This window comes from Eikenella corrodens, assembly GCF_900187105.1.
Taxonomy (GTDB): domain Bacteria; phylum Pseudomonadota; class Gammaproteobacteria; order Burkholderiales; family Neisseriaceae; genus Eikenella; species Eikenella corrodens.
This window is the reverse complement of the sequence record NZ_LT906482.1, coordinates 221159-277851: the sequence shown is the minus strand read 5'-3', so window position 1 is coordinate 277851 and position 56693 is coordinate 221159. Positions and strand designations below refer to the sequence as shown.

The following is a 56693-nucleotide window of genomic DNA, read 5'->3' as shown; positions in this document are numbered from 1 at the left end:
TGCTGGAGCACACCCTGCGCCGCCTGTTGGCCGAGCCGCAGATTGTTCAGGTAGCCGTGGTGTTGGCGCGGGATGATGCGTGGTTTGAACAGGAAGTGAGGCAACCTGAAAACTTGGCTGCCAAACTGCGAACGCTGTATTGCGGCGGCGAGAGCCGTGCTGAAAGTGTGTTTAACGGGCTGAATTCGCTGCTGAAACACGGCGTGATTCGGCCGGACGACAAAGTGCTGGTGCACGATGCCGCCCGCTGCTGCCTGCCGGCCGAAGCCTTGTGGCGGCTGTTGCAAGAAGCCGGGCAGCATTCGGTTGGCGGCATTTTGGCTTTGCCCGTGGCCGATACGCTCAAGCGCGGCAACGGCGAAAATCATATTGCCGAAACAGTGAGCCGAAGCGGTTTGTGGCAGGCACAAACCCCGCAGTTATTCCCCGCCGCATTGCTGCAACGGGCGCTGGCTGATGCCAATCCGGCAGAAATTACCGACGAGGCCTCCGCCGTTGAGCGGCTGGGTTTGCAGCCCCTGCTGGTGCAGGGCGACAGCCGCAATTTGAAATTGACTTGGCCGGCAGACGAGAGGATTGCACGGCTGCTGTTGCAGGATGAGGCTACCTGAAAAAATCAGGTAGCCTTTTTGAGTTGGCAAGTTTATTAGAAAGGAATAATGGTTTAAAAAAAAGGGTTATTTTAGGTTCTTTGGTGCCAGTTTTTTAGGTGGCCATTAAGAAGGGAAGGTCACTTGAAAAGTTGAAGTTTAGGTGTTGCATATATGTTTAAGTGCTAATTTACTTTCTGTTTTTTGTTGAATGAGTTTGGTTGATTTTAAATGTAATCAGAATATGGAAGAGGTATTTGATTATTAAGCTTGTTGGGTATATGGAAATCCAAAGGGTTAGATGGTTATACAGGATCTTAGGAAAAAGATTATATCGTAAAGATATATTCAAAAATATGTATGTAAACTGTGTTTGATCAGTAACTGTAGGCGGATTATTAAACTAGATAAATTAGGTATTACATGCAGTAATATCAATGTTTTGGCAAATATAGATATTCAAATTTACAATGTAAGCAAGAGGTAAGGTTAAGTAAACATTCTAGTTTTAGAGGCCTGTTTAAACACAAGGAGGAGTGTTATGAGAAGTCAATTGTTGTTGATGGTAACGACGGCTATGTTGCTAGGTGGCTGTGCCTATGGTGAGCAGAAGTTTGTTGACACTCGGTCGCCTGCCGAGATAGCAGCCGATGCTAGGGCTGTTGATCGGGCAGAGCGTGCAGAACGAGCAGAGCGACGTAATGAGCGTCGGCAGGAGCTGATGGATGAGGCTAATGCTAGACGTCGTGCCAACCAAGGGAGTAGGCATATCTACTATCATTTCCACTAGTAATCATGCTGTTTTGTTTATTTTATTTATGCTTTTAGGAGTTTAAAAATGAAAAAGTTTGCATTACCTTTGGCGTTGATTATTGCTTTGACTGGTTGTGCTTCTAGTGGTTCAGTAGGTAATTATGCGATCGGGGATGATAATGTTGCTATTAACGCTGGTCGCAACCGTGATTCAGCACAAATCAGCCGTGCTCAGCTTGACCAACATCGTCGTCAGCGGCAGAACGTTTCGGAAGAATTGGCATTGGAACGTGAAAAACGTGCAAATGCTCATAACGCAGTACGTGAAAACTTGACAACAGGTGCTGCGACTATCGGTATAATTGGTGGGGCGGCTGGTTTAATCCGCAGTTTCCGTCACTAAGCATACAATGTATTGGGAGTGTGGAGGGTGGTAGGTTATCTGAAAATTTAGGTATAGGTATTATGCTGTAGTCCTCTGCTCAAACCGTAAATTAGGCAAACAATTTATTGTTTGCCTAATTTTTATGAGTACTTATCGGAAATATCCTACTCAGAAGTGACCGAATACGCTTTGCCCTCGTGCCCGTCTTCGTCGATGATTTGGCGCACTGCGGCGGCGAGGGCAGTGCGGGTCATGTATTGGCGGGGGATGGCGGGGAGCTGTTCGTGCAGCTGGTAGGCGGTGTCATCGCCGTCGGCAAGGCCGCAGGGGCGCAGGATGGTCCAGGCGAGGGGGCTTTGGCGCAGGGCGTTTTCAGCTTCGGTTTTGGCGGCCACGGCTTCGCCCAGGGCTTGTTTGAACATATCGCTCATCAGCTCGTATTGTTCGCCGCAACCCATGCTGGTGACGAGGATGAGGCGGGCTTTTGGGGCGTGCTGTTCGAGGGTGCGGATGATGTGCAGGTTGCCGGTGGCGTCGCTGCGGATGCCTTGTTCGTTTTTGCCGCCGACAAAGCTGACGACGGTGTCGGGCCGGTATTGCTGCACGGCTTGAGCGACGGCTTCTGCGTCAAGTGCGTCGGCAACGGTGGTGCGGATGTGGTGGTCGGCGAAAAATTCGTCGGATTGTTGTTCGGGCAGCCTTAATGCGGCGACGGCGGTTTCGCGTTCGAGGGGGCTTAATTGGTGAATGAGTTGGCGGCCGCTGGGGCAATTGGCGCCGAATATCATCAGCATGGGGGTGCTCCTGTTTGGGGTTGAATGGATGCAGGCTGCTTTTTGGGTTTTCAGGTAGCCTTTAAGCGGTGTTTTCGGGGTTCGGTTTTAAACGGGGGTTGCTGTGTTGCGCGGTTTTGCCCTCTCCCTAACCCTCTCCCACGAGAGAGGGGATTGGGTGGTTATTTTTCCGCTACTGGTGTGCTCCGAAACCATATTTGTTAAATGTTCAGGCTGCTTTTGATGTTTCAGGCAGCCTGCACTTTGATTTCTGGGGTGCAGGCTGCTTTCAGGTAGCCTTTGGGCGCTGGGCGCGGGTTCAGGCGAACAGGGCGCGCATGGCTTGGATTTGGTTTTGTTTGAGTTCGCCGGCTTCGTCGCGGCCGACGAAGATTTTGAACATGGCGCCGCCGTTGCGGTTCACGAAGTTGAGCGACACGGTGTCTTTGCCCATGAAGGGGCGTTCGATCAGGTAGATGGCGGCGCAGTTTTCGTAGTAGATGTGGCCGTGGATGCCGCCTTCTTCGGCGTGTTCGAAGTTGTAGAAGCCGCGGCCGACTTTGCCGTTGGGGATTTTGCCGGTCACTTCGGCAATCACGTCGGGGGTGTGGGCGATGAAGGTGACGGCTTCGTTCCAGCCGGCCAGCGCCTGCATGATTTCGACAAAGCGGCTGCCTTCGGTTTTTTTGATGAGTTGGGCGGGCAGGCAGTTGATGACGTCTTCAAAGCTGCATTGGTGTTGCCCGGCAAGCATTTCGAGGATTTGGCCGGGGTTTTCGGCCAGTGAGTTGCGCAATACGGTTTGTTGTTCGCTGGAGAGTTTTTGCATCGTGTTTTCCTTTTCGTCAGGTGGGAGGGACATCATGAGTTTACGGGTGAGGGTGGGCGACCAATAGCGGCCGCTGGTGTTGAGGATGGCTTGGCCGTCCTCGTGAATGGTTAGCAGATCGGCTTGCCGCCATTGGCGCAGCAGGGTTTGCGCTTCGGCGTTGTCGGCAAACAGGGCGGTGTCGATGCGGCCGAGTTCGATGTCGTGCTGCACTTGGCCGAGCAGGGTTTTGTGTTTGCCGTGGCGGCTCATGAAGGAGAGGGCTTTTTGGCCCGGCGGGGCTTTCAGGTAGCCTTTGAGGTCGCTCTGCACTTGGTAGCTGAAGCCGCCGAAGTTGCCGCCTGCGCCGGAGCCGAAGGCGAGGCAGGGCATATTGGATTTGACGAGGGTGTTGTAGCGGTTGCGCTCGCCGCGGCCGGGGTAGGCGAAATGGTTGTTGCTCACTTGCTGCCAGCCGAGCCGAGTGAGTTCGCGCACGGCGTAGGCGTAGTGTTGGGATTGCACGTCGAAGCCGAGCGGCGGCGGGAATGCACCTTTTTCAATCATGCGGTTGATGGGCAGGAAGGGGTAGCAGTTGAAGGCGTAGGTGTCGAGGCCGGACAGTGGCAGGCCGGCGGCGCGTTCGATATCGTGCGCCCAGATGTCGTCGGTTTGGCCGGGCAGGCCGAAAATCAGGTCGGCCACAATCACGGCGTCGAGGCCGCACAGTTCTTTCAGGTAGCCATAGGCTTCTTCGCCGCTGTGTTTGCGCCCGAGGCGGCGGCGGATGGCGGTGTTGAAGGTTTGAATGCCGATAGAAATGCGGTTCACGCCTGCTTCGACGGCGGCGCGGGCTTTGTCGAGCCCGAAATGGCTCATGCGGCCTTCGAGGGTGAATTCGCAGTCGTCGGCCAGCGGCAGGTATTGGTAGCAGGCGCGGATGAGACGCACCAAGTCGGGCGTATCCAGCGCGGTGGGCGTGCCGCCGCCGAAATACACGGCTTGGATTTTGCCGTTGCCGGTGCGTTGTTCGGCTTCGGCGGCCAGCTCTTCGATGACTTTGTCCACATATGCGCCGCCGTGTTCTTCTTTCCAGGCGTTGCGATAAAAGCCGCAGAACACGCAGTGGTTGGCGCAGAAGGGGATGTGGAGGTAGGCCAGGCCGTTGGTGTCGAGCGAATGGGCGATTTGGCTTTGCCACAGTTTCTGCCATTGCGGCATCGGCACGGGCACGCCGCCCCAAATCGGCATCAACGCCTGCCTTTCGGGAAAGGCTTGCGGCGCGGCTTCTTTCGATGGCCAGCGGATGGTTTGGATGGCGGGCGGGGAGGCGGTGGCGGGCATAGGATTTCTTATGGCTAGATGGTAAGCAAAATAAGAATTAATTTTACTACACAGAAGGGTGTTGCTGAAATAGCAGAGCAGGGGCATTTTGCTTGGCATTGTTTTAGCAGTTTATTTTTATAAGCTTTTTATGAATAAAGGCTACCTGAAAAACCACGATGGTGGTTTCAGGTAGCCTTTTCTATGTCTGGCAGAATTGCCGAAGCTTAATTTCACTTTACGCCAGTTTGCAAAAAAATAGGCAGCCGGCGTACAACCGGGCTGCCCATGTTTTGCTTTGCTGCCAGCAGCTATTTTTCTTCCCGCAGCTCGCGGCGCAGGATTTTGCCCACGTTGGATTTTGGCAGCTCTTCGCGGAACTGGATGTCTTTCGGCACTTTATAAGCGGTGAGCTGGGTGCGGCAGAAGGCGATGAGCTCTTCGCGGGTGAGCGCCGGGTCTTTTTTCACCACGAACAGGCGCAGGGCTTCGCCGGTTTTGTTGCTGGGCACGCCGATACAGGCGGCTTCCAGCACCATCGGGTGCTTCGTTACAACATCCTCCACTTCGTTCGGATAAACATTGAAGCCGGACACCACAATCATGTCTTTTTTGCGATCCACCAGCTTGATGAAGCCTTTTTCGTCCATTTTCACCATGTCGCCGGTGGCGAGGAAGCCGCGCTCGTCCATCACGGCGGCGGTTTCTTCGGGGTGTTGCCAATAGCCCTGCATGATTTGCGGGCCTTGGATGCACAATTCGCCGATTTCGCCCAGCGGCGCTTCGTTGCCGTCGTTGTCGCGGATTTCTACCACGGTGTTGGATACGGGTAGGCCGATGGTACCGTTGTATTCGCTGATATTCAGCGGGTTGGCGCACACGCCGGGGCTGGCTTCGGTGAGGCCGTACACTTCCACAATAGGCTGGCCGGTGAGCGCTTTCCATTGTTTGGCCACGTTTTCCTGCACCGCCATGCCGCCGCCCAGACACAGCTTCCAGCTGGAGAAGTCTATGCTTTGGAAGTCGGGGTGGTGGAGCAGGGCGTTAAATAGGGTGTTGACGGCGGGCAGCACGCTCACGCGGTATTTTTTCAGCTCTTTGATGAAGAATTTAATATCGCGCGGGTTGGTGATGAGCAGGTTTTGCGCACCGATGCGGGTGAAGATCATCAGGTTTACCGTGAGCGCGAACACGTGGTACATCGGCAGCGCGGTTACCACCAATTCTCCCTCGACGGTGAGGTTGGATTGAATCCACTCTTCGGCCTGCAGCATATTGGCGCAGATATTGCCGTGCGAGAGGACGGCGCCTTTGGATACGCCGGTGGTGCCGCCGGTGTATTGCAGGAAGGCGGTGTCTTCCAGCGTAACCGGCACGGGATGGAAGGTGTGTGCCGTGCCTTGTTTGAGCGCGTGGTTGAAGCGCACGAAGTGGGGCAGTTCATAAGGCGGCACCATTTTTTTTACGTGGCGCACAATCAGGTTCATCAGGCCGCCTTTGAAGAAGCCGAGCAAATCGCCCACCGAGGCGAGGATGATGTGTTTCACATCGGTTTCGGCCACCACTTCGGCCAGCGTGTGGGCAAAGTTTTCCAACACCAGAATGGTGGTGGCGCCGCTGTCTTTCAGCTGGTGTTGCAATTCGCGCGGGGTGTAGAGCGGGTTGACGTTCACCACGATGCCGCCAGCCTGCAAAATGCCGAATACGGCCACGGGGTATTGCAGCAGGTTTGGCAGCATCACGGCCACGCGCGCGCCTTTTTCCAGCTTGAGCACGTTTTGTAGATAGGAGGCGAACTGCTCGGCCAGGCGCGCGGTTTGGGCATAGGTTTGCACCTTGCCGAAGTTGGTAAAGCCGGAGCGTTTGCCGTAGAGGTAGGCGGTTTCGTGGAATACTTCGCAGATCGAGCTATAGCGGCGCACGTCGATTTCGGGGCGTACGCCTTCCTGATAACTTTGCAGCCAGATTTTTTCCAATTTGGTCTCCTGATAGTGGCTACCTGAAAATTCAGCTTCGCAGCAACTTGCCGCGCCGTGCTTTCAGGTAGCCTTTAAGGTTTGTGTTGCTGGGTTTTATGTTTGGTTTAAATAGGTTAAACGCCTGCGCCGGCTTGGTCGATAATGCCGCCGCCCAGACAAACGTCGCCATCATACAGCACGGCGGATTGGCCGGGGGTAACTGCCCATTGCGGCGCATCGAATACCAGCTCGGCAGAGTCGTCGCCTAAATAGCGCAGTTGGCAGGGCGCATCGGCCATGCGGTAGCGGGTTTTGCAGGTATAGCGGCCTTCGGGCGGGCGGCTGCCGTGTGCTTCGCCGGGGTTTTCAGGCAGTGTCCAGCTTAATTGGCTCATGGTGAGGCTACCTGAAAATAACATCGGGTGTTGGTGGCCTTGCACCACGATTAAACGGTTAGCGGCCAAATCTTTGCCGGCTACAAACCACGGCTCACCTGCGCCGCCGATGCCTAAGCCTTTGCGCTGGCCGAGGGTGTAGAACATCAGGCCGATGTGCTTGCCCACGACTTTGCCTTCGGGTGTCACCATATCGCCTTCGCAGGTGGACAGGTATTTTTGCAGAAATTCGCGGAAGGGGCGCTCGCCGATGAAGCAGATGCCGGTGCTGTCTTTTTTGGCGGCGGTGGGCAGGCCGGCTTCGGCGGCGATGCGGCGCACTTCGGGTTTTTCCAAGTGGCCTAGCGGGAAGAGGGCGCGCTCGAGCTGATGGGGCTGGAGGCGGTAGAGGAAGTAGCTTTGGTCTTTGTTGGCATCCAGACCTTTGAGCAGGTAATGCTTGCCGCTGTGCACTTCTTTACGGGCGTAGTGGCCGGTGGCGATGGCTTCGGCGCCTTGCTCGACGGCGTAATCCAAAAAGCATTTGAATTTGATTTCGGCGTTGCACAGCACATCGGGGTTGGGCGTGCGGCCGGCTTGGTATTCCTGCAGGAAGTAGGCGAATACTTTGTCTTTGTATTGGGCGGCGAAATTGACGATGTCGATGTCGATGCCGATGATGTCGGCCACGGCGATGGCGTCGAAAGAATCCTGCTTGATGCTGCAGTATTCGTCGTTGTCGTCGTCTTCCCAGTTTTGCATGAACACGCCGCGCACTTGGTGTCCCTGCTGCTTGAGCAGGTGGGCGGTTACAGAGGAATCGACGCCGCCGGACAGGCCGACGATGATGTTTTGCGGGGTAGGCATAGTGTTTGGTTTCTAGGTGGGGCTACCTGAAAGTTTTCAGGTAGCCTTTTAATTTTAAGACTGGCCTTGCCGTTTTTTCACGCTCACTTGGCGTTTTTTGGTTTTGGCTTTGCTGCGGGCTTTTTCATCGCGTTTGGCGATGCGGTTGCTCAGGGTGGTGCGGCGCAGGGGTTTGTTTTTGGTTTTTTCCGCCGTGTCTTCGTAGGGGTTGTCGGAAATATTGTATTGGATGCGCAGCGGCGTGCCTTGCAGGTTGAAGGCTTTGCGGAAGGTTTGCGTGAGGTAGCGGGTGTAGCTGTCGGCCACGTGTTGCAGCGAATTGCCGTGAATCACGATTACGGGCGGGTTCATGCCGCCTTGGTGGGCATAGCGCATTTTCGGGCGCACCAGACCGGCGCGGGCGGGCTGCTGGCGTTCGATGGCCGATTGCAGCACGCGGGTGATTTTGGGCGTGGGCATTTTGATAAAGGCCGCGTCGTAGGCCGATTGGATGCTGGCAAACAGGCCGTCAATGCCGCGCTCTTTCAGGGCGGAAATGAAGTGGAATTTGGCAAAATCAAGGAAGTGCAGCTTGTGTTCGATGTCTTTTTTAATCGTGTTGCGCCGCTCTTCGGAAATGCCGTCCCATTTGTTTACCGCCACCACCAGTGCGCGCCCGGCCTCCAGCGCGAAACCGGCGATGGTGGCGTCTTGGTCGGCAATGTCTTGCTGCGCGTCCAGCACCAATACGGCCACATTGGAGGCTTCTACCGCCTGCATAGCCTTGATCACAGAGAATTTTTCCACCGCTTCTTCCACTTTGCCGCGGCGGCGTACGCCGGCGGTGTCGATGATGGTGAAGGGCTTGCCGTCGCGTTCGAAGTCGATATGGATGCTGTCGCGGGTGGTGCCGGCCATATCGAAGGCAATCACGCGCTCTTCGCCCAAAATGGCGTTCACCAGCGTGGATTTGCCCACATTTGGCCGACCGATGACGGCGAACACGGGGTGTTTGACCTCGCTGTCTTCTTCTGTGGCTTCGGGGAAGTTTTCCAGCACTTCTTCCATCAGGTAGTACACGCCGTCACCGTGTGCACCGGAAATCACGTGCGGTTCGCCGAGCGCCAGCTCATAGAATTCGGCGGCCAGCACATCGCGGCGGCCGCCCTCGCCTTTGTTTACGGCCAGATACACGGGGCGAGGCGATTGGCGCAGGCGGTCGGCAATGATTTTGTCTTGCGGCGTGAGGCCGGTGCGCGCGTCCACCAGGAAAATCACGGCATCGGCTTCATCCACGGCCTGCAGGGTTTGCTTGGCCATTTCGTGCAGGATGCCGCTGTCCACCACAGGTTCGAAGCCGCCGGTGTCCACCACGAGATAGGGCTTGCTACCCACTTTGCCGTGGCCGTAATGGCGGTCGCGCGTGAGGCCGGGCAGATCGTGCACCAGCGCGTCTTTGGTGCGCGTGAGGCGGTTGAATAGGGTGGATTTGCCCACATTGGGGCGGCCGACTAGGGCGATGGTGGGTTTCATGATGGTGGTCTTTCTGTATCAGGCTGCCTGAGCCGAGCAGCGAGCAGGTGCGCGGAGGCACGGAAGGGTTGGTGTGGCTTCGTTGGAAGCGGGTTTTCAGGTAGCCTTTGATTTTGGAGTGCGGCTGCCAAAAGTGTGTAGGCGAGATTATAGCTGGTTATGAATGGTTTGGCTTGGGGAGATGGGTCGGATAGATGGGGAGGTGGTGGTTTTGGTTTACGTTGAGGCCAATATTTTCAGGTAGTCTTCTTAGCAGCTGAAGGCTACCTGAAACCAAAAACCTGCCGCTCTTTAAAAACGGCAGGTTTCGATATGGCTTACAGCAAGGTGTCCGACAGCGGAATATCCTGCGGCTGCACGGGCGTGGCGGGCAGGGGCCGCTCGCGCGGCTCGGTGCGGCGGCGCGGGGCAGGGCGGGTGCTGGCGGGAATCGGGGTTTCGGTGCTGCCGGCACCGTCGGTGAGCGCTTCCACGGCGCTACCTTCAGGCAGGATTTCGTCTGCTTGCAGGGGTTCGGAGGCATCCACGGCTTGCGGGCGGCTCAGCTCGGCCGCGCCGTTTTGCCAGGCCACGGATTGCAATTTGCCTTGCACGCGGGCGTTGGCGTTTTGGCAGGTGATGCACACCAAGCGGCCGTTGCGGCTGCGCAAAACGCTGTTGATGCGGGCGGGATTGGCGGTGAGACCGTTGGCCTGCGACCAGGCGTCGATGCTTTGGCGCAGGGCGGTGGTGTTCAAGTTGCGCTGCTGATAGGGGTCGGCATAGGCGGCAAGCCAGAGGTGGTTGTTGGTATCGGCATTGAGGCTGGCCAGCTGGTAGATCACGGCGGCGCTGGCGCCGGTGCGCACGTTGCGGGCAAATTGCAGGGCATTGTTGCTGTGCATGCGCACGCAGCCGTGGCTGCGGATGCCGGGTACGCTGGCGGGGGCGTTGGTGCCGTGGATGCCCAAGCCTAAGCGCGGCGGGCCCAAGCGCACGAATACCGGGCCCAGCGGGTTGCTCGGGCCGGGCGGAATGCTGCTGATTTCAGGCAGGCCGGCGGCGGCGCGCTCGCGGCGGATACTGGCGGGGATCGACCAAGTGGGATTGTAGGCTTTGGAACCGATGTGGTAGTTGCCCAGCGGGGTGCGGGTGCGGTTTTTGCCCACCGCCACGGGATAAACGTTTTTCAGTTGGCCGTTTTCATACAGGAAAAGGCGCATCTGCGGGATGTTGATAACGACATGCTGACCTGCGGCCACGGGTGAGAAATCGGGCAGCGGGGTGTTGTTGGCGGCGGCAGTGCCGGCGGCGGCCAGAAGGCAAAGTAATGCGAGTTTCTTCATAGTAATGGTTGGGAAAAATAGGTTTGCGTGTTGTAAAGACAATAAATGGTGGCATGATACCCGAAACTGCTGCCGACCGATGCAGCAGGCTACCTGAAAGCGGTAAAACGTGTTTTAATGCCACACAATTATTCCGATTGCGCCGCCTGCCGTATGCGCGGCCAGCTCGGTTTAATTTGTTTAAATGCAATAAAATCATAAACTTAGCAGCCATTCAGACTACCTGAAAGCCCCGGCGCCTGATGAAGCCCAAACAACCTTCCCTGCTTTTCTGTTTACCCACCTCACGGAGCAGCTATGCAACGCCACATCATCCAATCCTTGTTGGACACCGATCTCTATAAATTCACCATGCTGCAAGTGGTATTGCACCAATTCCCACAGGCGCACGGCGTGTATGAATTCCGCTGCCGCAACCTAGACGAATGCGTGTATCCGCTGGTGGAGATCCGCAGCGAGCTGGAAGCCGAGCTCGATGCCCTGTGTACTCTGCGTTTCACTCCTGATGAGCTCAACTACCTGCGTAGTCTGCGCTTTATTAAAAGCGATTTTGTGGATTATTTGGAGCTGTTCCAGCTCAAACGCCGCTTCATCCAAGTAACCGTGGACGAGCAGAACCGGCTCTGCATCCGCGTGGAAGGGCCGATTATCCAAGCCATGTTCTTCGAGATTTTCGTGTTGGCGATTGTGAATGAGCTCTACTTCCGCCGCCTCGAAACCCCCGAAGTGCTGGCCGAGGGCGAGCGCAGGCTGCAGGCCAAGGCCGACCTGCTGCGCAGCTATGCCGCCGCCCAAGAGCCCGGAGACCCGCCCTTCCTCGTATCCGATTTCGGCACACGCCGCCGCTACAACCTCGCCTGGCAGGAGCACGTTGTCCGCACGCTCAACCAAGCCGCGCCCGACTGCCTGCGCGGCACCAGCAACGTTTATCTGGCCAAAAAACTCGGCCTCATCCCCATCGGCACCGTGGCGCACGAATTTATGCAGGCCTTCCAAGCCCTAGACGTACGCCTGCGCGATTTCCAAAAAGCCGCACTGGAAAGCTGGGTGCGCGAATACCGCGGCGACCTCGGCATCGCCCTCACCGACGTGGTGGGCATGGATGCCTTCCTGCGCGATTTCGACCTTTATTTCGCCAAACTCTTCGACGGCCTGCGCCACGACAGCGGCGACCCCTATGTGTGGGGCGAAAAAGCCTACGCCCACTACCAGAAGCTCAAAATCGACAGCCGCACCAAAATGCTCACCTTCTCCGACGGCCTCGATTTGGAAAAGGCCTGGGCGCTGCACCAATACTTCAAAGACCGCTTCAAAACCAGCTTCGGCATCGGCACCAACCTCACCAACGACATGGGGCACAAGCCGTTGAACATCGTGCTCAAGCTGGTGGAGTGCAACGGCCAATCCGTGGCTAAGCTCTCCGACAGCCCCGGCAAAACCATGAGCGACAACAATACCTTCCTCGCCTACTTGCGCCAAGTGTTCCAGATTGCCGAAACGCCCAAGTAGGGTTTGACTTGGCTGATTATGTTTTCAGGTAGCCTTTCTGCTGTGGGAAGGCTACCTGAAAAATTGTTGGGTTGAGGCTCAAGTCGTGGCGGTTCCACTAATCTGCTTTTTCTCTGGTTGATGGTGAACCTGCCATTTGCCTTAACCCCAAACGTTTCAGCTAGCCTTGGGTTCAATCCTTAAAAGGCTACCTGAAAACTAGTTTGCCCAATCTTTTGGTGTGGCTCCCAAGTTGAAGGCAGTGAGCACAAACTTGTTGGCATCACAGTTGTTTGGGGTGCTCTGGTTTTCAAAATAAAGCTCTACGCCGCTTGCCAGCAACAAGCGCGTGTTGAGGGCAAAAGTTTTCTTTCTGAAATCGATGCCGTGGAAATTGAGTTTTTTGATAACGAAGGCAAGGCGCAGCTTTTTCGGGTGCTTGAAAATCCAAGGTTGCATGGCGATATGGCTACCCGCGTCCAGCTTGTCCCAAGGGAAACCGTCTGCATAAATATTGGTTAATTCATCGCCCCGGAAGATTAAATCAATCGAGCCGTAACGCCAAATCACGCATTCTGCATCCGGCTCTTCGGGATAGACAGAGTCGGGCGGCGGGAAATAGGCAGCCAAGTGGGCTTTGGTTTGCCCCAGTTTCAGGCCGCCGAATTCGCCGCTGCGGCAGAAGTTGAGCATATTGATGGTGGGGATGGACATGGTTTTATCCTAAACCGATGGGCAGATTGGCTTTCAGGTAGCCTGAAGTAGGCTACCTGAAACATATAGCATGCTGTTTTGTGTTTGTTTTATTCAATCCTAGAGTTGGATTAAAGATGATTTGTGTAGCGGCAACAAAGCTGCTTCACGCCGTGGTGTTGCTGACTTCGTCGCCCAGCAGTTCCTTCAGTCCGGCTTCATCCAGCACTTGCAGGCCGTTGGTGGCGGCGAAATCCATTAAGAATTGGAACATCGGCGGATTGATGGTTTCCAGCCTTTTGCCCACGGTTATGCTGCGCACTTTGCCGATGAGCAGCGGGCGCACCCATTCGTGGTAGCAGAGGCGGTGTTCTTTGCCAAAAGAGGAGAGCAGGCCGCACAGCCGCTCGGCCCAATCGCTGGGGCGGAAGGGTTTGCCGTCGGCGGTGGCGCCGTAAATCACTATTTCGTCCGGATTTGGGGTGAACATTTCCGATGGTCCTTCTACAGATTGTTAATGAATTATAGCTGGATGCATGGTTTTGTTAAACCATTGTTGCACGGTCGGCATCGGCTTTCGGGCGGCCTGAGGCTACCTGAAAAATATAAATTTCTGTAAAATAACACTTTATGATTTAAACCAACTCATTTATTTTTAAGGAAAACCATGCTCCAAGCCCTCGAACTTTCCCAAGCCACCCGTTTAATCAACCACGGCCCCGTGGTGATGGTGTCCGCCAAGGCCGGCGGCGTGGAAAACGTGATGTCTGCCGCCTGGGCGTGTGCGCTGGATTATGCACCCGCGCGTGTAACGGTGGTGCTGGACAAAGGCGCGTTCACGCGCGGCTTGTTGGAGCACAGCGGCTGGTTTGCGCTGCAAGTGCCGCTGGCCAAGCAGGCTGAAACCGTGCTGGCGGTGGGCAGTCAGAGCCGCAAAAATAATCCGGTCAAGTTAGCTGATTGCGGCGTGGAACTGTTTTATCAGGAAGGCTTCGATGTGCCGCTGGTGCAAGGTTGCGGCGCCTACCTTATCTGCCGCCTGCTGCCCGAGCCGCACAATCAGCAAACTTATGATTTGTTTATCGGCGAAGTGGCTGCCGTGTGGGCGGACGACCGTGTGTATGCCGATGGCCGCTGGCTGTTCGACAGCGTGCCGGACGAATTGAAAACGCTGCATTATGTGGGCAACGGCCTGTTTTACCGCACGGGCAAGGGTTTGAAGGTGGGGTAGGCGTTTCGACTTTAATTGCAGTTTGTGTTTGAACTTCGATGAAGTTTCGCTTTCAGGTAGCCTTTAGGCCTGACTAAGGCTACCTGAAAAATTGTCTGCTCCATTTCGTATTCGCTGCCTGCTGCCCCTGCCGCAGGCTTTGTTTTATAATCGCTTCCTTTTCCACCCCTTCGGACTTCTATTATGAAATGGCTGAGCCGCCTGGCCGTCATCCTCAAAACCGTATACCGCTTCGGGCTGGCCGACCTTTTGGCTGCGCGTGGCAAAACCACTTGGTTTGTCAAACTATTGCCGCGCTCAGGCAAAATGCGGGATACGCCGCTGCCGGTGCGCCTGCGCTTGGCGTTGGAGAGCTTGGGGCCGATTTTTGTGAAGCTCGGTCAGGTGCTTTCCACCCGGCCAGATTTGCTGCCGGCGGCCTATGCGCTGGAATTGAGCCGACTGCAAGACAAAGTGCCGCCGTTTGATGCGGATTTGGCGCGGCAGCAGATTGAAGCATCGTTCGGGCGGCCGGTGGAAGAAATCTATGCCGAGTTTGAAGCCGAGCCGGTGGCAGCGGCTTCGGTGGCGCAGGTGCACCGCGCGCGGCTGTTTGGCGGCGAGGCGGTGGCGGTGAAAGTGTTGCGGCCGAATCTGGAGCCGGTGATCGAGCAGGATTTGGCCCTGATGCGCACCGCCGCGCGGCTGATTGAAAAGCTGCTGCCCGACGGCAAACGCCTGCGCCCGCGCGAAGTGGTGGCCGAGTTCGACAAATATCTGCATGACGAGCTTGATTTGCTGCGCGAAGCAGCCAATGCCAGCCAAATCGGGCGCAATTTCAGCGGCAGCACCATGCTGCGCGTGCCGAAGGTATATTACGACTATTGCAGCGAAAGCGTGATGACCATGCAGTGGATGGACGGCACGCCGATTGCCGAAGTGGCCGAGCTGCAGCGGCGCGGCGTGGATTTGAAACGGTTGGCGCGCTACGGCGTGGAAATCTTCTTCACCCAAGTGTTCAAACACGGCTTTTTCCACGCCGATATGCACCCGGGCAATATACTGGTGGACGACGAAGGCCGCTATATCGCGCTGGATTTCGGCATTGTGGGCAGCCTCACGGACTACGACAAACGCTATCTCGCCATCAATTTCCTCGCCTTCTTCAACCGCGACTATCACCGCGTGGCCACGGCGCATATTGAAAGCGGCTGGGTGCCGGCAGATACGCGGCCGGAAGAGTTGGAAGCTGCCGTGCGCGCCGTGTGCGAGCCGTTTTTCAACAAGCCGTTGGCCGAAATCTCCTTCGGCCTCGTGCTGATGCGCCTGTTTGAAACCAGCCGCCGCTTTAACGTGCAAATTCAGCCGCAGCTGGTGTTGCTGCAAAAAACCCTGCTCAACATCGAAGGATTGGGCCGCCAGCTGGATCCGCAGCTGGATTTATGGGAAACGGCCAAGCCGTTTTTGGTGAGTTGGATGAACGAACAGGTTGGCGTGAAAGCCTTGTGGCGCAATCTGAAGCAGGAAGCCCCCGACTGGGCGGAAATCCTGCCCGCCCTGCCGCGCAAACTGAATATGCTAGTGGATGAAGCCCGCCAACAGGAAATGCGCGATGCCTACCTGCACCTGGTGCGCACCCAGCAGCGGCAGAATATGTGGCTCGCACTGATTGCGCTGATGCTGTTACTGATGGCGCTGTTGGATTAACTGGCGGCAGGATGAAAGTTGTCTTGGCGTAGCAAGAAATGCTCGTGTTAAAGGCTACCTGAAAAGTTTCAGGTAGCCTTTTTTCATCCGAACCGGCCAAACTCTTCCATCTGCATGGAGTGCCGGTGTTTGGCAGCAGAAAAAGTAAAGCGTGCGTGCCGCCTCAACCCCAAAATGCCGCTTCAAATCCTACCGCACATTCCGGCGGTAATTCGTGGAGCAGCAAATCGTGCAGGGCTGTAAGCAAATCTTCGGGTTTGCCGCCTTCTGCTTCATCATAAAACAGCCCGCCGGCGGCCTGCCATTCTTGTTCGAAGCGGTGTATGGCCAGTAGTGTGTGTATTAAGGCTGCCACCGACGGCGCAATCAGGCGGCGGTTTTCCACGGTGCTGTAGCCGGTCGTCAGCCAATAAACGGGGCTGCCGGGCGCGGCGGTGTCGGCAAATAGGATTGAGTCGTCAAACATATTGCCAAATACCGCCCATTCTTCTCGCCAGCCGTCGGTTGGCAAATATTGTTTCGCCTTGTTGTTCCAGCCGAACGCCCAATCGTTCCAAATCTCGCGCAAACCCGCATAAGGCAGCCATTGCAGGAATAAGGTTTGCATTTCCAGCCAGTAGTCGGCACGCGGATTTTCGCCCTGCCATGTGCCATCCATATGGTGGTAGAAATCTGCCAGCTTGCCTAAATGCAGGTGGCGGTGGTTGGCCAAGGCGGGCAGGTTTTGCGGTTCTGGTGTGTAAGGCAAGCCGAAGGTTTGGGCGAAAGTACGGATTAGGTCGGCGTTGGGCATAGGGTTTTGTTTCTGTGAGGTCGGTTTTACCAGGTGTTGATATTTTCAGGTAGCCTCTTACGGGCAGTTTCTACATTCGTGGAGCAGGCTACCTGAAAACTCTATTCGGCTGCTCGGGGATTGAATTCGGCCAGTTTCTGCTCCACCCAGATGCTGGCGGTATCGGGAGTATCGGGCATGGGTTCGGCTTCGCCGAAGTGGGACACGGCGGGCAGGGGGCGCAGGAGGGTGTCGATGTCTTGCGGGCTTAGAAATCGGCCGTGCAGGTCGAATCCGACGTTGAGGGCGCGGCCGGAGAGGGGGGCGAGGCGGTCGTGCAGATGGCCGTAGAGGTGATACCAGCCTTTGTGGCAGCCGTCCCATTCGTTGATGGGGTAGTGGAATAAAATCAGGGTATTGTTGATTTCGGGTAGCTTGAGTTTGAGATAGGGCTGGGCGGAGGCAAGCAGGGGGTGGCCGTCGGCTTTGGTGGTTTGAAAGAATCGGCTGATGTGGCGTTGGATGAGGTCGTCGTGGTTGCCGAAAATCAGGTGGTGGCGGCCGTTGAGGCGGGAGAGCAGGTGGGTGATGTGCTTGAGGTCGTGTGAGAAGCTGAGGTCGCCCAAGTTGTACACTTCATCTTCGGGGGAGACGGTGCGGTTCCACATGGCCACAAGGTGTTCGTCCATTTCTTCAACACTGGCGAAGCGGCGGAACTGGGGGCAGAATTTGGCAATGTTTTTGTGGGAGAAGTGGAGGTCGGAGGTAAAGAAGATTTTGCTCATATTGGTAAGAAGTTCAAAACGGTTGCTCACTGCGTTGCCATACGGTTTGTGGCTAGCTGTATGAAGAAATCATTATTCAGCTATACCTGAAAGCAGGGTTTTAATGCGGTTGAAGCGAAGTATTAGTAGGGTTGAAATGGTGGTTCAGCCGAAGAGGCGGCGTTGCCAATCTTCGCATTCGCCGGTGTCGAGGCGGCGTTGGAACATATGCTGCCAGGAAGGGGGCAGGGGCAGTTGCAGCACTTCGCGCATGGCCTGAGGCTGGCAGTTTCGGCTATCGATGAGTTCGAGGATGCGGCTGAGCGGCCATTCGGCATAGGGGCGGGCGAGGAGGTGCACGCTGTCGCCCGCTTGAATGTGGCCGCTTTGTAATACGCGCAAATACCAGCCGCAGCGCAGATTGTGCTGTACTTGGGCGGCTATGTCGGGCACGCCGAAGCGTTCGTTGAGTTTCCAGCAGGGCTGGCGGCCTTGGCTGACTTCGAAGCGGGCGCTGCCGATTTGCCATTGGTCGCCGAGGCAGACTTGCCATTCGTCTGTGCCTTCGATGCAGAGGTTTTCGCCAAAGCCGCCGGCGCGGAAGTGCGGATTGCCGGGGAATTGGGCTTGCCAGTGTTCGTAGTGGTGTTGGGCGTAGCAATGCAGGGCTTTGTCGGCACCGCCGTGGTAGCGCGGGTCGCCCACGCCGTCGCCTACTAGGCCGGTGGGGGTGGCTTCGATGGGGCCGGCTACGGGCTGTTTGTCGATGCCGCTGATTTGGCCGCGGGCAAAGGGTTTGGGCTGGGCAATGCGGATTTCGCTGACGGTGGCGATGGTTTGAGGCATGATGGTTTCCTGCACAGATGGGCTGTGGCTGATTATAGCGGATGGGCTGGGTTTCTGCTTTACAGGCTGGCTGAAAACGAGCTTGTGAGTTTCCGCGAAGCTAAAGTTTCAGGTAGCCTTCCAGCTGGCAGCTTGAACCAAGGCAAATAAAAAACAGGCAAGCCTGAGGCATGCCTGTTTGTAAGTTGGGCGGTTAATCTCGGAAGATTTGTTGGTTGCCCACGAATACATTGCTGCTGTATTGGCAGCCGGAGGCGGTTTTGCAGCCGGGGATGGTTACGCTTAAGGTGTAGCGGCCGGTGCGGGTGGGGCGCAGGCCGAACATGGGGGCGTCGTCTTCTTCAGTATCGGCTTTGACTACGCTGCCATCGGCTGATTTGAGGGTTAGGTCGATGTTGTTGCAGTCGTGATCGCAGGCGGCGAAGAAGGTGTAGTATTTGCCGGCGGTGAGTTGAATCTGGTGGGTTTTGGTTTCGCCCACTTTGGCGCTGCCTTGGAACAGCTCTGCTTGGCGGGCACCCGGGTCTTTTTCCTGCATAAGTTGTTTGTAAACCTGCTGGACTTCGGGCAGCCATGAGCTCCTAGGCTCAGCTAGGGCGGCGGGGGCGGCAATCAGAGCGGCTAGGCCCAAGACGGCAAATTGTTTCATGTTTTTTTCTTTTGATTGGTTAGGTGAGTGTGCGCATTATAATGTAAGCTTAGGGAACACTGTAATTTTTTATTCTTTTAAAATCATTATATTATTTATATATTTGGTGTTTTATGGGGTACGGATGCAGTAAGGCTACCTGAAAGTTTCAGGTAGCCTTTATCAGATGGTTCCGGGCAATAACAACAGGCAAGCTTGCGGCCTGCCTGTTTGCATGATTTAGCGTGATTAGTCGGCGAAAATATCTCGGTTGCCAACGAATACTTGACCGCTGTATTTGCAGCCGCTGTCGGTATGGCAGCCGGGGATGGCTACGCTCAGTGTGTAGCGGCCGGTGCGATTGGCACGCCAGCTGAACATGGGGGCGTCGTCATCTTCGGTGTCGGCTTTAATTACGCTGCCATCGGCTGATTTGAGGGTCAGGTCGATGTTGTCGCAGTCGCGGTCGCAGTCGGCGAAGAAGGTGTAGTATTTACCGGCAGTGAGCTGAACCTGGTGGTTTTTGGTCTCGCTCACTTTAGCTGCGCCTTGGAATAGGTCGGCTTGGCGGGCGCTCTCGTCTTTAGAGCGAACAGCTTGTCTGTTGAATTGCTGGGCTTCGGGCAGCCATGAGCCATTAGGTGCAGCCAGGGCGGCAGGAGCGGCAATCAGGGCAACCAGGCCTAAAACGGCAAATTTTTTCATATGTCTTCCTTTTGATTGGTTAAGTGAAAGAGTGTGCGCATTATAATGTAAATTAGAGAAATACTCTACTTTTATATTCTTTTTAAATCATTTGATTACGGTTGAATGCTAGTATTTTTGGCTGAGTAAGGAAGGCAAAAGGCTACCTGAAATCTTCAGGTAGCCTTCTTTAAGAACACTAGAGTTTAGTGATCAAACACGGGTTTGGTGCCCATGAATACTTGGCTGCTGTATTCGCATTGTTCGGTGTCACATTTCGGCATGGTAACAGTGAGGGTGTAGCTGCCGGTGCGGTTGGCACGCCAGCCGAATATTGGAGAATCGTCGTCGTCGTTATCTTCTTTAATTACGCGGCCATCGGCTGCTTTGAGGGTCAGGTCGATATCGCTGCAAGAGTAGTCGCAATCGGCGAAGAAGCTGTAGTATTTGCCGGCGGTGAGCTGTACTTGGTGGCTGCGATTTTGCTCTTTGGCAGCACGGCCGTTAAACAGATGAACTTGGCGGGCTTGGGGGTCTTTTCTACGCACGATATCACGGTTTATTTTTTGAGCTTCAGGCAGCCATGGGCCGTTTTCAAAGGCTTGGATGCTGTAGGCACAGCCGGAGGAGGCTTCGCATTTGGTCATGTTGGCGGTAAGGGTGTAGGTACCGCTGGTTGCAATAGCGCTGTTGATGACGGGATTGTCGTCGTCGTCGTCATCTTCTTTGATGGTTTTGCCGTTGCTATCGGTCAGCTTGAGGTCGATGTCGGAGCATTGGCGGTCGCAGTCGGCAAAAAATACGTAGGATTTGCCGGCTTGGAGCTGAATGGTATGGTTTTGGCTGCGGTTTTGTGCCAGATTGCCATTGAACAGCTGGAGTTCTCGCGCATCGCTACTCCGTTGACGCACGATTTCGCGGTTGATTCTTTGTGCTTCGGGCAGCCAGTCGTCGGCCTGCGCAGGTGCGGCGAAGGCAGGGGCAGCAGCCATCAGAGCGGCGATGGCGGCGAGAGTAAATTTCTGCATGGAATGCTCCTTTTGGTTAAAAAAGTAATAAAAGGGAAACAACGGGCAGATTATAGCCAATGTGCTGGAGTTTAACTAATCTTTTCTTATGTTAGGGTCTGTTGATAACTGCTGGTTTCCGCATTTTTCACCCCAAAGACGGCATTTTCCGCGTTGGAAATCCTCGCAAGGTGCCCAGCCTTACTGCGGTTTCCGACTTGAATCTGCTGCCTTTGGGGCAAAAATCCGCTTGGAAAAGTAGCTGTCAACAGCCCCAATCAGGCTACCTGAAAAACCATCTTCAGGTAGCCTGATTGGGGCTTAGCGTGCCGGTTCGGCTTGCAGGATGACATGCTGCCTGCGGTCGAGCAGTTCCAGCTTATTGCCGTTGATGCGGTAGGCGGCGGTGCGAGCAAAGGCGGCTGAGAGCCATTCTTCCTGCGCCTGAACATTCGGCGGGCAGAGCATCAGCGTGGTGGCGAGCTCGCCGATTTGTAGGTTTTGGCCTTGGTGGCTGAAGTGGCCGGATAGGGAATTACAGCCGAACGAGGCGTTCACGCGATTGTTGGCGTTGAACGCCAACGATCCGTTGGCGGCGTGGCGGCCGATGCGGGTGATGCGCCAGCCGTGGCGGGAGAGTTCGGTTGCGGTTGCATTGGGCGCTGTGGCAACAGGCTGCGCCACGGGAGCAGGCTGCTCAGGGGCTGCGGGGGGCGGGGGGGCGCTGTCGGCCGGATTGGGGCGGGCGGCGCAGGCGGCGAGTAGGAAGGCGGCGAGATAAATCGGTTTCATTGCATGGGCTCCTATCTGGTTGAAAAGCATTTAATACAATGTGTTGTATTGTACACTAGGGGATGCGGTTCGGTGTTGATATAAGGCAATGGGGCGGGCATTTATAGCGGGTTGAAAAGGAACGTTGCTGCGCGTTGGTTTGCTTTGCCGTGCTGCTTATACTTGCTGCGGCTAGCCGCTTTGTTCTACTTTTTTATTCCGCTATATTTTGGAAAACGTGGCGTGGGCCGCATCAACATAAAAGGCTACCTGAAAATTTTCAGGTAGCCTTTGTTTGCTTGCCTAATCCGCTTAGTGCTCAATCGGTTTGGCCGGGCGGGTGGCGGCTTGGCCTAGGGCGGCGCGCCATTGTTGCGGGGCTTTCACCAGTTCCAAAGCGCGGCGCAGTTGGTCGTCTTTGGCCGGATTGGGTTTGTAGCGGGTGGCGGGGTTGTTGTCGGCCTCGTCTTTAGCAGCGGGCTCGGAGGCGGCTTTGTTTTCAGCGCTGTGGTTGTTCAGCGCGCGGCCGCGCACTTCGTTGCCGCCGTTGGGGTTGCTCAGGTGGCCGGAGAGGTCGGCTTCGCGACTTTCATAACGGCGGGTTTTATCGGCCACTTCCACATCGGGCACGATGCCTTGGGCTTGGATGGAACGACCGCTGGGGGTGTAGTAGAGCTGGGTGGTGATTTTCAGCGCGCCGCCGTTGGAAAGGGGCATTACGGATTGTACGGAGCCTTTGCCGAAGCTTTGCGTGCCCACAATCACGGCGCGTTTGTGGTCTTGAAGGGCGCCGGCCACGATTTCGGAGGCGGAGGCGGAACCGGAGTTAATCAACACGGTGATGGGGATGGTTTTAAATTCGGCAGGCAGGCCGGCAAGCGGGTCTTTGCTGCTGCCGATTTGGTAGTCGGCGGGCTGGGCTTTGAGATTCATGTTTTCTTTGCCGTCACGGCCTTTGGTGCTCACCACGAGCTGCCCGTTTTGCAGGAAGGCGGCAGATACGCCCACGGCACCGTTGAGCAGGCCGCCGGGGTCGTCGCGCAGGTCGATGATCAGGCCTTTGAGCGGGCCGCCGTTGGTTTGGTGCATGGCTTGCAGTGCCTCGGTCATAGCGGGCACGGTGCGCTCTTGGAATTGGCTGATACGCAGGTAGCCGTAGCCGGGCTCGATGATGTCGTGGCGCACGCTGCGCACTTTAATCACGGCGCGGGTGAGGGTAACCACGATGGGCTGGGGCGCGTCTTTGCGGGTGAGGGTGAGGGTGATTTTGGTGCCCGGCTCGCCGCGCATACGCTTCACGGCATCGTTTACGCTCATGCCGCGGGTGGAGGCATCATCGATTTTGATGATGTAGTCGCCGCTTTGAATGCCGGCGCGTTCGGCGGGGGTGTCTTCAATCGGTGAGACCACTTTTACGAAGCCGTCTTCACTGCCCACTTCCATGCCTAGGCCGCCGAATTCGCCTTTGGTGGATTCTTGCATGTCGGCGTAGTCTTTGAGGTTCATATACTCGGAGTGCGGGTCGAGGTTGGAAACCATGCCTTTGAGCGCGCCTTCGAGGATTTCGTCGTCGGTTTTGTCTTGATAGTAGTTGGCTTTCACCTGGCTGTACACTTCGGCCATGGTACGCAGGGAATCCACCGGCAGGGGCTGCTGGCTGCGGGTTTCGGCAAAGCTCTGCATGCTCAGGCTCACGGCGATGCCGCTGAAGGTGCCCAGGGTGTAGAGGGCGATTTTTTTGAAGGTGTTGTTGGACATAATGGGTGTTGGTCTTTCGGGTTTTGTTAATCTGAGCCAGGATAATCGGCGGTGGCGGGAGCTGTGTTTTTTCAGGTAGCCTGCTGTGTGGCTCGAAAGGCTGAACTTTAGGCAAATTTGCTTGTTCCAGCAAGGGGGTGGGGGAAAATAAATGTTAAACGGGGTTGGGATGGATTGTTGGGGGGAGATGGATGGCAAGGCTGGCTGGAAAATACGGCGGGTGTTGGCGCTATATTTTCAGGTAGCCTTTGACGCGGACTAAAGGCTACCTGAAATTTTTGCTCACCGGTTTGGCTAGTTCACCCATGAAGCGGGGTTCATGGCTTGGTTACGGTAGCGGATTTCAAAGTAGAGGCCGTTTTCACCGTTGGGGAGGCTGCCACTGCGGCCGATGGTTTGGCGGGCGGATACGCGGCTGCCGGCGCCAGCGCTGATTTGGGAGAGGCCGGTGTAGATGCTGAGGTAGCCGCTGCCGTGGTCGACGATAACGGTGTTGCCGTAGCCTTGCAGGGGGGCGGCGTAGGCGACTTCGCCTTCGGCGATGCTGCGCACGGCGGTGGGCTGGGTGCTGATGAAGAGTCCTTTCCAGGTGCCGCCGCCGGGGCGGGCTTGGCCGAAGCGGCCACTGATGCTGCCGCTGGCGGGGCGTTGCAGGCGGCCTTGCATGCGGCTGAAGCCTTGGCTTTGCGGCTCTTGGACCTCGGGGGCTTCGAGGGCGAGGTCTTCGGCGGTGAGGGTGTTGCGGTTGGGGTTTTCTGGTGTTGGGGTGTCGTGTTGACGGGCTTCGTTTCGTTCGCTTTCAGGTGGCCTGTGCGGACGTGGGGCGGGTTGGTTGCCGTTTTGGGCTTGTTGGGCTTGCTGCTGGCGGTGTTGGCGCAGGGCTTGGGCACGGCGCTGGCGTTCGGCTTCCTGCCGTTGGGCGGAGCGGCGGCTGAGGCTGGCGATGAGGCCGTTGAGGCGGCTTTCGTTTTGGCGCAGGGTTTGCAGCTTGGCGGTTTCGCGGCTGATGTCTTGCTCGAGGCTTTGCTGTTGGCGTTGCTGCTGTTGCTGTTGGCGACCGAGGCGGGCGGCGGTGGTTTGCTGTTGGCGTTTGAGGGCGTCGAGCCGCTTCAGCTGCTCGTTGATGCTGTCTTGCTGCTGTTTGAGCTCTTGGCGGTTGTGTTGCAGCTGGCTAAGGGCCTGGGCGTTGGCTTGGTTGAGGTGGCGCAGGTATTCGAGGTGGCGGCCTTTCTGCTGGGGGTCGGCGTTTTGCAGAAACAGGGTGACGGCGTTGGGCTGCTGGTTGCGGTAGCGGCTGTTGAGCAGGCGGGCGGCTTGGGCTTGGGTGCTTTGGATGCGGGTTTGCAGGCTGTCGAGCTTGGCCTGCATGGCTTGCAGCTCGCGCCAGGCGGTTTGGCGGCTGCGGGTGAGGCGGTCGAGCTCGCGGCGCACGGTGTCGAGTTCGCTTTGGGTTTGGCGGATGTTGCTTTGCAGCTGGCGTTGTTCGCTTTGCTGTTGTTGGAGCTTGCGGTTGCTCTCGCCGATGGCGCGCTGTACTTGGCGCAGGTCGTCTTTAGGCGCGGCGGCGGCGGGCAGGACGCTGCAGAGGAGGGCGAGGAGAATGAGGATTTTGCTGTGCTTCATGAGGCTACCTGAAAAAAGGAGAGGCTACCTGAAAAGGATTTAGAGGAAATGGAGGTGTTCGGCGAGGATGAGCGTACCGATGCCGATGAGGACGAGGCCGCCGAGGATTTCGGCGCGTTTGCCGATGGCGCTGCCCAGGAAGCTGCCCAAGCGCAGACCGATGGCGGCCATGATGGTGGTGGCCAGGCCGATGGCGAGGGCAGTGAGCAGGATGTTGACTTCGAGGAAGGCCAGGCCGACGCCGACAATCATGGAGTCGATGCTGGTGGCGAAGGCGATGGCGACGAGCATGAGCGGCGAGGGCGGGCGGCGGCCGGATTGGCCGCTTTCTGGCTGTGCCTCTGCAGATTGTTCCCCGGCGGGCTGTTCCGGCTGTAGCGCGCCGTAAATCATGCGCAGGCCGAGTAGGAGCAGCAGGGTGAAGGCGATCCAGTGGTCCCAATCGGCGATGTAGTGTTGTGCCACGGAGCCGATTGCCCAGCCGATGAGCGGGGTGAGGGTTTCCACACTGCCAAACACGGCGGCGGTGCGCAGTGTGCCCCGGCGGGTGGGTGTGCCGATGGCGGCGCCTTGGGCGATGGCCGCGGCGAAGGCGTCCATAGACATGCCGAAGGCGAGGGCGAGGATGGTGAGGAAGCTCATGGCGGGTGGAGGCTACCTGAAGCTTTCAGGTAGCCTGCTGCTGGGCGGTCAAACAAACTCAATCAGGCTCTCGCCGCTCATTTCCTGCGGTTTTGGCAGGCCGAGCATGGCGAGGAGGGTGGGGGCGATGTCTTTCAGTGCGCCGCCGGCCTTGATGCGGGCGGGGCGGCCCACATACAGGAAGGGCACGGGGTTGGTGGTGTGCTGGGTGTGCGGCTGGCCGTTGGCGGGGTCGAACATCTGCTCGCAGTTGCCGTGGTCGGCGGTAATCAGCACTTCGCCGCCGGCTGCCTGGGCGGCAGCCACGATTTTGCCCACGCAGTCGTCGAGCGTTTCCACCGCTTTGATGGTGGCAGCCAGCACGCCGCTGTGGCCGACCATGTCGCCGTTGGCGAAGTTGCACAGAATCACGTCGAAACGCTTGGCGGCGAGGCTGTCGAGGATGTGTTGGCACACTTGCGGCGCGCTCATTTCGGGCTGCAAATCGTAAGTGGCGACTTTGGGCGAGGGCACGAGGATGCGCTCTTCGCCGGGATAGGGCTCTTCGCGGCCGCCGCTGAGGAAGTAGGTAACGTGCGGATATTTCTCGGTTTCGGCAATGCGCAGCTGGCTGATGCCTTGGGCGGACAGGTATTCGCCCAGGCCGTTGCGGATGCTTTCTTGGGCAAACAGCACCGGGAAGCGGTATTGGCTGCCGTAGCTGGTGAGCGAGGTGAAATAGCCGGGGCGGAAGCGCTGTTGGCGCGGGAAGCCTTGGAAATCGTCGAACAGCAGGGCTTGGGTCAGCTCGCGGGCGCGGTCGGCGCGGAAGTTCATGAAGACAACTGCATCGCCGTCGCGCAGAGCGGCTGCGGGGTCGATTACGGTGGGCTGCACGAATTCGTCGTGTTCGCCGCGTTCATAGGCGGCGGCCAGGGCTTGCAGCGGCGTGTCGGCGCGGAACGGGGCTTGGCCGAACAGGGCGTTGTAGGCCTGTTCAACGCGCTCCCAGCGGTTGTCGCGGTCCATGGCGAAGAAGCGGCCGACCACACAGCCCACTTTCACTTGCGGGTGTTGCTCGCAATAGCTTTGCAGGGTTTTCAGGTAGCCTTCCGCACTTTGCGGCGGGGTGTCGCGGCCGTCTAAGAAGGGATGGAACACGATTTTCTGCATGCCGGCGGCCAGGGCGGCATCGGCCACGGCGAAGAAGTGGTTGATGTGGCTGTGCACGCCGCCGTCGGAGAAGCAGCCGAGCAGGTGCACGGTTTTCGTGGGGCTTTGCCAGGCGGCGGTGAGGGCGGGGTTTTGCGCGAGCGAACCGTTTTCGATGGCCATATCGATGCGGGTGATGTCTTGCGCCACCACGCGGCCGGCACCGATATTCAAATGCCCCACTTCAGAGTTGCCGAACTGGCCGGAGGGTAGGCCCACCATGCGTTCGGAGGCGTCGATCGTGCCGTAGGCGTATTGGGCTTTGAGGCGGTCGAGATTGGGCGTGTTGGCGAGAAGGACGGAGTTGTCGTCGCCTTCGAGGCGGTGGCCGAAGCCGTCGAGAATGAGGAGGACGATGGGTTTGGTGAGCTTGCTCATGGCGTGCGTTTCAGATGGAAATTGGGATGGCGGCATTATATAGCGGATTGGGTGGGAATTGAATGCGGGGCGGGGTGGAGCGCGGCTACCTGAAATGTAAGCTTGAGCGAAATTTTCATCATGTGGGTAGGTAGGGTGGGGCAGGTCTTTTGCTGCATAGCAGCTCGCTTGGCTTGCTTTCAGGTAGCCTGCGGCGGTTTGGTAGAATGCGGTGTGAATACGAAAAGGAATAGTATGGATATGCTGGCAACGCCCTTGGGCGAATGGGAACGGGTGCGGGAAGAAACCACGGGCAGAGTTTTCTTAGTGGGGAAATTTTTGCAGATGCCGGTGTCGGTGGCGCTTGAATCGTCTGATGTTGAGCGGGTGGATTTTGATTTTATTCAAGACAAGGTATCGAAGTTTGCCCATATCAAGCGGCAGACTGAATTGTTTTTTGAGCGCATTGCCAAAAGCCGCCCCGATTGGTTGGGCATGGCGGCAGGGGCGCGGTTGGCGGATTATCGCGATTGCGTTGCTTGCCCTGAATTCGCGTTTGGCAACGGGGCGGAGAGTTGGAGCATTGTTTATCGGGAAAGTGTGTTTCCGATTGCGGAGCCGTATGGGATTTTGGTGAATTATTTCGGGGGTGATGTGGTGGGGTTTGAAGATATATCGGATGCGGAGGAATGCTAGCGGGCAGTTTTGAGGCTACCTGAAAGTTGCCAGCCCAGATAAAACAGCACGGTATTAAATCGGGCATAACCGCTATATAATCAAATCATTTCCACACACGCCGAAACCGATTATGGATTTAACCAACCATTTCCTCATCGCCATGCCCGATATGCAGGATAATTTCTTTGCCGAGAGTGTGGTGTATGTTTGCTCCTATTCCGCCGAAGGCTGCATGGGCGTGATTATCAACAAGCCATCGCCGTTGCCGTTGCGGCAGATTCTGTCTGCCCAGCAGCACGCCGAGCCGCAGCATTTGTTTGACGACTATATCTTCTTGGGCGGCCCGGTACAGGTGGATCGCGGGTTTGTGTTGCACAGCCCGGCGGGCAACTGGATGAGCAGCATCATCGTGGGCGATAACCTCGCGCTTACTTCCTCCGGCGACATCCTTCCCCACCTGCACGACGAACAAAGCGTGAAGCAGGCCATGCTGTTTATGGGCTACACCGGCTGGAGCGCCGGCCAGCTCGAGCGCGAGCTGGCAGAAAACAGCTGGCTCACCGTGCCGGCCAGCGAACACATCATATTCGGCATGCCGCACGAGCAGCGCTACCACGCTGCCATGTCGCTGCTTAATATTGCACCCGAACAACTCATCCGAACCGGCGGCCATGCTTAATATCCCACACGGCACCACGCTGGCCTTCGATTTTGGCGAAACCCGCATCGGCGTGGCGCAGGGCGACGCCGAAGTGGGCATCGCCCACCCGCTGGCTACCATCAGCGGCGAGGGCAACGACAAAAAATTTGCCGCCATCGCCGCTCTGGTGGCCGAATGGCGGCCGGTGCAATTCGTGGTGGGGCTGCCGTTTTCCACCGACGGCAGCGAACACGAAATGACCCGCTTGGCCCGCAAGTTCGGCCACCGCCTCAACGGCCGCTTCGGCTTGCCCGTGTATTGGGCAGACGAGCGGCTCACTTCGCTCTATGCCACCGAGCTCCTCAATCAAACCGGCCTGCACGGCCGCAAACAAAAGCCCGTGCTCGACCAAGTGGCCGCGCAGGCGATTTTGCAGGGCTTCTTTGAAGGGGGCTGGGTGGAAGAGTTTCACGGTTGATTGCATGAAGGCTACCTGAAAACAGAAATAAGGTTTCAGGTAGCCTTTTGGGCACAGGGCAGACAAATCTTTGCGGCAATGTGCTGCCTGTTGCCATCTGGTTTGATCTATCCCCACTCAAAATAATTCAGGATGAAAACATGAAACTAAAACTATGGCCGGCCATATTGATGCTGTTGCCCGCGGTGGCTCTGGCCAAGCCTGCCCAGCGCGGCGAAGAAATCGTTTATTTCAGCGCACCGCCGGCAGGATTTGAAATCGGATATCGGGCTTCGCAAGGCGGGCAGACGATTGTGGAGCTGGTGCCGAGAGGACAAACGGTGCAAAACTGGGAGCGGATGGTTACCCTGCAAACCTTCGCCGGCAACACCCGATCGGTAAGCGATTTCCGCCGCGCGGTGTCGGACGGTTGGCGGAGCGCCTGCCCGGGCGGCAACACAATCAATCTGAGCGAAGGGCAGGAAAACGGCTATCCCTTCGCTTTTTGGCAAATGAGCTGCGAGCACAACCCGCAAAGCGGCAGGCCGGAATATACTTGGATAAAAGCGATGCGGGGCGAACGTGCGCTTTATGTGGCGCAATACGCTTTCCGCCACTTGCCGAGCCGGGCGGAGCTAACCGATGCGGCACGCCGACTGCGCGGCATGTCGCTGTGCGATACGCGGCCGGGCAGGGCGCGCCAGCATCCTTGCGGCCGGCGTTAGGCGTATGCAAAAGGCTACCTGAAAGCTCACTATATCCGCTTTCAGGTAGCCTTTAAGCTGAATGCTGCCGCATTCTTGTCGGGCAGGGAACTGTCGATGCAAAGTTGAGCTATGGTGATGTGGTAAGAGTTGGCTGAAGTTTTTCAGGTAGCCTGTGGGGTGGGGAAGAGGCTACTTGAAAACATCTGGGCTGCTCCTCGATAGTTCCGAAGCTAAACAGCAATTGGCTCTCGATTACCCTGTTTTTAGTGCTCTTTCCATTCGGATTTGCACGTTTGCGGAACCGAAACGACTGAGTGTGAAAACATTCTTGCCGGTGGAAGCATTGCAAAACTGGATGCCCGGCCACCTTTGCTACCACCGCTTGAAAAAACAGGGCGGCGGGGTATAATCGCGCCCAATTAGTCGGGGTGCTGCTTTGGGCGGCTGAGAGGATACCCGTTGTACCTGATCCGGTTAGCACCGGCGTAGGGAACTATCAGGCAGAGGAATGCGGGCGGCGGGTGCTGTTCGGGTTGCTTTGCCCCATCCGGAACGGATGGGTGTCTTCTCTGCTCTGCTCCCCCGGCTTGGTGTGCCGGGCTTTTTTGTGCGCATTTGATACGCGGCTCGGTGGAATAGTTTTTCACAATATAGAGGAAACAGTTTGATGGAACAGCAGGCAGATAAACTTTCGGTTACCGCTTCGGCGGTGATTTGGTTTGGGGCGGCGGTGTCGGTGGCGGAAATTCTCACCGGCATGCTGTTTGCGCCATTGGGCTGGCGCATGGGCCTTTTGGCAGTGGCTATTGGTCATGTGATCGGCGGGGTGCTGTTTTATCTGGCCGGGCTGATTGGGGCGCAAACGGGGCGCAGTGCGATGGAAACGGTACAGCTTTCCTTCGGCCGTCGCGGCTCGCTGCTGTTTTCGGCGGCCAACGTGGTGCAGCTGGTGGGCTGGACGGCGATTATGATTTTCACCGGGGCGCAGGCTGCGGCGGCGCTCACGGCGGGCTGGAGCGGCGCACAGATAGGCTGGAGTGTGATTATCGGCGCGCTGATTTTGCTGTGGCTGCGTATTGGGATGCGGAATTTCAGCAAAATCAATTTTGTGTCGATGGGCACGCTATTTGCGTTAACGCTGTGGTTGAGTGTTCAGGTAGCCTCCGGCGAGCCGGCGGCGGCCGGGCAGGCGGATGCGGAAGCGATGAGTTTCGGGCTGGCGGTGGAGCTGGCGGCGGTGATGCCGTTGTCGTGGTTGCCGCTGGTGTCGGACTACACCCGCCGCGCAGCCAAGGCACGGGCGGCCACGCTTTCGGCTACGCTGGCTTATTTCTGCACCAGCTCGTGGATGTATGCCATCGGGCTGGCGGCGGCGCTGTTTGCCGGCCAGAGCGAAATCGCGTCGATGCTGCAATATGCCGGGCTGGGTGCGGCCGGGATTTTGGTGGTGGTGTTGTCCACGGTGAGCACCACGTTTTTGGATGCGTATTCGGCCGGGGTGAGCTTTTACAGCATCAGCAGCCGTTTTGGTGAAGTGGCGGTGGCAGCGGCGGTTACGCTGCTGGGCACGCTGCTGGCGCTGGTGTTTGATGTGAGCCGCTTTGAAGGGTTTCTGTATTTTATCGGCTCGGTGTTTGCACCGATGATTGCGGTGCAGATTGCGGATTATTTTGTGCTGAAACGCAAGCCGAATTCGGGAGAAGTGGATTGGGTGAGCTTGGTATTGTGGCTGGCGGGTTTTGTGTTCTACCGCCTGATGTTGCAATGGCAGCCGCCGCTGGGCACCACGCTGCCGGTGATTGCGGCCACGTTTGCGCTGACGCTGCTGGTGCGTAAGTTGCTGTCGGCGTCGGACGGGGCGGCAGTGCACGAAAGTTGAGTAGAACCAAGAGCAAAAGGCTACCTGAAAAAATTCAGGTAGCCTTTCGTTTTGTTGTAGATGGAGGAAAGTCTGTTCCCCACCATTTTTCAGGTAGCCGCTATCCGAAGGCTACCTGAAATTTTTGGCGGGTATCAGCCGTTAAACACGGGCAGGATATTGGCTCGGCTGAGGATTTGGGCGGCCACGTTGGCCAGGCCGAAGAGGAACACCCAAGCCATCAGCCATTTCCCGCCATATACGCGGTAGCCTTTGCCTTCGCCGAATTTTTTGCGGCAGGCGTAGAGCAGCAGGGCGGGCACGAATGCCGTCCATACGGTGGCGGCGAAGCCGACGTAGCTGATGGCGAGCACGAAGCCGGTGGGGAACAGCAGGCAGGCAACGAGCGGAGGCAGGAAGGTGAGGGCGGCGGCTTTGCTGCGGCCGGCGCGGCTGGTACCGAAGCCGAACAGGTCGGTGAGGTAGTCGAGCAGGCCGAGGGTTACGCCGAGGAAGGAGGAGGCGATGGCCATGTAGGAAAACAGGGAGAGCACGCGCACCAGCCCGCTGCCGGCCACTTGGGAGAGGGCGGCGAGCAGGGCGGCCACGTTGTCTTGCGCGGCAATCACGGGGCCGAACTGGCTACGCGGCAGGTTGCCTTGCACGGCGAACTGCCAGAGGGCGTAGATCACCAGCGCCACCAAGGTGCCGAGCCAGAGCGAGCGGGCCACTTTTTTGGCGTCGCCCCGGAAGTAGTCGAACAGGCCGGACACGTTGCCGTGGAAGCCGAAGGAGGCGAGGCAGACGGGCAGGGCGGTGCCGAGGTAGATCCAGTAGCTGCCGTTTCCGCTGTCGGCGGTATCGAACAATACGGCGGGCTGGGCGGAAAGGAGCAGGCCGCCGTTGGCCCAGAGGAAGGTCATAATCATGCCGCCGATGAGGATGGTAGTGCCGCGGTCTACCCAGAAGGTGGACCACCACACGCAGCCAGCGAAGACGAGGGCAAACACAATCTGCCCCACCCAAAGCGGGGCTTGAAGGGCTTGGGCGGTGAGGTTGCCGCCGGTGAAGATGTAGGCGTAGGTGAGCAGGTAGAGCACGAAGGCCACGGAAAGGCCGGTGATGATGCTCCAGCCACGGCCGAGCAGGTCTTTGACGATGGTGTCGAAGTTGGCGCCGGGCGGGTAGTGGGTGGTGGCTTCGAGAATCATCAGGCCGCTGGAGAGCATGGAAAACCAAGTGTAGAGCAGCACGATGAGCGAGCCGACAAACCAGATGCCGGCAGTGGCGGTGGGGTTGGCGAGCATACCGGCACCGATTACAGTGCCGGCGATAATCATGGCGCCGCCGAGTACGGAGGGTTTTTGATTCATGGTGATGTGGGTATGGAGTGGGTTTCGGTATGGTTAATGCACTAAATTGCTTCCTACTGCGTTGGCTTGCCTTGCTGTCTGTGGCTCACTGCCCTGTAGGAACAAATCATTGCTTCCGCCACACCCTGGGGCAGGAAAATAAAACGGCCGCCCAAATCTGCAGCGGCCGGAGGCGGAATTATACAGGGCAGGGGCTTGGCTTGACTATATGGTTTGCGATTTTTGTGCGCCGAGGTTTTGGCATATTCTCACGTTATTGCTTATTTAATGGCGTTTAGTTTTTAATATGCGGTTTTGTTGTCATGTTGTTGCTTGGATGGTGTCTGGCGGGCAGATTATACTGTTTGAGCCAGAGGCTACCTGAAAATAAATTGTTAGCTTTGCGGGAACGGGCAAAGCTCGTTGGAACTTGGTTGAAGCCTTATGTTTTCAGGTAGCCTGTGGCGCAGAACAAGTCACTTGATGCCCACGCGGCAACTGTGATTGGCTTGGTGATGTCGCATATATTTCGACTAGAGAAAAAGGCTACCTGAAAATACCGGATAGGGTTTTCAGGTAGCCTTTTCAATCAGGCAGAGCGATTGGTTTAGAACAGGGCGTCAATCTCTGGTGAGGGTGCTGCGCCTCCACCGCCGTTTTGCGGCTGTACCGGCTCTACCGCGGTTTCTTCCGGAATCACCGGATCGCCGCCTGCGGCTTGGATATCTTCAGCATCAGGAGTGGCGCCACGGTTGTCGATAGCCAGGCGCGGGCTGGTGCTCTGCTGCTCTTGCAGGAAGTATTCGCCGCCATTGCGGACAATCTTCGCTGGCATCGGCATGCCTTTTTGCGGCACGCCTTGGAGCGCATAGCGCATGTATTCCACCCACACCGGCAAGGCAATCGTGCCGCCGAAACCGGCGCGGCCCATGCTGCGCGGTTTGTCGAAACCGATATACACCACGCCTACCAAGTCGGGATTGAAACCGGCAAACCAGGCGTCTTTGTTTTCGTTGGTGGTACCGGTTTTGCCGGCAATATCGCGTCGACCCAGCGCGTTGGCACGGGCACCGGTGCCTCGGCGCACCACGTCTTGCATAATGGTGTACATGATATAGGCGTTGCGCGGATCGATAACCTGCGGCGCACTTTCACCGGCCACCAAGGGCTTCATCTGGGCACGCAAACGGCCTTGATTATCTTCAATACGGTCAATCACATAGGGCGATACTTTATAGCCGCCGTTGGCAAATACGGCATAGGCCTGCGCCATTTGCAGCGGGGTGGTTACGCCACTGCCCAAGGCCATAGACAGTGAATCGGGAATCTGGCGGGCATTAAAGCCGAAACGCTGTACGTATTGATGCACTTCGTGCACACCTAGTGCCATTACGATACGGATGGAAACCATATTTTTAGATGCAGTAAGCGCCTGGCGCAGGGTGATGAAGCCAGAGTAGCGGCCATCGGAGTTTTTCGGGCGCCACGGACGGCCGCCGCTACCCATGCCAGGTAATTCGATCGGGGCATCGTTGATAGTGGTGGCGGCAGTCATGCCTTTGGCCAGAGCAGCGGAGTATACGAAGGGCTTGAAGGTAGACCCGGGCTGGCGTTCTGCTTGAGTGGCACGGTTGAAGCTCTTACTATGGAAGTCGAAACCGCCCACCAAGGCGCGGATAGCGCCGGTTTTGCTGTCTAATGCTACAAATGCGCCTTGCAACTCGGGTATTTGGCTGATTTGCCAACCGCGATCAAGTTTGCGCACGCGGATAACCGCACCGGGGCGGATGGCATTGTCTTTGCCATTGTTGATAGTACGCGCTACATAGTTGAGTGCATTGCCGCTGATTTTGATGCGGTTGCCGCCTTGTGTGTAGGCTTCAATCGAAGAGCGGCTGGCCTGCAACACCACTGCCGGTTGTAGGCCGTCTACGGTGTAAACCGTATCTAGATATTGATCGAGATTTTCATCCAATGCATCGGCTTCTATTGTTTTTAAATCGATAAAGGCTTCTGCACCACGATAAGCACCCAGCCCGAAGCCTTTCAGTGCACGGCGCAGGGCTAGGGTGGCCACTCTTTGGCTTTCTGAGCTAACGGTGGTGTACACACGGAAGCCTTGAGTATAGGCATCTTCGCCGTATCGGTCGTACATTTCTTGGCGAACCATTTCGGCTACATATAAAGAGTTTTGGTCAATCTCTACCTGTTGGCGTCGGTAATGCAATTCTTCAGCCAACGCTTGGTCACGTTCCGCGGGCGTAATCATCTTTTCTTCAACCATGTTGTTGAGAATATAACGCTGGCGCAAACGGGCACGTTCGGGGTTCACGATCGGATTGAAAGAAGAAGGTGCTTTAGGTAGACCGGCCAGGATGGTGGCTTCGGCCAAAGTTAGCTCTTTAACTGGCTTATTGAAGTAAATCTGCGAAGCGGCAGCAAAGCCGTAGGCACGCTGGCCCAGGTAGATTTGGTTGAAATATAGCTCCAAAATCTGTTGTTTACTTAGCGATTGCTCAATTTTGTAGGCCAATAAAGCCTCATTGAACTTACGGCGGTAGCTGCGCTCGTTGGTGAGGTAAAAGTTGCGGGCTACCTGTTGGGTAATGGTACTGGCGCCAGATTGCACACCGCCGGCACGGAAGTTGCCAATCAGAGCACGAGCCACGCCAGTAACGTCTACCCCCCAGTGTTGGTAGAAGCGTTTATCTTCTGCGGCAATAACGGCATTGATTAATACCGGCGGAAATTCGTCAATTTTGGTAAACGCGCGACGCTCTTCGCCATACATACCGATGAGTTTGCCGTCTGATGAATAAATGGTCAGCGGCATCCTGGGTTGATAATTAGTTACCGTCTCTAAGCTGGGGAGTTTCGGATAAGTTACCAAAACTGCAATAGCCAGCAGTCCGATGCCGAATAAGGCCAGCCCCAACAGTAATCCAAAGACAGTTTTAAATATTTTTCTAAACATAGTTACAAATTTTTCTATCAATAAGTACTTTGACTAAAGTAAACTATACCTTAATTTATGCAAGAAAACGCAAAACCTGATATAAATTTACCTGTGACCATTCAACCGGTCTTTTAAAGGGAGGCTTAAAGATGCGAATATCAAAAAAACCAAGAAAATCAAAACAAAAGACAAAAATGTCTTTTGGCAGCAAAGGCTGCTTGGGCGTGGATATTACGCCAACTGCCATTAATATGGTACATCTTGCCGGCAGTGTTCCGGGTAATCTTCGGTTGGAAAATTACGCCATCCAGCCTCTACCTAAAGGCGTTATTATAAACGGCAACATCGAAGATCATGACCAACTCGTGTCATATTTACAACAAGCTTACCAACAGCTTGGTAGTAGTTGCAAGAATGTAACAGCAGCTTTACCACAGGCTTTAACTAACATACAAACGATTACTTATGATGCCCGTAGTTCTGATTTGCCGGTAGACGAGTTCGTTGAGTTGGAAGCCAGTCAAACCATCGGTTCTGATAATCTGAGCTATGATTTCCAAGTTACTGCCGAATTGCAAAACGGCAATGTACAGGAAATTGTAATGGCTGCTGCTAAACGTGATGATGTGGATCTGCGCACAGATTTGTTCGCAGATGCTGATATTCCATTGTCGCAGTTGGATGTGGATACTTTTGCTGTTGTAAACGCGTTCTCTGTATGGATTGATCAATTCGCTCCCGATTTGGAGCATCAAAAACTGGCTATCTTCCATGTAGATGAAGATCAGACTAAAGCTTTAATTCTCCAAAATGGCAATATTGTATATAAACAAGAAACCAATTTTGGTAACAAACAGCTAACTCATAACATCCAACGCCAATATAAATTGAGTGAGGATGATGCATGGAGTATGCGTTTCAAAAGCAATAAGCCTGCAGATTTTCAAGGTGCTGTGGCCGATCACTTTAATAGCCAGCTTACTCAAGAAATTCAAAGGGTTCTGCAATTCTATTACACCACGGTTAGCAGTGATTACCAAGACAGTGTTAAGCACATCTTAATTTCTGGATGTCCGTTTATGCAGCCTTTCGGTCTTGCAAAAAGCGTGTACGCTCAAACCAATATTTCTACTCAACAAGTGGAGCCTATTGCCAGTACGCAAGGTGGTAAACAAGCCGAAACTTCGAAATTCAATTTAGAATCCGGGCAACTGACCGTTGCATTTGGATTGGCTGTAAGAGGATTGTAAAATGATTCCATTAATTCAACTAAATATGCTCCCCTATCGTGAGGAGCAGGATAAACAGAAAAAAGCACAGTTTACCAGGCTGATGGTGTTCTCTGGTTTGGTTGGTGTTGGTTTGCTGGTGCTGACTTATGTGTCACTTAGTGGCATGATTCTGAACCAAGAGTCTCGCAATCAGCAATTAACTGATGGTATTGCGCAACTGGATATCCAGATCAAAGAGGTGGAAACCTTGGAGGCTGAAAAACGGGACTTCTTAGCTCGAAAAGCAAAAGTGGAAGAGCTGGAAAATAAACGTTTTGAAGCAGCTAGGATGATTGACTCCTTGAATACCGTTGCACCTGAAGGTGTCTATCTAACAGGAATTAAGGCAAAAGATGTCAGCACTTATACTCTGTCTGGTAAGGCTACTAGTGATAGCAAAATTGCTGATTTTATGCGCGTGATTCCAAGTACCAATGTGTTTGGTCAGCCTTCATTGGATAGCATCAATAAAGTAGAGTCGGTACAAGAGTTTGAATTAACTGTAGCTGTTTCTGCCTCTGTGCCGATGAGTAGTGATTCTGCAAATATTGCTCCTGTTGTAATGCCGTCAGAGTCTGCTTCTGCTACTGGCAATATTTCTGCATCAGTACCCAATACGCCTGTAGCACCTGCGTCATCTGCTACAGCCACTTCCTCCCCCGCGAATTAATGGAAGGATGAAATCATGGCACAAAAAATTGATCTTAATACCTTATATAAACAGAACAAGTTAGTTCAGCTTGGTGCTGGTATCATTATTGTTCTTCTCCTTTTGGTTGCAGGCTACTTTGCTGTGTTTAAAGGGCAATGGGAAGAGTTCGAAGCTTTGCAGCAAAAAGAAGAACAATTGAAGCAGGACTATCAGAGTAAAGCGGATCAAGCCGCTAATCTGCCGGTTTTGAAGGATGAGTTGGAGAAAATTCGTACTGCATTTAATGTACTATTAAAACAGCTGCCAACGGATGCAGAAATCCCAAATTTGATTCAGGAGCTGCACCAAGCTGGTGCTAAAAACAGTATGCGTATGAATAGCGTGAAGCCTCTGCCACCAGTAGATCTGGATAACGTACAACAATTGCCTTATGAAATTTCCATTTCAGGAAATTATGAGCAAATTGCACAATTTATACGAGATGTAGGTCGTCTGTCCCGTATCGTAACCTTAGATAAGATCAATCTTGTTCCTGCAGATGCAAAAGATAGTAATGGCACTCTCACCTTAACTGCTAATGCGAATACTTATAAGGCGTTGGCTCAGAGTGAAGTAGTTGCTGCTTCAGCTGCATCACAAGCTGAATGATAAGACTGGTTCTTTATAAAGGATTTTATAATGAAGAAAAATATACTATGGTGTTCAGCAGTTCTTTTGCTGACAGCCTGTTCTTTGACAGAGGGTGATTTACAGCAGTGGATGGATAATGCCCAGGCAGAAGCAAGAAGTAAGGTGCGCCAACCACAGATACCGACTATTTCAAAGTCTCCTGAGTATGTAGACCCTGTAATTAATGGATTGAATATATTTGATCCTAAACGGCTGCGTGTGAACCAACAATCAGGTATTAATGCTCCGAACCCGGATAGGCCGAAAGAAATTCTGGAGAACTTTAGTTTAGAAAGCTTGCGTTATGTGGGTTCCATTAAACGAGGTGGTCAGATTTCTGCCTTCGTTGAAGCTGGTGGGCATACCTACACAGTACGCGTTGGCAATTATCTTGGCCAAAACTATGGGCAAATTACAGCTATTACTCCGGATAAGTTGATCTTATCGGAAGTAACTGAAGACAGCTATGGTGCATGGCAACGTCGAACAGCGGAGTTGGAGTTAAATACTTCAGACGCTTCTAACCAATCAAAATCTAATTAAACTTACCAAGGGATTTACGCTATGAAAATCAAAAAACTGCAATATCTAACCGCTTTAGGTATGAGCTTAGCCATGCAAGGCGTACTGGCTGGTAATATTACAGATATTAATGTTTCTGCTTTGCCGAATAATCAAAAAGTGATCAAAATTCGTTTTGATCGCGATATGCTGAAACCTAGCGGTTTTATTACTACTACACCTGCTCGTATTGCTTTGGATTTCCCGAATACTGGTGTCAGCCTTAGTCAGCCAGTACTTCAATATAACGACTCATTGCTTAGCCAAATCGCGGTTGCTCAGGATAGTAGTAAGACTCGTGTTTTGCTCAATTTGAATAGACCTGGGCAATATAATGCTGAAATCAGAGGTAATGAAGTTTGGATTTATTTGAACGAGACAGGTCAGGCATCCTCTTCGGCTGTAAGAGCCACAGCTCCTAGCAACCAAATCCAACAAGAGTCTCTTGGCGTAACTGAGAGCAGGGCTACTGCAGGTCAAAATGCTCTTGGTAGTAATACTGCAAATGTAGCTGTTGATTTCCACAAAAGTGCAAATAATTCCGGTGTGATTGAAATTAATACTGCTGGCTATCGCGGTACTCCTGAAGTTAAACAGCGTGCTAATAACTTGGTTATTTTACTGAAAAATAACCAACTGCCGATTGCTGCGCAGCGCAATTTGGATGTAACTGATTTCAGTACCCCAGTTCGCACCATCAGCTTGCGCCGCTTGGGTAACGATACAGAGATTACTATCAAAAATCAGGGTGGCTGGGAGCACAAAGTTAACCAATCTGCTGGTAGGTATACTATTACAGTTTCTCCTAAATCTACAGTAGCTGAAGATGGTATTAACCGTAATCGCAACCGTAATTTTACCGGTAAACGTGTTTCTTTAGACTTCCAAGACGTAGATGTGCGTACTATTCTGCAGATCTTAGCTAAAGAATCTAATATGAATATTGTGGCCAGTGACAGTGTTTCTGGCAAAATGACCTTATCATTAAAAGATGTGCCTTGGGATCAGGCCCTAGATCTGGTAATGCAGTCACGAGGGTTAGAATCGCGTCGTAACGGTAATATTATCCGTGTTGCTCCGGCGGAAGAGTTCCGTAAAATTGATGTTGAGACTCTGGAAAATGCTAAGCGTATTGAAGAACTCGGTCCTTTAGTATCTCGTACGTTCCAGTTGAAATACAAAGATGTCAATGAATTCCGTAAAATTTTGAATATTAGTGATACGGGTAGTTCAGGTGGTAGTGGCAACAATAATAATACTTTGTTGAGTAGTCGGGGGTCAGCTGTAATTGATCCAGCTACAAACACATTGATTATTAAGGATAATCAGAATGTTATTAAAGAGTTTGAACGATTAATTGAACAATTGGACGTTCCTGCTCGCCAAGTGATGATTGAGGCTCGAATTGTTGAAGCTAATGATGGTTTCTCCCGTGCCTTGGGGGTGAAGTTTGGTTACAACAAAACTTCTGGCTCAACTAGAATTGGTAGTGGCTTAGGTAGCGGTGGCGCTAACGGGAATACGTTCTCTATTGCACCGAACGTGAACTTACCGGCTATATCAGCAACCTCTTCTATCACTATAGTTCGGGCATTATCTTCTGGTGCTTTGGGATTAGAGTTAACCGCTATGCAGGAACAAAACCGCGGTAAGATTATTTCTAGCCCGCGCGTGCTGACTCAAGACCGCAAAGAAGCCACCATCAAGGCTGGTCGCGAGATTCCTTACCAAGAAGCTTCTTCCAGTGGTGCTACTAGTACCAGCTTCAAAGAAGCGGTGTTAGGGTTGACTGTTACCCCGCAAATCACGCCTGATGGTAACGTGATTATGGATATCAAGCTGAATAAAGACTCAGTGGATGAAAACTGTAGCGTACTGGGTACTCCGTGTATTAACACTAAAGAGCTGGTTACCCGTGCGATGGTGGAGGATGGTGGTACCATCATCTTGGGTGGTATCTATGAGGAAGAGAACTCTAATTCCCAATATAAGGTACCGCTGCTGGGTGATATTCCGGTTGTTGGCAACTTGTTCCGTGGCACTAGACGTAATAACAGCAAAAACGAATTGCTGATCTTCATCACCCCGCGTATCATGGGCAGTGAAGGTAACGTTCTGCGCTACTAAGCCACACTTTGCCGATTGATTCGGTTACAATGCCTGCCATGGATACCATGGCAGGCAATATTTTTTTTATCGGATTGATGGGTGCGGGCAAAACCACTCATGGCAAGCAGTTGGCAGCGTTGTTACAACGCGATTTTATTGATAGCGACCAACTGATTTGCCAACGCACCGGCGTTTCTATCGCCACTATTTTCGAGCTGGAAGGGGAGGGTGGTTTTCGCAAGCGCGAAGCTGCCATTATTGACGAACTGACCCGTCGACATCCCATTATCCTCGCTACCGGTGGAGGAGCTGTCTTGTCTCCCGATAATTGCCATTGTTTGCATACCCGAGGCACGGTGATCTATCTGCATGCAACCCCTGAAATCCTATACCGGCGCATCCAATATGATAAGAACCGTCCTTTGCTTCAGGTAGCTAATCCACTCGATAAGCTGCAAACACTCTACCAACAGCGCGATCCGCTTTACCGCGAAACAGCCCATCTCGTGTTTAATATTCCGCCGCAGCACTCCTGCCCACAAATTACCAAGCAGCTATTGCAGCTGATTCAACAACATCAACATAGCCAAGAAAACCGATAATGCAAACCCTGCACGTCCATACCCCCGGCCACAGCTATCCTATCTACATTGGCTCTCGCTTGCTCGATAATTTAGCCGAACATATCCGCCCGCATATCAGTGGTAAAGCCGTTATCATCAGTAATCAAACTGTTGCCCCGCTTTACCTTAATCCCGTTCAAGTAGCCTGCCAACAACTCGGCATTAGCGTTTGCGACATCATCCTGCCCGACGGCGAACAATACAAAAATAATGAATCTCTCCAGCAAATCTACACTGGCCTGTTGCAGCATCATGCCGATCGACGCACCACCATCCTTGCTCTCGGCGGTGGCGTAATCGGCGATCTTGCCGGCTTTGCTGCCGCCACCTATCAGCGTGGCATCCCCTTCATTCAAATTCCCACCACCCTGCTCAGCCAAGTCGATTCATCCGTGGGGGGAAAAACCGGTATCAACCATCCACTCGGCAAAAACATGATCGGCGCGTTTTACCAGCCCCAAGTCGTCATTGCCGATACTGCCACTCTGCAAACCCTTCCTCCGCGTGAATTTTCCGCGGGGCTTGCCGAAGTCATCAAATACGCCTTGCTCGGCGACATTGATTTTCTCGCTAGGCTCGAACAAACCATGTCCAGCATTATGCAGCAAGAGCAAACCGCTCTCGCCGATACTATCCGCCACTGCTGCCAAATGAAGGCACACATCGTTGAGCAGGACGAAAAAGAACAGGGCATCCGCGCCCTCCTTAACCTCGGCCACACCTTCGGCCATGCCATCGAAACCCAAATGGGCTACGGCAACTGGCTGCACGGTGAAGCTGTAGCCGCCGGTATGGTGCTCGCCGCCCGCCTGTCCGAGCGCAAAGGCTACCTGAAAACCGCCGACACCGAACGCATCATCCGCCTGCTGCAAGCCGCACGATTGCCCGTTGCACCGCCAGAGTTTGCGGTCGATACCTGGCTTGCCCACATGCAGCACGACAAAAAAAATCAAGCCGGCCAAATCCATCTTGTTATTCTTAAACAGCTTGGCCTAGCCGCAGTGGAAGCTGGCTTCAGCCGTGAAGACATGGCAGCCTTGCTACAAAGCATCTGATTGCCCGTTGCAAGCTGGTTGGCTAATTGATCAAGTTGATACAGCAATACAGGTCGATGCCATATTGGGAATAAAAATCTTAGTTTTGCAGAAACTCGCCTTTTTGTGGAAATCTTACTTTCAGGTAGCCTCTTATGCAGCAGGCTACCTGAAAATTATTTTGGCTATTGGGCATGGTTTAAGTTTAAGGTTTGCTAAAAAATAAGGCTTTGTCTTTGATAATGATCCAGAAAATGAATATGAGCAGAAGGCCGGTTTGGATGATTTTGCTATCGGGATGGGTGGCGAAAATTTCGTTGCCGAGGTTGGCAGATAGGTGGAACAACACGGCAATCAGGATACTGCGGCCGCTTTTCAAATACAGCCAGTTGGAAAGCAACACGAATACAATCATGCTGAACACAAAATTAGCGGTATATAGTGCGCCTTCAGCTACTACTTGGCTGTGGTAGTAGCCCTGAATAAAGGCCAGTGGCAGATGCCACAGCGCCCAATATACGGTAAAGATCATGGAGGCGGTGAACATACTGAATCAGCTCAATAATGCATCGGTGCCATAGCTGTGCCAGGCCAGTTCTTCAATGATGGCTGCAGAAATGAGGAGGAACCACGGCGAGACCATAGCTGAGCTAAATGAGGGGTTGCCGGAGATGTGGAATTACGCCATGCTGTGCCAAACAGCAGGGAGATAAATTGTGCCAATATCAAGGTAAATGGTAGGAGCAGAAGGGTGCACAGCAGATAGCGTTTGGGAAAACCGCCCAGCTTCAGCAGCCGGTTGGCAGCATTGGAACGCAAGCCGGGATTGCTTCGCAGCAGCCATAGCGCCAGCAACATTGGCGATACCAGCCCGATTATGCTTAAACCGGTTTGTATGTATAGCATAGTTTTTGAAGGCTGATGATGGCTGATATAGGCGGCGGTGAACCACAACAGCCAGGGAATGAGCAGGGAAAGGGAGAAGAAGGTGAGGGGGCGGTAGGTTTGTTGTATGATGGTTTGGTGTTTGCTATGTTGGAAAAATTTTCAGGTAGCCTTCTGTGGTGGGAAGGCTACCTGAAAAAATAAGGGGCTGTCCTAGATAACCAGGAATATTCAAAATTGATTAAAATATTCCTATGAGAAAAAGTCGCCTCAGCCAGCCCGTTCAAAACAAACTGATCGAATTGTTCGTTGCAGGAGCAACCGCCCGTACTGCCGCCGAATTGGCCGGAGTCAATAAAAACACCGCTGCCTACTACTTTCACCGTTTACGCTTGCTTATCTTTAATCGTTGCGAACACTTGGAAATGTTTGATGGCGAAGTAGAAGCAGATGAAAGCTATTTTGGCGGCTGCCGCAAAGGCAAACGCGGTCGCGGAGCAGCCGGAAAAGTGGTGGTATTCGGACTGTTGAAGCGTAACGGTAAGGTTTACACCGTTACCGTGGCCAATACTCAGTCGGCTACCCTGCTGCCGATTATCCGGGAGAAGGTAAGGCCGGACAGTGTGGTCTATACTGATTGCCACAGTGCCTACAATGTATTGGATGTTAGCGAGTTTAACCACTTGCGCATCAATCACCGCACCTGTTTTGCAGACAGGCAAAACCACATTAACGGGATTGAGAACTTCTGGAGTCAGGCCAAACGCCATTTGCGTAAATTCAACGGCATTCCGAAAAAGCATTTCGAACTGTATTTGAAAGAGTGCGAATGGCGATTTAACAACAATGAAATGAAATCTCAAATTGCCATGTTAAAACAAATGGTAAAAGATAGTCTAACCTAGTTATCTAGGACAGCCCCAAATATTATTCCGCTTACTTAACAATTTCCACCGGGCCGTGGTCGTCGCAGTGGTCGCCGTGTTGGTGGTGCAGACGGCCGTTTACGATGTAGTCGATGTGATCGCCGTGCGGTACGGCTTCGTGGCCGCAGCCTTCGCCGTGAACATGACCGGCACAAGTTTGCACGGGGTGGCAGCCGTCGGGGTTGGTGGCGTTTACATCGAGGCTGTGCTCGTCGTAGTGGCCGTTGTGTTCGTGGTGCAGGTGGCCGTCATGGATGTAGTCAATGTGGTCACCGTGTTTGATTGCGGTGTGGCCGCAGCCTTCGCCGTGAACGTGTTGGTGGTTGGCATGGGTATGGCAGTTGCTCATTTTGTTTCCTTTCATAAGGGTGTGTTTATAGATGGGGTAATGATAGCGGAAACAGATGTCGGTTGCAAGTAATTTATTGATTTATATGAATTTATAATTCAGTATAACGTAACGGGGTAGGGTATAACATTGGCGAGTGCGGCTGGGTTTGTTTGGGTTGAATTGAAAAAATTTCAGGTAGCCTGCTGGGAAAGGCTACCTGAAAAATATTGTGCGGCTTGCTTGCTTAGGCTTTGGCCAAGGCGGCTTTGAGCTGTTTAAGGCTGTGCCAGGCTTGGGCTTTGAGCTCGGGCTGGCGCAGGAGGATGGCAGGGTGGGGGACGGTGAAAGCGGGGGTGTGGCCGATGAGTTGTTCGAGCAGCCAGCGGCGGGCGGGGTCGTAGAAGCTGTTGCCGAGCAGGAGGACGGCTTGCGGCTGTACCCAGGCGAATTCTTGGCGGATAAAGGCGGCGCAGCGCACTTGTTCTTCTGGGGTGGTTTTGAGGGCGATGCGCGGTGTGCAGCGCAGCCAGGCGGTGCGAAAAACTTGTTCGGGCGCCAAGCCGATAGCAGCGAGCATATTGTCAAGCAGCCGGCCGTGTCGGTCGCTGATGAGCCGGCCGGTTTCGTCGTCGCTGGGGGCGGGGTTGAGGCTGATCACCATGAGGCGGGCGGGCATGGCGCCATAGCCGCTGAGGGCTTGTTTGCGCTGGCTGTGTAGGGAGCAGGTAGCACAGGCGGCGGCTTGCCGTTGCAATTCCTCGGGGCTGGCGAAGGCGGTGTGGGGCAATACCGCCCACAGCCATTGTACGACGGCGAGTGGGTCGCTTTCGCTTTCGGCTGGCGCGGGAGCAGGCAGGAAAGGTTGAGGAGTGGCGATGGCGGCCAGCACATCGGCACGGTGGCCTTGCGGGGGTGGCGTGGTGCGGGCGGCCGGTTGGTTTGGCGCAAGGCTGTGGTTTGGATGTTGCTGAAGTCCGCCGGCCTCGATTTGGCGAAGTTCACCTCGTTCACTTTCAGGTAGCCTAGGTTGGGCTGCGGGGGTGATGGAGTGGGGCGGGTTGGGTTGAAGCGCGTTGTGCCCGCTTGGGCGGGGTTCGCTTTGTCTGTTTTCAGGTAGCCTTTGCGATTCGGGGCGGGTGTTTTCGGCAATGCGGGCGCTGCGTTTGAGCCACATGGGGCCGAGGCCGAGGGCTTCGTGCAGGCGGGGGTAGCGGCTGCTCAGCATGGTTTCTCCATCAGCAGGGCGTCTTCGCGGCTGCCGTCCGGGCAGGGGTAGTAGCCGGGGCGGCTGCCGCAGGAGATGAAGCCGTGTTGTTGATACAGGGCAATGGCAGCGCGGTTGCTGTGGCGCACTTCGAGGAAGATGCGGCGGATTTTTTTGGCATCGGCCTGTTTGAATAGGTGATCAAGCAGCAGGCTGGCCACGCCTTGGCGGCGGTAGGCAGGGGCGGTGTCGATGAGGTGCAGCTCAGCTTCGTCGAGGATGGTTTGCCACACGATGAGCCCGGCCAGCTCGCGGCCTTGTTCGGCCAGCAGCACGGTTTCGTTGGCATGGCCGATGCAGGCGGCGAATTGCTTTTCCGACCAAGGGGAGGGATTGCATTGCGCATCGAGCGCGGCCAGGGCAGCGCTGTCGCCTGGGCGGGCAAGGCGGACGATCATGCCGCTCCTTTGCGCGCGGCCTGTTCGGCTGCGGTGAGGGCGACTTTGTTGCGTACGTAGAGCAGTTCGGCCTCGGCAGCGGAAACGGCGGGGTAGTGGCCGGAGGCGGCCAGCGCCAAGTAGTGCTCGGCGGTGGGCATGTCGGATCGGCCGGGGAAGGTCGGGGGCTCGAGTAGGGCGAAAGCGTTGCCGATGCCGCTGATGCTGCTAGGGTTGAGGCTACCTGAAAGGTTTTCAGGTAGCCTGATTTCATCGGCTTTGCCCACTTGGTAGTCGCTCAGGCGTTGTTGGGTTTGGGTGTTGAACCAGGCATAGAACACTTCGCCCATGCGCGCGTCGGTGGCAGCCAGCACGGCAGTTTGGTCTGGACAGAGTGAAGCGACTGCATCGAGGCAGGGCACGGGAATGAGCGGAATGCCAAACGGCGCAGCCAAGCCTTGTGCCACACCGGCGCCGATGCGCAGGCCGGTAAATGCGCCCGGGCCTTGGGCATAGGTGATGGCGGCCAGTTCGCGCACAGTCAGGCCGGCTTCGTCTAGCAGGGTGGCAATCTGCGGCAGGATGAGTTCAGACTGCCGGTTGCCGGTCTCCTGATGGAATAGATTGGTATGGCCGTTGTGCCGCAGCGCCAACGACAACCACTGGGTGGAGGTGTCGATGGCGAGCAGCGGCTGTTCGGCAAAAATGGTGTGGCTCATGCTATGTAGCTTCAGTCTGCTGCCACGATTTTGGACAGATTGCGTACCAGCGCGGAGAGCATAGACAAGTCGGCCGGTTCGTAGTGCTGCATGTCGGCAATCTGGCTGCGGGCTGCAGCAATTTTGGCAGCGGCACGGCTGTTGCTACCGGCCTGCAGGAAGTCGCGCGTGAACGCCAAATGGATGTTGGTGGCGTCTTCATACATGGCCAAACCGGCTTGCGACTGCCATTGGTTGTCGCTCGGCAGCTTGGCGATGGCGCGGTAAATCCAGCTCATGTTCAGCTTTTCAGAGAGCATGAAGTAGGCCTTGGCAACGGTGGCGATGGGCTTGTCGATTTTGGCAGCCAAATCCACCACGGCCAACACATTGGCGGCAAAGGGCAGACGCGCGAGCATGGCCACATCCTGCTGGCTGAGCACATCGTAGCTGCTGAGCCAGGTTTCGCGTTCGGCGATACTGGGGTGCTCTTCGGCCTGAATGCGCTCCGGCAGTTGCTGCATGAACTCAGTAGTAGGAGCGCGATAGTGGCTGATGAGGCTGCCGATGTTGTCGAAGGGGCGTTTGCTGCGCAGCAGCTGGCCGGCTACATGGCCGATAAGGTCGGCAATGTCGGCGCACAGGCGCATTTGTGCTTCGGCAGGCAGGCGGTTGTCGAGCGCCTGCACGGCTTGGAAACGGGCTTCGCCGTCGAGCAGGATGTCGGCCACCCAGTAGGCGCGCACCACATCGGCCACGGAAGCTTGGTTTTCTTCGCTGCAACGTTGGATGAAGTGCATACCCATGCGGTTGATGACGCGGTTAGCCAGCTGGTTGGCGATGATTTCGCGCCGCAGATAGTGCTGCTGCATTTCGCTGCCGTATTGCTGCTGGAGCGGGGCAGGGAAATAGCGGATAAGCGCGGGCAGGAAGTTGGGATCGTCGGGAAGGTCGCTGCCCAAGAGGTTGTCTTGGCAGTGCATTTTGCTGTAGGACAGCAATACTGCAATTTCCGGGTTGCTCAGGCCTTTGCCAGCTTCGTCGCGGCGGTTGATTTCGGCTTCATCCGGCAGGAATTCCACAGCGCGGTCGAGGCTGGCGTTTTCTTCCAGATAACGGATGAGCGAGGCAGCGGTTTTCAGGTAGCCTGCCGGGTTGAGCTGGGCAACGGAGAGGGCTTGGGTTTGCAGATAGTTGTCTTGCAACACCAGTTGCGCCACTTCGCCGGTCATATCACGGAGCAATTCGTCGCGCTCTTCCAGCGTCAGGCGTTCGGCGCGCACGGCTTCGCCGAGCAGGATTTTGATGTTTACTTCGTGGTCGGAGCAGTCTACACCGGCGGAATTATCGATGGCGTCGGTGCAGCAGCGGCCGCCGTTTTGCCAGTATTCGATACGGCCCAGCTGGGTGGCGCCGAGGTTGCCGCCTTCGCCCAACACTTTGGCACGCATTTCGCCACCGTTCACGCGCACTTCGTCGTTGGCTTTGTCGCGCACGTCGGCATGGCTTTCGGAAGCGGCTTTGATGTAGGTGCCGATACCGCCGTTGTAGATCAGTTCTACATCGGCTTTGAGCAGCTCGCGGATGAGCTCGTTGGGGGTGAGGCTGTCGGCTTCGATATCGAGCCAGGCTTTCACTTCGGGCGTAATCTCGATGGACTTGGCGCTGCGTTCATACACGCCGCCGCCCTGCGAAATCTGTGCACGGCTGTATTTTTCCCAACCGCCGCCACTTTGGAACAGGCGTTTGCGCTCTTCAAAGCTCTTGGCAGCACTGGGGTTCGGATCGATGAAGATGTGGCGGTGGTTGAAGGCGGCTTTGAGCAGGATATGCTCGGACAGCAGCATGCCGTTGCCGAATACGTCGCCGCCCATGTCGCCGATGCCGATTACGGTGAAGTCTTCGTTTTGGATGTCTTTACCCAAATGGCGGAAATGGCGTTTTACCGATTCCCACGCACCGCGTGCGGTGATGCCCATGCCTTTGTGGTCGTAGCCGGCGCTGCCGCCGGAGGCGAAAGCGTCGTCCAGCCAGAAGCCGTGTTCGGCGGAGAGGGCGTTGGCGGTGTCGGAGAAGGAGGCGGTGCCTTTGTCGGCAGCCACTACCAAATAGGGATCATCGCCGTCGCGGCGGTGTACTTGCGGCGGCGGCTCGATGCCTTCGGCGGTGCGGTTGTCGGTGAGGTCGAGCAGGGCGTTGATGAATATCTGATAGCAGGCGATGCCTTCTTTCAGGTAGCCTTCGTGGTCGGTAGCGGCATCGGGCAGTTGTTTGCACACGAAACCGCCTTTGGAGCCACCGGGCACGATCACGGCGTTTTTCACCATTTGTGCTTTCACCAAGCCCAGCACTTCAGTGCGGAAATCGTCGAAACGGTCGGACCAGCGCAGGCCGCCGCGCGCCACTTTGCTGCCGCGCAGGTGGGTGCCTTCCACGCGCGGGCTGTACACCCAAATTTCAAACAGCGGGAGCGGCTTAGGCAGGAAGGGGATGTCTTTGGATTTGATTTTCAGGCTGATTTCGGATTTCAGGCCGCCTTCTTTATCGGTTTGCCAGAAGTTGGTGCGGCACACGGCCAAAATCACGGAGCGGAAGGCATTGATGATGCGTTCTTCGTCCAGTGAGGGCACGTCGGCCAAGAGGCCGGTGAGTTCGCTGTTAATCATCAGCGCACGGTTATCGTCGGCTTCTTCAGGATGCAGGCGGGCGGAAAACAGTTCCACCAGTTTGGCGGCGATGGCGCCGTGGCGGAGGAGGGTTTGCTCGATGCGCTCTTGCGAGAACGGCAGGGTAGCCTGTTTCAGGTATTTGGCGATGGCGCGCAGCAGCACGCTGTTACGCCAGGTGATGTCGGCGGAGAGCACGAGGGCGTTGAAGCGGTCGTTTTCCACACGGCCTGCCCATACTTCGGCAAACAGCGCGGGCAGTTCGCTTCCCAAAGCATCGCAGCCATCGGCTTGAGCGTGGACAGGCACATTGGGTTTGAGGGAGAAGTGGTTCAGGCCGACGGCGCTGTTCTCGGTGTGCAGGGTATATGGCACAGCGGTATGCACGTCGAACCCCATGTTCCCAATAATGGGCAGGGTTTGCGACAGCGATGGGCTGATTTGCGGGGTGTAGAGGCGCAGCGCGTAGGGCGCGGCCGGATTTTCCTGCTCGGAGCAGACGGTAACCAACACGCGGTCGTCGTTGAGGAGTTCGGCGTGTTTGAGGTCGGTAATGGCCTGGTCGGGGCTGAAGGCTTCGCGGTAGGCGGCGGAGAAGGCGGTGTCGTCTTCGTGGGCGGCAGATGCAGATTTGGCCTTGGCTTTGTGTTTGGCTTCAGGCTGTTTTTTCTGTTCGGCTTTAGGTTGTGGTGCGGCAGCCTGCGGGGTGGTTTCGGCATTAGCTGCCAGGCCGGCAACGTGTTGTTCCAGCTCGCTGCGGGTAAAGGCAGGCAGTTTGCCGGCATTGGTGCGGCACAGGAATTGGATGCAGGCGAGCGGGTTGTCGTCGGTCAGTTGCACGGCGTATTCGCAGTTTTCGGCGGCCAGGGTGGTTTTCAGGTAGCCTGCAATGCGTTGGCACAGTTCGCTGCCGAATTGTTCTTTGGGCAAATAGCACAGCACGGAAACGTAGCGTTTGAATACATCACTGCGGGCAAACAGGCGCACACGCGGGCGCTGGCTCAGCGCAAGCAGGCCGGCAGCAGCTTCGGTCAGTTCTTCGTTGCTGGATTCAAACAGCTCGTCGCGTGGGTAGGTTTGCAGCAGGTGGCGCAGGTTGTGCTCTTGATGGCTGCCATCGGCAAAATCAAAGTGTTTTAGCACATGTTCGGCTTTGCCGCGCAGTACGGGGGTGTTCCAGATGCTGTCTGTGTAGGCGGTGGAGGTGTAGAGACCGATGAAACACCATTGGCCGACAACTTGGCCGTTGGCGTTGAGTTTTTGGATGCTGACTTGGTTAAGATAGGCCGGGCGGTGGATGCGGCTACGCTGCTGCGATTTGTTGAGCAGCAGGCGGTCGTGGTGCAGCCATTGTTTTTTGTCGGTATCGGAAAGGGCGGCAAAATCGTCGGCAATCAGATTGCTGTTACCGGCGAGAATGCCTTGCGCGGTGTTGGCTTTGGCCTGCAGGCGCGGGCTGCCGGAATGGTTGACCAAATCGTATTCGCAGAAGCCCATCAGGAGGAAATGGCGGTCGGCCAGCCAGCTGAGGAAAGAAACGATCTCCGCATCTTGGCTGCGACCTTCGTTCAGAATCATCTGGTTAACCAGCAAAAGCTGGCCGCGCAGTTTGTGTTCGCTTTCCACAATTGTGCCCAATTCGGCTAAGAGGCTGCGGATTTGTTCGGCCAGTTTTTGGTCTTGTGCGGCCTCGCCACCTTCCAGATACACGGCAACCAATGTTTCCTGTGCGCTGCTTTCTTTGGCAGCTTCTTCGAGAGTGGCAGCTTTGCCGTCTGCATTGCGTTTTACCTGCCATGCGCTGTGCAATACGGCCAAAGGCACACGCTGCTCACGGTTGAGCAGCATCAACAGGGAATCGAGCAAGAAGGGGAGGTGGTCGGCTACAATTTCCACCAGCGTCTGCTGCACAGTGTCACCAGTGGGCGAAACGCGCACCACGGCTTTGCCGGCGGCACGGGGCTCTTGGGCAAGCTTGCGGTGGGAATCGGCGGCAGATAATAGTTCGGTGTCGCTATAGCTGGCTAGGTCGGCAAAGTCGGCCTGGCGATAATAGCCGGCAAGGAAGGGGAGGAAATCTTCTGCAAAATTCTGTTGGCGGGCACTGTCTTGCAGGCGCAAAACGGGGGTCGGCAGGCTCATGCTGGGGCTCCTCTTGAGCTTCTTGGGTTGGTATGGCGGATTGCAATCTGAGCAACGCAGTTTGGCCGCGTTTCTCTTTGCCGGTTTTAACCCATCATAATGAAAATTAAGACGGGTTAATGATACGCGAAATATGCCGTTTGAGGTAGGGTGTGGCGGGGTGGTGGTAGTAGGATGTGGCTGAGAGGTTTCAGGTAGCCTTAGAGGGTGGTGTGGCAATAGCTAAAACACTTTTCTTTATAGGCTGTTATGGCGAAATTGAGTATTCTTAGATACAGGAGAGGCAGCCCGTAGGGTATCATAATCCATCGTGGGGAAAAACCTTGTTATTTGCTGTATAAAGAAGATGTTGCGATTATTAAATGACGATGCAGAACAGCAGGCTACCTGAAAGCACAGCTTCAACGAAGTTAAAACGAAGTTTCTGCGAAAAGAAAGCAGGCAGGCTGCCTTTATGGCAACCCGCCTGATTTGGTCGAATATGATGATTAGTGGTGATGGCCGTGTTCGCCGTGGACATGACCGTGGGCGATTTCTTCGGTGGTGGCGGGGCGGATTTCGGCCACTTTGCCTTTAAAACGCAGCTTCATGCCGGCCAGCGGGTGGTTGCCGTCTACCACGGCTTTGCCATCGGCGATGTCGGTTACGCGGTAAACCAGGGTGTCTCCGGTTTCGGGGTCGTCGGCTTCAAACATCATGCCCACTTCCACTTCCACGGGAAAAACGTTGAGCGGCTCGATGCGCACCAATTCCGGGTCTTGCTCGCCGAATGCGTCGTCGGGAGAAAGAGTTACATCTACTTCTTCGCCCACGGCTTTGCCGTGCAGTGCTTCTTCCACCAGCGGGAAAATGCCGTCGTAGCCGCCGTGCAGATAGGCGATGGGCTCTTCTGTTTTGTCGATCAGCTGGTTGTTGGCATCAAACATTTCATAATGCAGGGTTACTACGGTGTCTTTTTCGATGTTCATGGCAAGTCTTTCCTGCTTGGGAACGGTTGGGAAAGTGTCATTTTACCGCATTGGCAGGTTTAGGCAATGCGGCGGCGGCTTGGGCTGAGGTAGGGGAGATTTGCCGACACTCTGTTTGTTTGTATGCACAGTAGTGGGTGGCTGTGGCGAAATGACAGAGACAGCCTAGGTGTGTCGGGCTGCAGTTTGGTTTGAAGTTTGTTGTTTTCTGTTGATTTATTTTAGGTTTTGTTGGATTTGAGTAGGCTGGTAGGTAGTGTATGTGAACGGTGGAATGGCTTTCAGGTAGCCTTTGGGGCGGCAGGGATAGGGTGGTTTGTGAATATGGTTGGTTTACAAAAAGATAAAGTTTTTTTACTCGAACTAGGGCTAAGGCGGTTCAATAAAAGGTCGGCGTAGTAACGCCGGCTTAACTCTTGGCATATTCAAATTGTGTTTTCAGGTAGCCTTTCTGGGGAGGCTACCTGAAAATGGTGCGGAGCAGTGAAAACTTTTTAATCAATCTTCAACAGGGCTTCGATGGCGGCGGTGTATTGGGGTAGGCGCGCCATTTCTTCTTCGAGCTTGTGTTGGCTGCCGGAGTTGTTGAGGGCGGTGTCGATTAAATCCAGTGCGGCGGCTGTGGCGAGGATGCGGCGGCGTTTGGCCGGGCTGATGTTTTTCTCGTCGAGCAGGTCGGTGATGTTGCCGAAGTTGCGGTTTTTCATCATACGGGGAGTTCCTATGTAGGCTGAGGCTACCTGAAAATGTGCAGGGTAAAAAATGCCCCGCGCCGGAGAGGCTGCGGGGCAGGATGCTTACTGTTGACGGTCGAGGCCGAAGGCTTTGTGCAGCACGCGGGTGGCGAGCTCGAGGTATTTTTCATCGATCAGCACGGAAATTTTGATTTCGGAAGTGGAAATCAGCTGAATATTGATGTTTTCCTCGGCCAGGGTGCGGAACATGGTGGAGGCCACGTCGATGTGCGAGCGCATGCCGATGCCGACGATGGATACTTTGCATACGGTGTCATCGCCGTGGATATCGGCCGCACCGATGCTTTCCTGCACGCTTTGCAGCAAATCGATTGTGTGGCGGTAGTCGCCACGTGATACAGTGAAGGAGAAATCGGTGGTGCCTTCTTCGCCGGCATTTTGGATAATCATATCTACATCGATGTTGGCATCGGCCACCGCACCCAAAATCTGATAGGCGATGCCGGGTTTGTCGGGCACGCCGCGCACGTTGATGCGGGCTTGGTTTTTGTCGAATGCGATACCGGATACAATGGCTTTTTCCATGTTGGGGTCTTCCTCGTAAGTAATCAGGGTGCCTTCGCCGCCATCGGTGAGGCTGCTCAATACGCGCAGGCGCACTTTGTATTTGCCGGCGAATTCCACCGAGCGGATTTGCAGCACTTTGCTGCCCAGGCTCGCCAGTTCGAGCATTTCTTCAAACGATACGGTGTTCATGCGCCGTGCTTCGGGCACCACGCGCGGGTCGGTGGTGTAAACCCCGTCCACATCGGTGTAGATTTGGCATTCGTCTGCCTTGAGTGCGGCGGCCAGCGCCACGGCGGAAGTATCGGAGCCGCCGCGCCCCAGCGTGGTAATGTTGCCTTCGGCATCTACGCCTTGGAAACCGGCCACAATCACCACCTTGCCTGCCGCCAAATCGGCACGCATTTTGCTGTCGTCGATGTATTCGATGCGGGCTTTGGTGTGGGAATTATCAGTTTGCACCAGCACCTGCCAGCCGGTGTAGCTCTTGGCCGGAATGCCGATATCCATCAGCGCCATGGCCAAAAGGCCGATGGTTACTTGCTCGCCGGTGGCCAACACCACATCCATTTCGCGTGGGTCGGGAAACTCCTGAATTTCGTGCGCCAACGCCACCAGGCGGTTGGTTTCGCCGCTCATGGCGGATACCACCACCACCACGTCGTGCCCTTCGGCACGGGCGCGGGCAATGCGTTTGGCCACATTCTTAATGCGCTCGGGGCTTCCCACTGAAGTCCCGCCATATTTCTGTACCAATAAAGCCATTTGCTTGAATACTCTCTTTACTTTTGAAGCCAATCCGTATCACACCTGGCAACGGATTGGCCGAAAATTGGGAAGTGGACAGTTTGCCGATATATCAGGCAGAGCGGCATTATTGCCAGTTCGGCATAAAAAAACAAGCCTCACATCGCCGAAGCCGAGCCATTACCTAGGGGCACGGCAGTATTTCGCGACAGAACTTTCCCCTTGTCAGGCCAACTGCCGCGCAAAGGGTTTGCTACAATCCGCCTGCCCGAATACGCAAACGGTTACCTGAAAACAAATTGTCTGCCCCTATTTTCAGGTAGCCCCAACCCCCATCAAGGCTACCTGAAAAATTCCATCATGCTCCGCACCCTCAAAACCATCTGGCACGGCCTCACTGCTAAAGGCGCACTCTTTCCCCACCAACTCGCCTTCACCCTGCTCATCCCCCTGCGCAACTGGGCGCTTTCCCCCGCTGAGCTGGTGCGCCGGCTCGAGTTGCAGCCGCAACAGCGAATTCTCGAAGTAGGCTGCGGGCCGGGCTATTTCAGCCCTGCGCTCGCCCGTGCCGTGCCGCAGGGCAGCTTAGTGTTGGCCGATATTCAGCCCGAAATGCTGGCCAAGGCACGGCAGCGACTGGAAAAACGCCATATTACCAATGCCGAATACCACCTATGCAGCGGCAGCAGCTTTCCCTTTGCCAGAGGCTCGTTTCACCGCATCGTGCTGGTAACCGTTTTAGGCGAAGTAGCCGACCAAGCGGCCTACCTCGCCGAATTCCACCGTCTGCTCGCTCTAGACGGGCTGCTGTCCATTTCCGAAGCCGCCGGAGATGCGGATAAACTTAGCCGCACCGAGCTTATCCAATTGCTCGAGCAATACGGCTTCTCTCCCGTGCAACAATTCGGCAACGATCGCAATTACACGTTGAATTTCGGCAAAACAGATTTGAGCTTGGCAGAAACCTGCTGAGCTTTCAGGTAGCCTCATCCAATAGTTAAAAAGGCTACCTGAAAATAAAAGATACAAGGAAAACAATATTATGGCCAAAGCCCCCAAAACCCTCTACACCTGCACCGAATGCGGCGGCACCGTGCCCAAGTGGCAGGGCAAATGCCCGCACTGCGGCGAGTGGAACACCTTGCAGGAAGGCCTAGCCGCGCCCGAGCCGAAAAATGCCCGCTTTCAGTCTTGGGCGGCGGACACTACGCAAGTGCAGGAACTCTCCAAAGTTACCGCCGCCGAAGTGCCGCGCGAGCCCACCGGTATGGGCGAACTCGACCGCGTGCTCGGCGGCGGGCTGGTGGACGGCGCGGTGATTTTGTTGGGCGGCGACCCGGGCATCGGCAAATCCACGCTGCTGCTGCAAACCGTCGCCCTGATGGCGAAAAAACGCAAAGTGCTGTATGTGTCGGGCGAGGAATCGGCGCAACAGGTCGCCCTGCGCGCGCAGCGGCTGGGGCTGGATGCGGACGGCGTGCATCTGCTGGCGGAAATCCGTTTGGAAGCGGTGCAGGCTGCTTTGAAGCAGCACCAGCCCGCCGTGGTGGTCATCGACTCAATTCAAACCATGTATTCCGACCAAATCACCTCCGCGCCCGGCTCCGTGTCGCAGGTGCGCGAGTGTGCCGCCCAGTTCACGCGCATGGCCAAGCAGATGGGCATCGCCATGATTTTTGTCGGCCACGTCACCAAAGACGGCGCGATTGCCGGCCCGCGCGTGCTCGAGCATATGGTGGATACCGTGCTGTATTTTGAAGGCGACCAGCATTCCAACTACCGCATGATTCGCGCCATCAAAAACCGCTTCGGCGCGGCCAACGAGCTGGGCGTGTTCGCCATGCTGGAAAACGGCCTCAAAGGCGTGTCCAACCCCTCCGCCATCTTCCTCGCCAGCTACCGCGACGACGTGGCGGGCTCGTGCGTGCTGGTAACACAGGAAGGCAGCCGCCCGCTGCTGGTGGAAATCCAAGCACTGGTGGACGACGCGCACGGCTTCACGCCCAAGCGGCTCACCGTCGGCCTCGAACAAAACCGCCTCGCCATGCTCTTGG

General features: G+C 55.3%; 50 protein-coding genes, 1 pseudogene and 1 riboswitch (2 of these 52 running past the window's edge). Of the genes and pseudogenes, 21 read left to right on the top strand and 30 right to left on the bottom strand.

Annotated elements, in window-relative coordinates:
* Positions 1-611, top strand: partial view of a 2-C-methyl-D-erythritol 4-phosphate cytidylyltransferase gene (gene ispD / locus CKV94_RS01425; protein WP_003823290.1) — the 3' portion only. 97 nt of this gene lie to the left of the window's left edge; only the last 611 of its 708 coding nucleotides appear in the window; its start codon lies off the left edge, out of view; its stop codon occupies positions 609-611.
* A gap of 817 nt (positions 612-1428) precedes the next feature.
* Positions 1429-1746, top strand: a complete 318-nt coding sequence (locus CKV94_RS01415) for an NGK_0946 family protein (protein WP_080543234.1) — start codon at positions 1429-1431, stop codon at positions 1744-1746.
* Between the two features lie 146 nt (positions 1747-1892).
* On the opposite strand, the gene CKV94_RS01410 is transcribed toward CKV94_RS01415, so the two are convergent.
* The 6 genes from CKV94_RS01410 to CKV94_RS01385 all read right to left on the bottom strand — a co-directional run bounded on the left by CKV94_RS01410 (position 1893) and on the right by CKV94_RS01385 (position 10668).
* Positions 1893-2522, bottom strand: coding sequence for an NAD(P)-dependent oxidoreductase (locus CKV94_RS01410; RefSeq protein ID WP_003823286.1), 630 nt, complete (start codon positions 2520-2522; stop codon positions 1893-1895).
* Between the two features lie 298 nt (positions 2523-2820).
* Positions 2821-4653 carry a heme anaerobic degradation radical SAM methyltransferase ChuW/HutW gene (gene hutW, locus CKV94_RS01405; RefSeq protein WP_003823284.1) on the bottom strand — a complete coding sequence of 611 codons (1833 nt, stop codon included), beginning with the start codon at positions 4651-4653 and terminating at the stop codon, positions 2821-2823.
* A gap of 290 nt (positions 4654-4943) precedes the next feature.
* Positions 4944-6608, bottom strand: coding sequence for an AMP-binding protein (locus tag CKV94_RS01400; protein WP_003823283.1), 1665 nt, complete (start codon positions 6606-6608; stop codon positions 4944-4946).
* A 116-nt stretch (positions 6609-6724) separates the two neighbouring features.
* On the bottom strand, positions 6725-7831 hold the full coding sequence (mnmA, locus tag CKV94_RS01395; RefSeq protein ID WP_003823282.1) for a tRNA 2-thiouridine(34) synthase MnmA: 1107 nt from the start codon (positions 7829-7831) through the stop codon (positions 6725-6727).
* Positions 7832-7885: 54 nt separating this feature from the next.
* On the bottom strand, positions 7886-9343 hold the full coding sequence (der, locus tag CKV94_RS01390) for a ribosome biogenesis GTPase Der (RefSeq protein WP_003823281.1): 1458 nt from the start codon (positions 9341-9343) through the stop codon (positions 7886-7888).
* 317 nt (positions 9344-9660) lie between these two features.
* Positions 9661-10668, bottom strand: a complete 1008-nt coding sequence (locus tag CKV94_RS01385; protein WP_064086482.1) for a L,D-transpeptidase — start codon at positions 10666-10668, stop codon at positions 9661-9663.
* A 297-nt stretch (positions 10669-10965) separates the two neighbouring features.
* Between CKV94_RS01385 and pncB the strand changes: the two genes are divergently transcribed.
* Positions 10966-12177 carry a nicotinate phosphoribosyltransferase gene (pncB, locus tag CKV94_RS01380; protein ID WP_003823275.1) on the top strand — a complete coding sequence of 404 codons (1212 nt, stop codon included), beginning with the start codon at positions 10966-10968 and terminating at the stop codon, positions 12175-12177.
* A gap of 198 nt (positions 12178-12375) precedes the next feature.
* Here pncB and CKV94_RS01375 read toward each other — a convergent pair whose 3' ends face one another.
* Positions 12376-12870 carry a hypothetical protein gene (locus tag CKV94_RS01375; protein ID WP_003823273.1) on the bottom strand — a complete coding sequence of 165 codons (495 nt, stop codon included), beginning with the start codon at positions 12868-12870 and terminating at the stop codon, positions 12376-12378.
* Positions 12871-13051: 181 nt separating this feature from the next.
* Positions 13052-13339, bottom strand: a pseudogene (locus tag CKV94_RS01370) (DUF3579 domain-containing protein); the annotation flags it as partial.
* Between the two features lie 177 nt (positions 13340-13516).
* On the opposite strand from CKV94_RS01370, the gene CKV94_RS01365 reads away from it, so the two are divergent.
* On the top strand, positions 13517-14080 hold the full coding sequence (locus CKV94_RS01365) for a flavin reductase family protein (protein WP_003823271.1): 564 nt from the start codon (positions 13517-13519) through the stop codon (positions 14078-14080).
* Between the two features lie 183 nt (positions 14081-14263).
* Positions 14264-15766, top strand: coding sequence for a ubiquinone biosynthesis regulatory protein kinase UbiB (gene ubiB / locus CKV94_RS01360; protein WP_003823269.1), 1503 nt, complete (start codon positions 14264-14266; stop codon positions 15764-15766).
* Positions 15767-15929: 163 nt separating this feature from the next.
* Here the strand turns inward: ubiB and CKV94_RS01355 are convergent, their stop codons facing one another.
* The 11 genes from CKV94_RS01355 to gpmI form a co-directional block, all read right to left on the bottom strand.
* The gene (locus CKV94_RS01355; RefSeq protein ID WP_003823268.1) at positions 15930-16559 is read right to left on the bottom strand and encodes a hypothetical protein; all 630 of its coding nucleotides are present in this window, start codon (positions 16557-16559) and stop codon (positions 15930-15932) included.
* Positions 16560-16660: 101 nt separating this feature from the next.
* Positions 16661-17323 carry a metallophosphoesterase gene (locus tag CKV94_RS01350; protein ID WP_003823266.1) on the bottom strand — a complete coding sequence of 221 codons (663 nt, stop codon included), beginning with the start codon at positions 17321-17323 and terminating at the stop codon, positions 16661-16663.
* A gap of 144 nt (positions 17324-17467) precedes the next feature.
* Positions 17468-18148 (bottom strand): MOSC domain-containing protein, encoded by a 681-nt coding sequence (locus CKV94_RS01345; protein ID WP_035580162.1) that lies wholly within the window; start codon positions 18146-18148, stop codon positions 17468-17470.
* 193 nt (positions 18149-18341) lie between these two features.
* Positions 18342-18797 carry a hypothetical protein gene (locus tag CKV94_RS01340; protein ID WP_003823263.1) on the bottom strand — a complete coding sequence of 152 codons (456 nt, stop codon included), beginning with the start codon at positions 18795-18797 and terminating at the stop codon, positions 18342-18344.
* 228 nt (positions 18798-19025) lie between these two features.
* Positions 19026-19481, bottom strand: coding sequence for a hypothetical protein (locus CKV94_RS01335; protein ID WP_003823261.1), 456 nt, complete (start codon positions 19479-19481; stop codon positions 19026-19028).
* 185 nt (positions 19482-19666) lie between these two features.
* Positions 19667-20488: a hypothetical protein gene (locus CKV94_RS01330; RefSeq protein WP_050754437.1), complete on the bottom strand. Its 822-nt coding sequence runs from the start codon at positions 20486-20488 to the stop codon at positions 19667-19669.
* A gap of 300 nt (positions 20489-20788) precedes the next feature.
* On the bottom strand, positions 20789-21259 hold the full coding sequence (locus tag CKV94_RS01325; protein WP_035580154.1) for an META domain-containing protein: 471 nt from the start codon (positions 21257-21259) through the stop codon (positions 20789-20791).
* A gap of 291 nt (positions 21260-21550) precedes the next feature.
* The gene (locus tag CKV94_RS01320; RefSeq protein WP_003823256.1) at positions 21551-22996 is read right to left on the bottom strand and encodes a S41 family peptidase; all 1446 of its coding nucleotides are present in this window, start codon (positions 22994-22996) and stop codon (positions 21551-21553) included.
* A gap of 294 nt (positions 22997-23290) precedes the next feature.
* Positions 23291-24619, bottom strand: coding sequence for a murein hydrolase activator EnvC family protein (locus CKV94_RS01315; protein ID WP_003823252.1), 1329 nt, complete (start codon positions 24617-24619; stop codon positions 23291-23293).
* A gap of 39 nt (positions 24620-24658) precedes the next feature.
* Positions 24659-25261, bottom strand: coding sequence for a manganese efflux pump MntP (locus CKV94_RS01310; RefSeq protein WP_003823251.1), 603 nt, complete (start codon positions 25259-25261; stop codon positions 24659-24661).
* Positions 25262-25309: 48 nt separating this feature from the next.
* Positions 25310-26830 carry a 2,3-bisphosphoglycerate-independent phosphoglycerate mutase gene (gpmI, locus tag CKV94_RS01305; protein ID WP_003823250.1) on the bottom strand — a complete coding sequence of 507 codons (1521 nt, stop codon included), beginning with the start codon at positions 26828-26830 and terminating at the stop codon, positions 25310-25312.
* 234 nt (positions 26831-27064) lie between these two features.
* Between gpmI and CKV94_RS01300 the strand changes: the two genes are divergently transcribed.
* The 5 genes from CKV94_RS01300 to cytX all read left to right on the top strand — a co-directional run bounded on the left by CKV94_RS01300 (position 27065) and on the right by cytX (position 31170).
* Complete coding sequence (locus tag CKV94_RS01300) at positions 27065-27505, top strand: hypothetical protein (protein ID WP_003823248.1); 441 nt, start codon at positions 27065-27067, stop codon at positions 27503-27505.
* Positions 27506-27617: 112 nt separating this feature from the next.
* Positions 27618-28166 carry a YqgE/AlgH family protein gene (locus tag CKV94_RS01295; protein WP_003823247.1) on the top strand — a complete coding sequence of 183 codons (549 nt, stop codon included), beginning with the start codon at positions 27618-27620 and terminating at the stop codon, positions 28164-28166.
* A complete protein-coding gene (gene ruvX / locus CKV94_RS01290; RefSeq protein WP_003823245.1) occupies positions 28159-28605 on the top strand; it encodes a Holliday junction resolvase RuvX in 447 nt (148 codons plus the stop codon). The genes CKV94_RS01295 and ruvX overlap by 8 nt, the downstream gene beginning before the upstream one ends.
* A 140-nt stretch (positions 28606-28745) precedes the next feature.
* On the top strand, positions 28746-29309 hold the full coding sequence (locus CKV94_RS01285; protein ID WP_143336511.1) for a hypothetical protein: 564 nt from the start codon (positions 28746-28748) through the stop codon (positions 29307-29309).
* 396 nt (positions 29310-29705) lie between these two features.
* Positions 29706-29800, top strand: a riboswitch (TPP riboswitch).
* 158 nt (positions 29801-29958) lie between these two features.
* Positions 29959-31170: a putative hydroxymethylpyrimidine transporter CytX gene (gene cytX, locus CKV94_RS01280; protein WP_003823243.1), complete on the top strand. Its 1212-nt coding sequence runs from the start codon at positions 29959-29961 to the stop codon at positions 31168-31170.
* A 134-nt stretch (positions 31171-31304) separates the two neighbouring features.
* Here cytX and CKV94_RS01275 read toward each other — a convergent pair whose 3' ends face one another.
* Together CKV94_RS01275 and CKV94_RS01270 are read right to left on the bottom strand one after the other, a co-directional pair.
* The gene (locus CKV94_RS01275) at positions 31305-32522 is read right to left on the bottom strand and encodes an aromatic amino acid transporter (protein ID WP_003823241.1); all 1218 of its coding nucleotides are present in this window, start codon (positions 32520-32522) and stop codon (positions 31305-31307) included.
* A 586-nt stretch (positions 32523-33108) separates the two neighbouring features.
* Positions 33109-35475, bottom strand: a complete 2367-nt coding sequence (locus CKV94_RS01270) for a penicillin-binding protein 1A (RefSeq protein ID WP_003823237.1) — start codon at positions 35473-35475, stop codon at positions 33109-33111.
* A 131-nt stretch (positions 35476-35606) separates the two neighbouring features.
* Between CKV94_RS01270 and pilM the strand changes: the two genes are divergently transcribed.
* Genes pilM through aroB form a run of 7 tightly spaced genes read left to right on the top strand, consistent with a single transcriptional unit; the run spans position 35607 to position 42397 of the window.
* Entirely contained in the window at positions 35607-36707 is a 1101-nt protein-coding gene (gene pilM, locus CKV94_RS01265; RefSeq protein WP_064086496.1) for a type IV pilus biogenesis protein PilM, read from the top strand.
* A 1-nt stretch (position 36708) separates the two neighbouring features.
* Positions 36709-37398 carry a PilN domain-containing protein gene (locus CKV94_RS01260; RefSeq protein WP_003823234.1) on the top strand — a complete coding sequence of 230 codons (690 nt, stop codon included), beginning with the start codon at positions 36709-36711 and terminating at the stop codon, positions 37396-37398.
* 15 nt (positions 37399-37413) lie between these two features.
* Positions 37414-38028 (top strand): type IV pilus inner membrane component PilO, encoded by a 615-nt coding sequence (locus CKV94_RS01255; RefSeq protein WP_003823233.1) that lies wholly within the window; start codon positions 37414-37416, stop codon positions 38026-38028.
* Between the two features lie 30 nt (positions 38029-38058).
* The gene (locus CKV94_RS01250; RefSeq protein ID WP_049257862.1) at positions 38059-38592 is read left to right on the top strand and encodes a pilus assembly protein PilP; all 534 of its coding nucleotides are present in this window, start codon (positions 38059-38061) and stop codon (positions 38590-38592) included.
* Between the two features lie 21 nt (positions 38593-38613).
* Positions 38614-40737 carry a type IV pilus secretin family protein gene (pilQ, locus tag CKV94_RS01245; protein WP_003823230.1) on the top strand — a complete coding sequence of 708 codons (2124 nt, stop codon included), beginning with the start codon at positions 38614-38616 and terminating at the stop codon, positions 40735-40737.
* A gap of 29 nt (positions 40738-40766) precedes the next feature.
* Positions 40767-41321 (top strand): shikimate kinase, encoded by a 555-nt coding sequence (locus CKV94_RS01240; protein ID WP_003823228.1) that lies wholly within the window; start codon positions 40767-40769, stop codon positions 41319-41321.
* Positions 41321-42397 (top strand): 3-dehydroquinate synthase, encoded by a 1077-nt coding sequence (aroB, locus tag CKV94_RS01235; RefSeq protein ID WP_035580151.1) that lies wholly within the window; start codon positions 41321-41323, stop codon positions 42395-42397. The genes CKV94_RS01240 and aroB overlap by 1 nt, the downstream gene beginning before the upstream one ends.
* A gap of 184 nt (positions 42398-42581) precedes the next feature.
* Here the strand turns inward: aroB and CKV94_RS11420 are convergent, their stop codons facing one another.
* Positions 42582-42923, bottom strand: coding sequence for a hypothetical protein (locus CKV94_RS11420; protein WP_003823223.1), 342 nt, complete (start codon positions 42921-42923; stop codon positions 42582-42584).
* 374 nt (positions 42924-43297) lie between these two features.
* Between CKV94_RS11420 and CKV94_RS11415 the strand changes: the two genes are divergently transcribed.
* Together CKV94_RS11415 and CKV94_RS01225 are read left to right on the top strand one after the other, a co-directional pair.
* Positions 43298-43465: a hypothetical protein gene (locus CKV94_RS11415; RefSeq protein ID WP_003823221.1), complete on the top strand. Its 168-nt coding sequence runs from the start codon at positions 43298-43300 to the stop codon at positions 43463-43465.
* A 50-nt stretch (positions 43466-43515) separates the two neighbouring features.
* On the top strand, positions 43516-44166 hold the full coding sequence (locus tag CKV94_RS01225; RefSeq protein WP_064103257.1) for an IS1595-like element ISEco1 family transposase: 651 nt from the start codon (positions 43516-43518) through the stop codon (positions 44164-44166).
* 31 nt (positions 44167-44197) lie between these two features.
* Here the strand turns inward: CKV94_RS01225 and CKV94_RS01220 are convergent, their stop codons facing one another.
* From CKV94_RS01220 to CKV94_RS01185, 8 genes are all read right to left on the bottom strand, one after another.
* Positions 44198-44536 (bottom strand): hypothetical protein, encoded by a 339-nt coding sequence (locus tag CKV94_RS01220; protein WP_023886832.1) that lies wholly within the window; start codon positions 44534-44536, stop codon positions 44198-44200.
* A 226-nt stretch (positions 44537-44762) separates the two neighbouring features.
* The gene (locus tag CKV94_RS11565; protein ID WP_408607584.1) at positions 44763-45179 is read right to left on the bottom strand and encodes a uracil-DNA glycosylase family protein; all 417 of its coding nucleotides are present in this window, start codon (positions 45177-45179) and stop codon (positions 44763-44765) included.
* A 557-nt stretch (positions 45180-45736) separates the two neighbouring features.
* The gene (gene rimI, locus CKV94_RS01210) at positions 45737-46180 is read right to left on the bottom strand and encodes a ribosomal protein S18-alanine N-acetyltransferase (RefSeq protein WP_003823216.1); all 444 of its coding nucleotides are present in this window, start codon (positions 46178-46180) and stop codon (positions 45737-45739) included.
* Positions 46177-46878, bottom strand: a complete 702-nt coding sequence (gene tsaB / locus CKV94_RS01205; protein ID WP_003823215.1) for a tRNA (adenosine(37)-N6)-threonylcarbamoyltransferase complex dimerization subunit type 1 TsaB — start codon at positions 46876-46878, stop codon at positions 46177-46179. The genes rimI and tsaB overlap by 4 nt, the downstream gene beginning before the upstream one ends.
* An 11-nt stretch (positions 46879-46889) precedes the next feature.
* A complete protein-coding gene (locus tag CKV94_RS01200) occupies positions 46890-51665 on the bottom strand; it encodes an NAD-glutamate dehydrogenase (RefSeq protein WP_003823214.1) in 4776 nt (1591 codons plus the stop codon).
* Between the two features lie 488 nt (positions 51666-52153).
* Positions 52154-52633 (bottom strand): FKBP-type peptidyl-prolyl cis-trans isomerase, encoded by a 480-nt coding sequence (locus CKV94_RS01195; RefSeq protein WP_003823213.1) that lies wholly within the window; start codon positions 52631-52633, stop codon positions 52154-52156.
* Between the two features lie 494 nt (positions 52634-53127).
* Positions 53128-53343, bottom strand: coding sequence for a hypothetical protein (locus tag CKV94_RS01190; protein ID WP_003823211.1), 216 nt, complete (start codon positions 53341-53343; stop codon positions 53128-53130).
* 87 nt (positions 53344-53430) lie between these two features.
* On the bottom strand, positions 53431-54657 hold the full coding sequence (locus CKV94_RS01185; protein WP_003823210.1) for an aspartate kinase: 1227 nt from the start codon (positions 54655-54657) through the stop codon (positions 53431-53433).
* Positions 54658-54999: 342 nt separating this feature from the next.
* On the opposite strand from CKV94_RS01185, the gene CKV94_RS01180 reads away from it, so the two are divergent.
* A complete protein-coding gene (locus CKV94_RS01180; RefSeq protein ID WP_003823209.1) occupies positions 55000-55611 on the top strand; it encodes a class I SAM-dependent methyltransferase in 612 nt (203 codons plus the stop codon).
* A 70-nt stretch (positions 55612-55681) separates the two neighbouring features.
* A protein-coding gene (gene radA, locus CKV94_RS01175; protein ID WP_003823208.1) for a DNA repair protein RadA crosses the window boundary here: on the top strand, positions 55682-56693 show its 5' portion. The gene runs 368 nt beyond the window's last position; only the first 1012 of its 1380 coding nucleotides appear in the window; its start codon is at positions 55682-55684; the stop codon falls past the right edge of the window.

Bases quoted from the DNA above. Each gene is read 5' to 3' on its own strand.
- CKV94_RS01415 (WP_080543234.1), top strand. From the start codon at position 1,429: ATGAAAAAGTTTGCATTACCTTTGGCGTTGATTATTGCTTTGACTGGT.
- CKV94_RS01410 (WP_003823286.1), bottom strand. From the start codon at position 2,522: ATGCTGATGATATTCGGCGCCAATTGCCCCAGCGGCCGCCAACTCATT.
- hutW (WP_003823284.1), bottom strand. From the start codon at position 4,653: ATGCCCGCCACCGCCTCCCCGCCCGCCATCCAAACCATCCGCTGGCCA.
- mnmA (WP_003823282.1), bottom strand. From the start codon at position 7,831: ATGCCTACCCCGCAAAACATCATCGTCGGCCTGTCCGGCGGCGTCGAT.
- der (WP_003823281.1), bottom strand. From the start codon at position 9,343: ATGAAACCCACCATCGCCCTAGTCGGCCGCCCCAATGTGGGCAAATCC.
- CKV94_RS01385 (WP_064086482.1), bottom strand. From the start codon at position 10,668: ATGAAGAAACTCGCATTACTTTGCCTTCTGGCCGCCGCCGGCACTGCC.
- pncB (WP_003823275.1), top strand. From the start codon at position 10,966: ATGCAACGCCACATCATCCAATCCTTGTTGGACACCGATCTCTATAAA.
- CKV94_RS01375 (WP_003823273.1), bottom strand. From the start codon at position 12,870: ATGTCCATCCCCACCATCAATATGCTCAACTTCTGCCGCAGCGGCGAA.
- CKV94_RS01365 (WP_003823271.1), top strand. From the start codon at position 13,517: ATGCTCCAAGCCCTCGAACTTTCCCAAGCCACCCGTTTAATCAACCAC.
- ubiB (WP_003823269.1), top strand. From the start codon at position 14,264: ATGAAATGGCTGAGCCGCCTGGCCGTCATCCTCAAAACCGTATACCGC.
- CKV94_RS01355 (WP_003823268.1), bottom strand. From the start codon at position 16,559: ATGCCCAACGCCGACCTAATCCGTACTTTCGCCCAAACCTTCGGCTTG.
- CKV94_RS01350 (WP_003823266.1), bottom strand. From the start codon at position 17,323: ATGAGCAAAATCTTCTTTACCTCCGACCTCCACTTCTCCCACAAAAAC.
- CKV94_RS01345 (WP_035580162.1), bottom strand. From the start codon at position 18,148: ATGCCTCAAACCATCGCCACCGTCAGCGAAATCCGCATTGCCCAGCCC.
- CKV94_RS01340 (WP_003823263.1), bottom strand. From the start codon at position 18,797: ATGAAACAATTTGCCGTCTTGGGCCTAGCCGCTCTGATTGCCGCCCCC.
- CKV94_RS01335 (WP_003823261.1), bottom strand. From the start codon at position 19,481: ATGAAAAAATTTGCCGTTTTAGGCCTGGTTGCCCTGATTGCCGCTCCT.
- CKV94_RS01330 (WP_050754437.1), bottom strand. From the start codon at position 20,488: ATGCAGAAATTTACTCTCGCCGCCATCGCCGCTCTGATGGCTGCTGCC.
- CKV94_RS01325 (WP_035580154.1), bottom strand. From the start codon at position 21,259: ATGAAACCGATTTATCTCGCCGCCTTCCTACTCGCCGCCTGCGCCGCC.
- CKV94_RS01320 (WP_003823256.1), bottom strand. From the start codon at position 22,996: ATGTCCAACAACACCTTCAAAAAAATCGCCCTCTACACCCTGGGCACC.
- CKV94_RS01315 (WP_003823252.1), bottom strand. From the start codon at position 24,619: ATGAAGCACAGCAAAATCCTCATTCTCCTCGCCCTCCTCTGCAGCGTC.
- CKV94_RS01310 (WP_003823251.1), bottom strand. From the start codon at position 25,261: ATGAGCTTCCTCACCATCCTCGCCCTCGCCTTCGGCATGTCTATGGAC.
- gpmI (WP_003823250.1), bottom strand. From the start codon at position 26,830: ATGAGCAAGCTCACCAAACCCATCGTCCTCCTCATTCTCGACGGCTTC.
- CKV94_RS01300 (WP_003823248.1), top strand. From the start codon at position 27,065: ATGGATATGCTGGCAACGCCCTTGGGCGAATGGGAACGGGTGCGGGAA.
- CKV94_RS01295 (WP_003823247.1), top strand. From the start codon at position 27,618: ATGGATTTAACCAACCATTTCCTCATCGCCATGCCCGATATGCAGGAT.
- ruvX (WP_003823245.1), top strand. From the start codon at position 28,159: ATGCTTAATATCCCACACGGCACCACGCTGGCCTTCGATTTTGGCGAA.
- CKV94_RS01285 (WP_143336511.1), top strand. From the start codon at position 28,746: ATGAAACTAAAACTATGGCCGGCCATATTGATGCTGTTGCCCGCGGTG.
- cytX (WP_003823243.1), top strand. From the start codon at position 29,959: ATGGAACAGCAGGCAGATAAACTTTCGGTTACCGCTTCGGCGGTGATT.
- CKV94_RS01275 (WP_003823241.1), bottom strand. From the start codon at position 32,522: ATGAATCAAAAACCCTCCGTACTCGGCGGCGCCATGATTATCGCCGGC.
- CKV94_RS01270 (WP_003823237.1), bottom strand. From the start codon at position 35,475: ATGTTTAGAAAAATATTTAAAACTGTCTTTGGATTACTGTTGGGGCTG.
- pilM (WP_064086496.1), top strand. From the start codon at position 35,607: ATGCGAATATCAAAAAAACCAAGAAAATCAAAACAAAAGACAAAAATG.
- CKV94_RS01260 (WP_003823234.1), top strand. From the start codon at position 36,709: ATGATTCCATTAATTCAACTAAATATGCTCCCCTATCGTGAGGAGCAG.
- CKV94_RS01255 (WP_003823233.1), top strand. From the start codon at position 37,414: ATGGCACAAAAAATTGATCTTAATACCTTATATAAACAGAACAAGTTA.
- CKV94_RS01250 (WP_049257862.1), top strand. From the start codon at position 38,059: ATGAAGAAAAATATACTATGGTGTTCAGCAGTTCTTTTGCTGACAGCC.
- pilQ (WP_003823230.1), top strand. From the start codon at position 38,614: ATGAAAATCAAAAAACTGCAATATCTAACCGCTTTAGGTATGAGCTTA.
- CKV94_RS01240 (WP_003823228.1), top strand. From the start codon at position 40,767: ATGCCTGCCATGGATACCATGGCAGGCAATATTTTTTTTATCGGATTG.
- aroB (WP_035580151.1), top strand. From the start codon at position 41,321: ATGCAAACCCTGCACGTCCATACCCCCGGCCACAGCTATCCTATCTAC.
- CKV94_RS11420 (WP_003823223.1), bottom strand. From the start codon at position 42,923: ATGTTCACCGCCTCCATGATCTTTACCGTATATTGGGCGCTGTGGCAT.
- CKV94_RS11415 (WP_003823221.1), top strand. From the start codon at position 43,298: ATGATGGCTGATATAGGCGGCGGTGAACCACAACAGCCAGGGAATGAG.
- CKV94_RS01225 (WP_064103257.1), top strand. From the start codon at position 43,516: ATGAGAAAAAGTCGCCTCAGCCAGCCCGTTCAAAACAAACTGATCGAA.
- CKV94_RS01220 (WP_023886832.1), bottom strand. From the start codon at position 44,536: ATGAGCAACTGCCATACCCATGCCAACCACCAACACGTTCACGGCGAA.
- CKV94_RS11565 (WP_408607584.1), bottom strand. From the start codon at position 45,179: ATGGTGATCAGCCTCAACCCCGCCCCCAGCGACGACGAAACCGGCCGG.
- rimI (WP_003823216.1), bottom strand. From the start codon at position 46,180: ATGATCGTCCGCCTTGCCCGCCCAGGCGACAGCGCTGCCCTGGCCGCG.
- tsaB (WP_003823215.1), bottom strand. From the start codon at position 46,878: ATGAGCCACACCATTTTTGCCGAACAGCCGCTGCTCGCCATCGACACC.
- CKV94_RS01200 (WP_003823214.1), bottom strand. From the start codon at position 51,665: ATGAGCCTGCCGACCCCCGTTTTGCGCCTGCAAGACAGTGCCCGCCAA.
- CKV94_RS01195 (WP_003823213.1), bottom strand. From the start codon at position 52,633: ATGAACATCGAAAAAGACACCGTAGTAACCCTGCATTATGAAATGTTT.
- CKV94_RS01190 (WP_003823211.1), bottom strand. From the start codon at position 53,343: ATGATGAAAAACCGCAACTTCGGCAACATCACCGACCTGCTCGACGAG.
- CKV94_RS01185 (WP_003823210.1), bottom strand. From the start codon at position 54,657: ATGGCTTTATTGGTACAGAAATATGGCGGGACTTCAGTGGGAAGCCCC.
- CKV94_RS01180 (WP_003823209.1), top strand. From the start codon at position 55,000: ATGCTCCGCACCCTCAAAACCATCTGGCACGGCCTCACTGCTAAAGGC.